This window comes from Bacillus sp. RC51 (assembly GCF_044908115.1).
GTDB classification, from domain to species: domain Bacteria; phylum Bacillota; class Bacilli; order Bacillales; family Bacillaceae_G; genus Bacillus_A; species Bacillus_A mycoides.
The window spans coordinates 114,431-170,929 of record NZ_JBIYCW010000004.1; the positions used below are offsets into that span (position 1 = coordinate 114,431).

A 56,499-nucleotide genomic window follows, 5' to 3' on the forward strand; every position below is an offset into this window, starting at 1 on the left:
TTAGAAGGTGATGGTGAGAATTCTTCTGACTTTTTTGAATTGAAATCTGGATTTGTCATTGCTGAGGTAGAACATACAGGAGAAAGTAATGCGATTCTTGAGTTGAAAGACGAACAAGGTAATGACGCTGGTTCACTTTCAAATTTTATTGGTAATGGAAAAGAAAAAAGGTTAGTTCTCATAAAAAAGAGCGGTAAATATTTCATTAATCCTACAGCGGATGGTCATTGGAAAGTTAATATGTCACAGTCTATTTCAATGGATAAAGTAATAACAACTCCGGGAACAATTAGTGGCCATGGATCTGATGCTGTTTTTGTAAAACTTGAAAAAGGCTTGAAAGAGTTACATGGTGTACATATGAACGGTGAAAGTAATTTTATTGTTGAATTAAATGATAGTATAGTATTTAATGAAATTGGTGCAGCTGATACAACGAAAAAAATGCCTGTAAAAGAAAACGGTATACATATATTCACTATTCAAGCAGATGGTGATTGGACAATTGAAGTGAAATAATTTGAAAAGCTCCCCTTATTATTGTTGATAAGGGGAGCTTTTTGTCATAGAAAGTGTAGTATAAGAATATTAAATAATTTCTTGTTGCTTATATGAAGTATCTTTTTTAGAATGAAAATCACGCCAAAGTTCATTCATCTTCCGTCTACCAACATCAACCATCGGATTAAACTGAATCGCAGCTTTCTGACGTACAGTGTGAACATTTTGAATTGCTTGTTGTAAATGTTTTTCAACCGAATTAGATGTTTTATTAGCTTGTTTTAGGATTGAATATCCAGCGACTGTTCCTTGCACCATCGCGATTTTTCCGCTTTCAATTCCAGTAATATTTCCAGCTACAAATAAACCTGGAAGAGGGGTTTCCATTTCTTCTGAATGAAGTGGGACATGTCCGCCTAATTCTGGAATGTAATGGAAAGGGCATCCCGCTACAGCCGCAAGCTCAGCAAGCGGATATAAACCTCCGGCTATACAAACGAAGTCTGCCTCATATATCTTTTCTGATCCGTTAATAATATTCCCTTTAGAGTCAATGTTAGCAACACGAACACCTTCAACTTGTTCCGCTCCGATAATCTCAAGTGCAGCTTTACGAAGATGAAGCGGCGTCCCGTTTATTTTCATGCCGCTATTTGGATAAAATGTTAATCCAACTTTTCGAATCCAATCATATTTCATAAAACGGCTACCTATACGTAGGAAGGGAGATGGGGCGAGGTGAGCCGCATTTAAGAGTGAGTTTAAAACTTCTTCTGGTTCACCGGCTTTTTGGCTTAACTCACTTTTTTCAGGAAGTACAATATGTTCTACTTTAATTCCAGCTAATTGTAATTCATTTAAAATGGCGAAAGACAAAATGTTAGCGCCAATTATGATTCCTTTTTTTCCAACTTGCACGCGGTGAACATTTGTCATAACTTGAGCTGCTCCAATTGACATAACTCCTGGAAGTGTCCAGCCAGGTAGGGGAATAGAATACTCCGCAGCCCCAGTAGCAATTAGTACGAACGGTGCTTCTAACGTACCGATATTTGTATGCACGAACCAACAACTCTCCTCTTTATCTAAATTATAGACGGAAACACCGCACCGAATATCGACTGAAAGAGATTTTGCTTCTTCGTGAAGACGTTTTGATTCTTCTATTCCGTTCCACCATTCCCCAGTAGGCTCTTGATGCAACTGTCCTAACAATCTCCCGCCCGGCTTCATAAATTCATCAATAACAAGTACGTTAAGTCCAAAACGTGCACAAGAGATGGAAGCTGATAATCCTGCTGGTCCTGCACCAATAATAATTACATCGATCATCGCTTTTTCACCATCGCTCTCACGATATTTGGATGCTGTTTTCCGCTGTCAACAACCATATCGTTTTCAACTACAGTTAAGCAAGTTCGTACATTCGTTTGATTGTTTACAGTCACGCGGCATTCAGAACAATGCCCGATATTACAATAAATACCTCGCGGAGTTCCGCTATCTTCATGCACTCTTAACGTTCTTATTCCGTTTGCAAGTAGAGCGGCCGCTATCGTTTCATGTCCATATGCTTCATATTGTTGACCATTAAATTGAAAATTGATATGCTGACTACTATTTAAACTTCCTAAAATAGGGTGATGTGTAATTCTACTCATTGATTGTCACCTACCGCTCCAAAAGTAACTGCACGCACTGGCGGTTGATATTTTAATGGAATTTCATTTTGGGATATGTTAGGATTCGCATTTTCTACCATTCGTTCTATCGTCATTCTACATGTTCTACCGCCGCAAAAACCCATACCAGCACGTGTTCTTAGTTTTAGCTCACGAGCTGAGCAATTATATTCAGCAATTGTCGATTGAAGTTGTCCGTATGTAACTTCTTCACAGCGACAAACAATTAAGTTCTCTTTATTCGTCATATGTATTCCTCCTCTAGTTCGGTTTACATAAATTATTATGCAAAAACTATGCCAATATAGAGGAGGAGAGGGATTATCCCGCTATTTGCTGGGCAGTAAGACACCACCTCAAAATTCAGTGAAAGCAAAGAAGTTAGGTGGGGGTCGGGCTGCCCGTAAAAGCCCGATTGGTGAGGGCTGATAATCAAGTGGGGATGACCACTGATTAAAGTTTCACTTTATTGTAATCCCAGTCTTTTTAAACGGTTATATAAAGTGGCCCTCGTTACGCCAAGTTGTTTCGCACATTCTAATTTATTACCATCTAAAATACGTAAAGCTCTTTCAATTACCTTTTTCTCGTGCTCATCCATTTCTTCTTGTAAAGAAAGAATCGTATTATTGTTGCTGAGTAATAGGGAGTGAGCTGTATGATTGTCTAAAGTTTCATTTGTATGAAATGGTAAATATTCTTGTTTAATAATGCCGTCTGTCGCAAATACGACGAGTCTTTCAACTACGTTTCGGAGCTCGCGAATATTACCAGGCCAATTGTAATGAAGTAGTTCATGCATAATATTTGAAGGTAAGTCTCGAATAGGCCTGTTATAGTTTATTGAAAAATCGTTTAAAAAGGAGTACGTCAATTCGATAATATCCTCTCGTCTTTCGCGCAGCGGTGGAATAAGCAAGCTAACTACATTTAAGCGATAGTATAAATCTTCTCGGAAAGTTCCTTTTCTCATTTCTTCTTGTAAATCACGGTTTGTAGCAGCGATAATGCGGAAATCAATATTTATTTCTTTTTCTCCACCAACTCGGTAGTACTTTCGTTCCTGCAGTACACGCAAAAGTTTCACTTGCATATCGAGCGGCATTTCGCCTATTTCATCGAGGAATAAAGTACCGCCTTGTGCAAGTTCTATTTTACCTTTCTTACCTTTACTATTTGCACCAGAAAACGCCCCGCGCTCGTAACCAAATAATTCACTTTCAAATAACGCTTCTGGGATTGCGCCGCAGTTAATTGAAATGAAAGGGGCATTTGCTGTTTCGCTTGCTTCATGAATTGCTTTCGCAAACACTTCTTTTCCAACTCCGCTTTCTCCGAGTATTAAGACCGTAGATTTCACTGAACAAACCTTTCTAGCTAATTGAATCGTTCTTTGTATAACAGGGCTTTTTCCATTCATCGCAAGGAAAGGGTCGGATGTATCTTTATATTTTGCTACTTCTTGTTCTAAACGGTGCATTTCATGCGACATATTAAATAGTTTTTCATTTAATACGACTTGATTTGTAACATCCGTTTCTGAAACGACTGCTCCAATAATTTTATCGTTGCAATAAACTGGGTTTGAATTAATTAATACGAACAAATCTGGACGTGGCTGATGGAACTGAGCAATTATGCTTTTTCCGTCATGTAATGATTGCAGAATTTCTAAATCTTTATAATCAAAAAAACGGGTGATGGGTTGTCCGATAATTTCATTATGGTTCACTGAAAAAATCTTTTCAGCGCCATCTGTCCAAGTACGAACGCATTCTTTATCATCGATGACTGTAACAGAAGAATCAGACGTTTGAATAACAGTGTTATAAAAAGCTAGTAGTTCATTGTAATACTTATAAAGAAAAGGAATCAGTTGCTGAGCAGTTATACAGCATAAAGGCTCTTGATTTTCTTTAATGATGACAACGGCTAGTTCATGAGAAAATGCGTCGATTAAAGTAGTGAAAGAGTCATCTTCATATATAACTGTGCACCTCCATTCCTCAGTAGGTGAATGGAGGTAATAAAATTTTTCACCTACCTGTTTCATGCGCTTAACGATACTTGTACGATCAATTGATAAAATTTTTATAAACTCTTTTATTGTTGGGAATGAAAATGCCATATTGCCCTCCTATTATGTATAAAAATTTAGACAGTGATAAAAAAATAATACACCTATTTACGATAAATTTAAAATATTTTTACAAATAAAAATTATTTCATATAAATAGTTCTGTATGTAGAGTTGGCACACCAATTGCATAAATAGAAAGTGAGAGATTTAGGAGAAAGGAGGGGCGCTATGTGAGACACTGTGACGTTTTAATAATAGGCGGTGGTATTATAGGCTGCTCTATCGCGTACTATACATCAGAATACGGAAGAGACGTAACAATCATCGAAAAAGGGGAATTTGTCAGTGGGACGTCTTCACGGTGTGACGGGAACATTTTGGCTATTGATAAAGACCCAGGGTTTGATAGTCAAATGTCGTTAGTAAGTCAAAATTTAGTAACTGAATTAAGTGAAGAGTTGGAGCACTCATTTGAATATAGAGCGCCAGGAAGCATTCTCGTTTGTGAATCAGACGAAGAGATGGAGGCAGCACAGCAATGGGTAAATCGTCAAAAAGAAGCTGGATTACCGTTTCGAATGCTTGATAGGCAAGATATAAAAGAAGAATCACCATTTTTTGCAGATGATTTATTGGGTGGTTTAGAATGTGCAACGGATTCAACTGTAAATCCATATCTTCTTGCTTTTTCACTTCTTACAGAATCGAAGAAATTTGGTACAAAAGCTTTTAATCATACGGAAGTTAAAGAAGTGAAAAGAGATATAGACGGTTCCTTTATTGTAGAAACGACAAATGGAACGTTTACTGCGAAACAAGTGGTGAACGCAGCCGGTGTGTGGGCTCCTAAAATTGGACAGATGTTAGATGTGAATATCCCAATTGAACCGAGAAAGGGACATATTATTGTAGCTTCAAGGCAACAACACGTTGGCTGCCGTAAAGTAATGGAATTTGGTTATTTAATTTCTAAATTTGGTGGAAAACGAAAAGTGGATGCTTTAACTGAGAAATACGGGGTAGCTCTTGTATTTGAACCGACAGAAAGCCAAAATTTTTTAATTGGTAGTAGTAGAGAGTTTGTAGGGTTTCATACGAAGATAAATAACGAGGTTATTAAATGTATTGCAAATAGAGCAATTCGTTTTTATCCGAAAATGGCAGATATGATGGTGATTCGTTCATATGCTGGATTACGCCCGTGGACAGAAGATCATTTGCCAATCATTTCAGGAGTGGAACATATTCCGAACTACTTTATAGCAGCAGGACATGAAGGTGATGGAATTAGTCTTGCGGCAGTTACTGGGAAAGTGATTGAAGAGTTATTAAATGAAAAAGAAACAATCATTCCTATTGAACCACTTCGTTTGAGTCGTTTTACAGAAAGGGTGTTAAACGGATGAGGTCACAAAGAGTCTTTACGACGATTGATACACATACAGGAGGGAATCCAACGAGGACATTAATTAGCGGACTTCCTAAGTTAATTGGAGAGACGATGGCAGAGAAGATGTTACATATGAAAAAGGAGTATGACTGGATTCGGAAATTGTTAATGAATGAGCCACGTGGTCATGATGTAATGTCAGGAGCACTATTAACAGATCCGTGTCATCCTGAAGCTGATATAGGTGTTATATACATAGAGACAGGTGGATATTTGCCGATGTGTGGCCACGATACAATCGGTGTATGTACAGCTTTAGTTGAATCAGGTTTAATTCCAGTAATTGAACCGGTTACTTCTTTAAAGCTAGATACACCAGCTGGCTTAGTTGAAGTAGATATTTCTGTTCAAGATGGGAAAGCGAAAGAAGTCTCCTTCTGTAACATACCAGCTTTTTTACTGAAAAATATTTCTGTACACGTCGAAGAAATTGGAACTGTAGAGGCGGATATTGCGTATGGAGGGAATTTTTATGCCATTATCGATGCGAAGTCAGTTGGTTTAGAGTTAGTACCAGAAAACGCATCTACAATCATTGATAAGGCGATTCATATTAGAAATACAATTAATGAGAAGTTTGAAATCATTCATCCAGAGTATTCGTTTATAAGGGGATTAACACATGTTGAATTTTATACAGATCCTACTCATGAAAGTGCGCATGTGAAAAATACAGTTGTTGTTCCGCCAGGAGGAATTGATCGATCTCCATGTGGCACGGGAACATCAGCGAAGTTAGCTGTATTATACGCTCATAAAAAAATTAAAATCGATGAAGAGTTTATTCATGAGAGTATCGTTGGCTCATTATTTAAAGGGTGTGTCATAAATACGACATATGTGGAAAATATTGAAGCTGTAATAACGAAAATTACAGGATCAGCTTGGCTTATGGGTATGCATAGATTTTTTTACAATGAAAAGGATCCACTTAAAGAAGGCTTTTTGCTAATTCCGCCGATGGAACATGAAACGGAGGATGTAAAATGAATATTCAAAAAATGTATACAGCAGTAGACGTACACGTAAATGGCGAGGCGTTTCGTGTAATGAAAGACGTACCATGCAAATACTATTACAGTTTGGAGCAATTAAACGAACAATTTTCAGGTGAATTAGCAGAAGAAATGAAGCTTTTATTAAATGAACCACGTGGTTTTATCGGTTTAAATGGGTGTATTGTCGTTCCTTCTATTCATAATGAAGTGGATGCAGCTGTATTGTTTTTTAATCATGAAGGATCCATTCTTCTTCATTACGGAGGCATTGTCGCAGTAATAACGATGTTACTAGAAAGCGGGTATTTAAAAAAGAGAGAGTCTAATCAATACAAAATCGAAACGCTATCTGGCATATTTTCAGTGGATGCATATGTAGAGAATGATGAAGTTGTATCTGTTTCGTTTGAAAGTAAACTATGTTATATGATTGAAAAAAATTTAAAGATTGGTAATATAAGTTACTCTCTCATACAGGCAGATAAAGTATATGCAGTTGTAGAAAAGGATACGTATTCGCCAGAAATCAGTATTGAAAACATCTCTAAATTAAAAAAATGGGGTGAAGCTACACTTCAAAATATACAAAAACAGTCATTAATAAAAAGACTTATTTTAGTAGATTCTATGCAAAAAGAAAAGAACCATATAAAGTCGATTACATTTCATGAAGATAACTTTATAGTACGTTCACCAGGTTTTGTTTCTACTATTGTGTCTTATGTTCATGCTTTATTTAAAAATGAATATATAGCGGATAAACCTTTTAAAAATGAAAGTATTTTTAATAGCTTTATAACAGTAGAAAAAGTGAAGAAAGAAGAACTCGGATACATTTTCCGATTTGAAAGTAGAGGGTTTATTACAGGTATGCAAACATTTATATTAGATCCTACCGATCCGTTTCCAACAGGTTTCTTATTAAAATAATATGTTAAAGGGAGAGATAAAGATGCAAAATATTAAAGGGGCATTTCCAGTATTAATAACACCAATGGATGAGTTTCAAGAGATTGATTGGAAAGGTGTAAAACAAAACGTAAACTACTTTATTGAGCAAAAAGTAGCTGGAATTATTATTAATGGAAGTACGGGAGAATTTGTTAGTTTATCAAAAGAAGAACGATTTAACATGGTAGAAACAGTATTAAAAGAAGTTGATGGCCGTATTCCAGTTATTGTTGGAACTGCTGCGGAGACGACGAAAGAAACGATTGAATATACGAAACATGCAGAAGCGCACGGAGCAGATTGTGCCTTAATTATAAACTCGTATTACTGTAAACCGAAAGAAGAGGAAATTTATTTTCATTTTAAAGAAATCTCAAACGCTGTAAATATACCAATTATGCTATACAATAATCCATTTACTTCTGGTGTTGATATGAGTACAGAGCTAATGCTCCGTATTGGAAAAGAATGTGAAAATGTTACACATATTAAAGAATCTAGCGGAGATATTCGAAAAGCGAGAGATTTAGTAAGACAAGGCGAAGGTGCTTTTCAAGTCTTCTGTGGATCTGAAGATTTAGTTATGGAATCTTATTTAGTTGGTGCATCGGGATGGGTTTCAGTAGCAGGAAATATCGTTCCAGGACTCGTTACGAAAATGTATGAGCATTTTCAAAATGGTGAATTAGAAAAAGCGTGGGAAATGAACGATGCTATTTTACCTCTTTGTGAGTTTCTTGAAGGATCAGGAAAGTATGTGCAAATCGTTAAACGTTCAATGGAATTACATGGGCAAGTCGGAGGACCTTCTCGCTATCCGAGATTAGGATTAACGGAAGAAGAAGATCAAAAGCTTCAAACGATTTTATCAGAAATTGCAGCTCATGCAGCTGTTTAAATAAGGAGGAGAGTATATATGTTAACGACAAACATTGAGCTGAAACCAAAAGTGAAAGCGTTTTTAAATGAAGAAATTAAAATGTTTATTAATGGCGAATTTGTTCCTTCTATTAGTGGGAAGACGTTTGAAACATACAATCCAGCGACAGAAGACGTTCTAGCGGTTGTATGTGAAGCGCAAGAAGATGATGTTGATATCGCAGTAAAAGCGGCAAGATTTGCTTTTGAATCAGGCCCGTGGGCAGAGATGACTACTGCTGAAAGAGCACATCTTATTTATAAATTAGCAGATTTAATTGAAGAGCATAGAGAAGAATTAGCACAGCTGGAAGCTTTAGATAATGGAAAACCATATCAAGTAGCACTTGATGATGATATTGCAGCGACTGTAGAAAATTACCGCTATTACGCGGGATGGGCTACAAAAATTATCGGGCAAACAATTCCAATTTCAAAAGATTATTTAAATTACACACGCCATGAACCGGTTGGCGTTGTAGGTCAAATTATTCCGTGGAATTTTCCGCTCGTTATGTCTTCTTGGAAAATGGGAGCCGCTCTTGCGACAGGTTGTACGATTGTATTAAAACCAGCAGAGCAAACACCTTTATCTTTACTATATACAGCGAAGCTTTTTAAAGAAGCTGGTTTTCCAAACGGTGTCGTAAACTTTGTACCAGGTTTCGGACCTGAAGCAGGAGCTGCAATTGTAAACCATCATGATATTGATAAAGTAGCTTTCACAGGTTCAACAGTTACAGGGAAATACATTATGCGTCAATCTGCAGAAACAATTAAACATGTAACATTAGAACTTGGTGGTAAGTCACCAAACATCATTTTAGAAGATGCTGACTTAGAAGAAGCGATTAACGGTGCGTTCCAAGGAATTATGTATAATCATGGTCAAAATTGTAGCGCAGGATCTCGAGTTTTCGTTCATCGAAAGCATTATGAAACAGTCGTAAATGAACTTGTGAAAATGGCAAATAACGTGAAGCTTGGAGCAGGTATGGAGGCGGAAACTGAAATGGGACCGCTCGTATCTAAAAAACAACAAGAGCGTGTGCTAAATTACATTGAACAAGGAAGAGCTGAAGGTGCTACTGTTGCAGCGGGCGGTGAACGTGCATTTGAAAAAGGTTATTTTGTACAGCCAACAGTATTCACAAATGTTACAGACAATATGACAATCGTTAAGGAAGAAATTTTCGGACCAGTTGTCGTTGTACTCCCGTTCGATTCGACAGAAGAAGTAATTGAAAGAGCAAATCGCTCGTCTTACGGGCTTGCTGCGGGCGTATGGACACAAAATATTAAAACCGGACATCAAGTTGCCAATAAATTAAAGGCAGGAACAGTGTGGATTAATGATTATAACTTAGAAAATGCAGCTGCACCATTTGGTGGATATAAGCAATCTGGTGTTGGACGTGAGTTAGGTTCGTATGCGCTTGATAACTATACAGAAGTGAAAAGTGTTTGGGTAAATATAAAGTGAAACGCTATTCGCTGAGGAGCTTTACTGCCTGCGAATAGCAGGATAGAAGAATAAAAGAATGATGAAATATAGTAAGAGATGCGGACAACTGGTAGGTAGGATAAAGGTTGTCCGTTTTCTTATATATAAAATTGCTTTTTCAAAAGAATGATAAGGGGGATTTGGATGGAGCAGTTAGTAGAATGGTTAGTAGGGCAAGTTTGGAGTATTGGCTTAGTTGTTTTCGCATTAGGAGCAGGAGTGTATTTCACAATTGCAACTCGTTTTTTACAAATTCGCTATTTTAAGGAGATGATTAAACTATTATTTGAAGGGAAGAGCTCGGAGACTGGGATATCATCCTTTCAAGCATTTTGTTTGGCGTTATCAGGTAGGGTTGGAATTGGTAATATCGCAGGAGTAGCGACAGCTATCGCTTTCGGCGGACCTGGAGCTGTATTTTGGATGTGGGTGATGGCATTATTAGGAGCAGCTAGTGCATTTGTTGAATCAACATTAGCACAAGTATATAAAAGTAAAGTAGGCAATGAATACCGTGGTGGTACGCCATATTTCATTGAGAAAGGCTTGAAAATGAAATGGTTTGCGGTCATTGTAGCGGTCGTTGTAACACTATCATATGGCGTTTTATTACCAGGTATTCAATCGAGTAGTATCGCAGTTGGATTTGAAAATTCTAATGGTATTAGCAAATATATAACTGGTATATTTTTAGTTGTATTATTGGCAGCGATTATTTTTGGTGGAGTAAAGAGAATTGCAGGCGTTTCACAAATGTTAGTTCCATTTATGGCAATTGGGTATGTAATTGTTACATGTATCGTATTAATTGCGAATGTAACGGAAATTCCAAGTATGTTTGCTTTAATTTTCTCAAGTGCATTTGGTGTAAATGAAATGTTTGGAGGAATCGTTGGGGCAGCTATTGCATGGGGAGTAAAGCGTGCAGTATTTTCAAACGTTGCTGGTGTAGGAGAAGCAACATATAGCTCTGCAGCTGCTGAAGTATCGCATCCTGCAAAACAAGGGTTAGTGCAAGCTTTTTCTGTATATATCGATACAATTGTAGTATGTACAGCGACAGCTCTTATGATATTAATAACAGGTATGTATAATGTTATACCTGAAGGGAAAAGCGCAATTGTACGGAATATAGGAAATGTGGAAGCAGGTCCAATTTATACACAACAAGCAGTTGAAACTGTTATGACCGGATTTGGTCCAATATTTATTTCAATCGCAATCTTCTTCTTCGCATTTACAACTTTGCTTGCTTATTACTATATCGCTGAAACGACGCTTACTTATTTAGATCGTGGGCTCAAATATAGCTGGTTAAAACCAGTATTAAAAATTGGATTTTTAATTATGGTATACATCGGTAGTGTAGAATCAGCTTCGTTTTTATGGAACCTCGGAGATTTAGGAATTGGTAGTATGGCATGGTTAAACCTTATAGCAATCCTATTGTTAAGCAAAACTGCATTAAAAGTGTTAAAAGATTATGAAACGCAGAAAAAAGAAGGAAAAGATCCGGTTTTTGATCCTAAAAAAGTAGGAATTGAAGGTTTAACGATTTGGGAAGAGCGTAGTAAAGAGGTTGAAAGGATAAGCTCTAAAGAAAAAGTGTCGGTGGATAATGAGCTGAAACTGTAGACGTGCAAATTTAAAAGTTAAATAAACTGAAAATTCATTCTATTTTTAAGGTAAATATTTGTATATGTCCTTCATTTTATCTCATACTAAAGTAAGTGTGAATAAAATGAATGGAGGATATACGATGGAAAATCAACAATATGGATCTATAAATGATGTATTACTTCATTACAAAGAAGGTATAGGGAATTTTACGCAACAAATCCCTGAAATTGCAGAAACATATAACGCTTTTACACAAGCATGTTTTCAGGAGGGTACATTAACTAAAAGAGAAAAGCAGCTCATTGCATTAGGGATTAGTTTAGCAACACAAGACGAATATTGTACGATTTATCATACGAAGGGCTGTATCGACCAAGGATGTTCTGATAAAGAAATTTTAGAAGCTTGTGGTGTTTCAGCCGCGTTTGCTGGGGGAGCTGCAATGAGTCAGGCAGTAACCTTAGTACAAGAATGTCTGGTGGAATTGAAACATCAAAGTCATTAAACAAGAAAAAGCCCTCCTTGAAAAAATTATTTTAAGGAGGGCTTTTTAGTTTAGCCTAATTTTTTTGGAAGAGTTTCAATTGTTTCATATAATCAATAGCTTTTGTTTTATTACTCTGTTTAGAAACATATTGTAGCTCGTTTAAATCTCTATAATAACTATTAAATATTTCTTCAGAAAGTATGCCGTCAGAGATAGCTTTTTTTATTGCACAGTGTGGTTCATTTGTATGCGAACAATTAGAAAATTTACATTTCCGAGATATACCCGTAATATCTTCATATCCAAAATCAAAGTTACCTTTATGTTCTATCAAGTCAAATCCCATTTTACTAATAATTATTCCCTCCAATTTTGAAAGAGTTTTTTAGAATCATACATACAAATTTTAGCGTTTTTAAGTTGTGTTTATTTTAATATTCTATATTTTTATAAATCGATGTCTCTATATCAGGGAGAAGTGTGTATATGCTCTTACCAATTAAAGATTCTAATTCTTTCTTAATTGCATAGAATCCCTTCCAATGTAAAGAAGTATGAGAGGTTGTGCCATGACGTAAACCAACTGAAATCAATCTTTTTTCAAGAGTAGTAAATCCATCCGCATCAGCGAGAGCGTCGCAAAGAGTAATTACTTTATTGTATAAGTCATAGTCACTATTTTTATTCAATATTTCAATTAACCGGCTTTCCATATAATCAGGAACAATGCTCCACTCCGCTGCGATATCTATATGTTCATTTTTGCAAGGAAATGAATGCGTCACACATATAATGGCGTTTCCTGTATACCCTAAATCATTCATATACATATAACCATCATAGGAATGAATAACAGATTTAGTAAAACCTTTATATCTTCCTATGTCATGCAGGAGGGCAGCGTTGTATGCTATATCAGCATCTAGGTCGTACCCATTATTAATAAGTTCAACAACTATCTTTTCAGTTGCAAGGGCAACATTACGTGAATGATCGAACCACGGACCTGGGTTTTGTTCATATGCCCACTGGAGTAATTCTCTTGCATATGTCCTATCTAATATATATTTCATATAGGTATCCTTTCTCTAAAAAATCATATATTTAATAATTTCATCTTAGAATTTCATTATTCCTTCTTTAAAAGTTGTTACAATGAAATAAAAGGGGGAAAAGTAATGCGAAATTTAGTAATTGAAGAAATTAAGCAACTAGAAAATGATATTGAAGAGCTTTCTGAACTGTTGAAAACTGTAGTAGATGATGGGGCGTCAATAGGTTTTTTACCTCCACTAGAAGAAAAAGAAGCAGCGAAGTATTGGCAAACTGTATTAGCACCAGAAGTGATATTGTATGTTGCTAAAATAAACAATGAAGTGGCGGGCAGTGTTCAATTACATTTAGTTACAAAGCCTAACGGGATACATAGAGCTGAAATTTGCAAGTTAATGACTCATCCAAACTTTAGACGTAACGGTATTGGACGTTCACTTATGCAAAAAGCAGAGGAACGAGCAAAGCAAGAAAACAGGTCTCTTTTAGTGTTAGATACTAGAGAAGGAGATCCCTCGAATAGATTGTACAAGTCGTTAGACTATCAAGAATCCGGTAAAATACCAGGGTATGCAATTTCTCCGAATGGTGAGTTAGATGCAACAGTAATTTATTATAAAATGATTTAGTTTTTTATTTGAAAAGGGAGATAATTTCAAACGACATATTTGTTATTATGTCTGTGTGTTGATTTGCAAAAAAGATTAATAATTCAAAATAAAGTTTGGTGAAATCCTGTATAATAGTTTTTTTCTTTTGACCCTTTAACTTCATCTGGAATGTTTAATTTAAAGGGCTAGTCTGTAGAGAATTTTAACAGTTTTTTAGATTTTGATTTTGAAGTCTTTTGGTGAATATTAAATGTTAATCTAAAAGATGGAGGTTGCTGTCATGTTGAAACTGTTTCAATATAATTGGCAAGTTCGTGATGAGTGGTTTACATTGTGCGAAGACATGCCGGATGAAGAACTATTAAAGAAACGGGTCGGTGGGTTCGGTAGTATCCTACATACTTTATTTCACATTGTAGATGTGGAATATATGTGGATCTTAGGTTTGCGAGGTGAGCCAGTTCCTGAGGAGCCATTGTTTGAAGAGTATGCCAGCTTGCAAAAAGTAAAAAATCTCTCAGCTCAATATCACGAGAAAGTGAAGCCATTTGTGACATCTTGGACAAATGAAATGGATTCTCGGAAACTTTCAGAAACTGATTTCAATGAAGAACCGATTAGCTCTAGAGACGCATCAATTAGGCGCCGAGTCATTGAATGTACACACGGAGAGATAATACGTCATGTCATTGTCCACGAAATCCACCATATCGGCCAGTTATCTATATGGGCACGTGAAATAGGAAAGGAGCCTGTTTCCGCAAATCTGAGAGGAAGAGGGCTATTCGATAATTAGACTGCCTTTGCCAATTTCGTAATTTATTTATAAACGAATGGTTTAATTGAGTATATTTAAAGCGTGTTTAGATCAATCTTTTTCAAAACACACTTTGTCTTTGTATTATTTTATCTAGCTTTATAGAGTTAATGTAATCAAACTTTTTTCGAAGCTACACTGTGATATATAATTGTAAGTAATTATTAACTACTTTAACGCCGTTTGTATTTTCAGACGGTGTTATAAGTATTTAACAATAAAACGACAAAATAAATAATAGATTTGATAACTGGTAATTAAAATGTGAAGAAGAATTGATATTTTTGTAGCTAAACGAATTGGAGAAAGTTTTTAGAGGGTTCTTTTAGTAATGCTCTTCCACTTATAATGGATGTAGAGAAGATGACTAGGCAACTATAGTTATTTTCGTTTCATTTTTGGGAAGGGGATGAAAGAATGAAAAAGACAAGTTTACAAAAGATAAAAAAGGTTATGTTAAGTGGTGGGATATTACTTACTGGATTATTAACATTTGGATTTTCAGAAAAGGCTTCAGCTCATGGGTATGTAGAATCACCAGCGAGCCGATCTTATTTATGTAAGCAAGGGGTAAATGTAAATTGCGGTCCAGTTCAATATGAACCACAAAGTGTAGAAGGAATAGGTGGCTTTCCGCAATTAGGACCTTCTGATGGACAAATTGCAGGTGCTGGTCATTTTCCTGCTTTAGACGTTCAAGCAGTTGATAGGTGGAAGAAAGTTACGTTAAACGGCGGGATGAATACATTCAAGTGGAAACTAACCGCTCCTCATAGTACGAAAGAATGGAAATACTACATTACAAAGAAGGATTGGAATCCAAATATGCCTTTAACAAGGTCTAGTTTAGATTTAGTGCCGTTCTATGTAAAAAATGATGGCGGAGTTAGACCGGGGACAACAGTAACGCATGAAGCAAATGTACCAACTGACCGTAGTGGCTACCATCTTATTTTAGCTGTTTGGGAGATTGCGGACACTGGAAATGCGTTTTATCAAGTTATTGATGTGAACCTTGTGAATAATGGTTTAAATTCCAATTTTGCTTTTAACAATGTAGTGCAAGTTCCTACACTATTTTAAATTAAATATACATTTTGATCATCTAATTCATTTTAGATGATCTTTTTTATGAAAAATATAGAAGAAAGTACAATTATTTATAAAAAAATGTGTCTAAAATATTGTCATATTTGCTTCTTTAAGATATCCTTTTCATGAAGAGGTGGAAAACATGGAAAAAGTACTAGTTTTCGGGCATAAAAACCCAGATACAGATGCAATTTGTTCTGCGATTGCTTATGCAGAATTGAAAAAAGAATTAGGAATGAATGCTGAGCCTGTACGTTTAGGCGAAATCAGCGGTGAAACTCAATTTGCGTTAGACTCTTTTAAAGTAGAAGGACCGCGTTTTGTTGAGACAGTAGCAAACGAAGTGGACAACGTTATTTTAGTTGACCATAACGAGCGTCAACAAAGTGCTAACGATATCGAATCTGTTCGTGTGTTAGAAGTTATTGACCATCACCGTATTGCTAACTTTGAAACAAGCGATCCTATATACTACCGTTGTGAGCCAGTTGGTTGTACAGCTACAATCTTAAACAAAATGTACAAAGAAAATGGCGTTGCAATTCGTAAAGAAGTTGCAGGTTTAATGTTATCTGCAATTATTTCAGATTCTTTACTATTCAAATCTCCAACTTGCACAGAACAAGACGTAGCAGCAGCTCGTGAATTAGCGGAAATCGCTGGTGTAGATGCAGATAGCTACGGCTTAGAAATGTTAAAAGCTGGTGCTGATTTAAGCGGAAAAACAATGGAGCAATTAATCTCCCTTGACGCTAAAGAATTCCAAATGGGTAACGCGAAAGTTGAAATCGCACAAGTAAACGCTGTTGATACAAACGACGTTCTTGTACACCAAGCGGAACTTGAAAAAGTTATCACTGCAGTAGTAGAAGAAAAAGGTTTAGACCTATTCTTATTCGTTGTAACTGATATCTTAACTAACGATTCTGTCGGTCTTGCGATTGGTAAAGCAACAAACGTTGTTGAGAAAGCATACAACGTAACATTACAAAACAACACAGCTACTTTAAAAGGTGTTGTATCTCGTAAAAAACAAATCGTTCCTGTATTAACAGAAACATTCCAAGCTTAATAATATTGAGTACGGATAAAGAGAAAGGACAAGTAGTCAGATTGGCTGCTTGTTTTTTTCTTTTTTAAAATGACAGAAAATTATAATTTTAAACAAGGAGGTTTGCGTATGTTTAATGGTTCAAAGACGTTAAAAAGGGATGGAAATAGGAAATGTTATGACTTGGAAACGTTGGAAAACAAATTTCAATCACTTTTAAATCAAAATATTTCTTCTGTTGCTGAATTAGAGGAATGGCTAATAAAGGAACAGCGTTTAACCGCTGAAGTAGAAGAGGTGTTAACGAGTCAATTAATTGCTGTGTATAGAGATGCGAAAGACAGTACAATACGTAATCTACATAAATATAACCAAAATAGTATTCAACCACTTTTTAAAAAATACAATGCAAAATTTGATCGGAAATTTAGTGATTGTCCGTTTTCAAAGCTATTGGATGAACGAAAATACGGATACATGAAAAAAGTAAGATTGGTGAACAGCGAATTATTTAATGAAAAGAATATTTCTCTTGCCGTTAATGAGGAGGGTTTTATAACGAAGTATAGAGAAATTATGTCTAACATAACAATCAATTGGAACAACGAAATAAGGACGTACGCATACGTTAAAGCAGAGTTGGATAACCCAAATAGAAGCATTCGTGAAAAGGCATGGCATGCTTTATGTGAAGCACGAAGTGTAGTAAAACCAGAAATAGATTGTATTATGAATGAACTTGTACAATTACGGAATCAAATGGCCCTAAATGCAGGGTTTAACAATTATAGCGAATATATTTTTAAGCTAAAAAACAGAGAATATAGTATTGAAGACTGTTATACGCTTCATGAATCTATAGAGAAGCTGGTTGTACCCGTATGGAAACGATTAGGAAATCTTTTTAAAAAGGATCTTGGTGTAAAAGCGTATCTCCCATGGGATCTTGCTCCTTGTACATTGCAGAAAGTTTCATTTCAAAATTCCAATGATTTATTGGATGGGATTGAAGAGATGTTAAGAAAGACAGATTCATATTTTCATGAGGAATTTATTCATATAAGGAAATCAGGATTAATTGACGTAGAAGAACGGGAAAATAAGGCGCCGGGGGCTGCTTGTTTTACCTTACCTTATAACCAAGAGGTTTTTATTTATTCTAATTTTAGTCCATCATTTAACGCAATTAATGCACTCATACATGAAGTGGGTCATGCACTTCATTTCAATAAACAGTTTAACAATGAAAGTAGTATGCAAGAAAAATATCTTCGTGAAGAAGTAGCTGAGTTGTATTCTCATAGTCTCGAGCTATTACTAATGGATAAACTTAACATTTTTTATAAGGAAGAGAATGAATATAAGAAAGCACAACGAGAACAACTGCATCGAGCTTTGTCTTTATTAATTACGCCAGTTTCAGGTGATCTATTTCAGCATTGGCTCTATACCAATCCAAATCATTCATCAGAAGAACGGGATGAGAAATATCTTGAATTATGTAAAAGGTATAAATTTTCGTCAATCGATATTACAGGCTATGAGGAAGGGCTTGGTGCGAGTTGGATAGAATCGTTCCATTATATTCAGTATCCTTTTTACAAAATTGAATATGCAATTGCACAATTAGGAGCACTACAATTATTTCAAATATATCGGGAGAATCAAGAAAAAGCGATTACTTTCTTTAAAGAGGGAACGAGTACGGATTGGAATGTTTCCATACAGGAAATCTATGAAAATACAGGTGTTACATTTGATTTTTCGCAAGAAACGGTACAAAGTACTGCTGGAGCTGTGTTGAAGTTTATAAGTGAATTAAAATAAGGATAGCATTCGCTATCCTCTTTATTCATAAGATCGTTTCTTGTTTATATAAAATGTAACAATAGCAGTAATAATGAAAATAGGTATTGCGTACGCTTGCCCAACGAATAATTTCCATCCCACATTATTATAGCCGTCAGATGCTGGAATGATAATTGCGATGATACAAACAATAATATAAGCTAATAATGCTGGGAGTATATTTTTCATAATTGTTCACCTCCTTTTTATACTACATTTATATATTGTACTATTAAATAGAGGTTGGGAGATTAAGTGTACTTGATTTTACGAGATCTTTACAAATTCACTAAAGGATGAGGAGTCTGCATGCTGTATGAAAGTGACTTTAGTACGGTGTGTTTATGTAATAATACATATGCTTAATAGATTGTTCTGAAATAAATTAAACTAAATATAGGAGATAATGTAATTTTATCTTTCGAGATAAGTATATAGTATTCTGTAAAAAAATGTACTGGAAAATTGATATTTCATAAGAAATATAGAAGCGAGGTAAGAAATAACAATGAAAAGATTATGCATTATTCCGTGCGGAAAAAAGAAAATTTGGGATAAGTATCCAAATTACGGAGAGGCAGAGGCAAAAGATGTATATATTAGTCCATTCGGAAAAGCATGTCAGGCGTATGCAACTGAGTTTTTCGAGAACTGGGTTATATTATCAGCAAAGCATGGATTTTTAAGACCAAATGATATTGTAAAGGAAAACTATGATCTTGCATTTGATTCAAAGAGTGATGAGGTTATTAGTATTGAACAATTAAAACAACAGATGATTGATAAAGGATTATTTCAGTTTGATGAAATAGTCTTACTTGCAGGGAAGAAACATAAAAAAGTAGTGACGGAGCTATATCCAGAAGAAATCATTACATATCCATTAGAAGGATGTAAAGGGATTGGGTATATGTTGCAGAGGTTGAAGGGGGCTGTGGAAGGGCAGCAGGAAATATAGGCATGAATTAGTACTTGATTCAAATTATATCACATTTATACATTTAAAATAGACTATTAAACAAGCCTTTTTACGCTTTTAAACATAGAATATGATGAATTCTAATATTGTATTAGGGGGAAGCATATTCATGTGTAATAATTGTGGTTGTAGACGTAGAGATTGTAATAGATTTTGGGATGATTTAATGTTTGGTAGATGTAGACGCAGAGATTTTGATGATTGTGGTTGTAGACGTAAACGTGACTGTGATTGTGATGATTGCCGTCGCAATCGTAAACGTGACGACGATGATGACAAATGCCGTAAGTGGTAATTTTCTTTGAAAGAGTACTTTGAAGTAAAGTACTCTTTTTTGTATGAACCTTTTAAATTCCTTTTTGAACGGATTTCTTTTCAATTCCCCATGAATCTTGTTTTATTATTTTTAAAGCTACATTCGTACCATTAGATTCTGTATAAAAGATGTATCCGTGGTTTGATTTAACGTAAGTTGAAGGTTCACTTGTGCAATCTTGTGAACAAGATTTATTGATGAGCTCAATTAATGATAGTTCGCTCGGATCGGTTTTACTTGCATCTATTACGATATCAAGGCTCGTTTTACGATAACCTTGTAAGTTTACATGAAAAGTGTTTTCAATTTCTCCTGTAATGCTAGTATTCATGACTTCAACTGAATTTTTCTTTTCTTGAAGAAATCCGTTTTCATAAAGTAATTTTGTATATCCAAGCCATGCGATTAAAACTATCATGAAAAACATACCAGACATTTTTAGTGTTCGAAGCCGTTTACTAACAATTGTTTCTGAATATTTCATTCAGTCTAATCCTCCAATGTTTTTAATTTAAAGTATGCCTGGGTACATACATTTAGAAGAGGGTGAAAGGTAACGAGTTCTTGATTCAAAAAAGAAAACATCAAAAATTAGATGCTTTCTTTTTGAATGATTATTGTTATCTGTTAGTTACTTGTTTCATAAGAGGTCTTATTTCTTTAACAGGTGGTTTTTTATCATAGGCATCAACGTAAGAAAAGTAATAATTTAAGTTTCTAAGAAGTCCCTTTCCTATTTTTGCGCTTAAGAAGGGGAATACTTGTCCAGTATAATCATCGAGAGATTTACAGTAGTATTTTTCGTCTAAGTATATGCTGTATTTACATGTTAGTTCTACTAATGAGTTACCTTCATCATCAAATACTTCTTTAGAATCAATAATGTCTATTAATGCGAATTTTTCATTCAGATAAACTTTCTTCTTTTTCTCGTGCTTATTTGTGAGAATAAATACGAGACCAATTGCGTTAATCAAACTATTTCCTCCTATAAAAAACGGATATTAATAAAATATATCGATATACGTTAAATGTAAAGAGGAGTAGTGAAATATCATTGATAGAAAGCTAAATAAGCCGATTTGTTTTTTCAAATCGGCTTATTTTTATTGAAATACTTGCGGAAATTGTTTTACGATTGCGTTTGTTATCATGTCGGCCATTTCTAATGCTTCTTTTTCAATTTTATCGTATAGTTTTACACTGGCATCATAATCTTTATTTAGGAAGGCAAGTGCTTCCGCTTTCGTTAACGCTAAATGCTCATAAAACATTTTTCTAAATTCTTCTTTTTCTATATATGGATTGATACTAGTTAGAAACTCAACAATTTCGTCTCCATTAGCGTACCATTTCTTTTCTATAGCGGCCGCTGCGTTTTGATCACTAGCTTTTGCGGCTTTAACAAGATCAGCAGCGATTGTTAAGTGGTCTTTAATTAATGCACTATATTTTTTTACTGCATTTTCTCCGTAGAATGGTTCAAGTGATAGCCCCATGTGTGTTGCATTTTGTAGAAGACGTCCAACGGTAACGTTTACGTCGGGCAAGTTAAAGATGATGCCTATAATGGCTAATCGTGTCCAAGCAACGTGTTGTTCCCATAAAGAACGCATATATCCTTTTAGAAAGTTTTCGTTTTTACTAACTGGGTAATTTCTTACAAATGAATCGAAGTTTCCATTAGTGATATGATAAGGGGAGTAATACGATTGCCAATAAGTATACATAAATAGTTACACTCCTTTGAACATGTATATCTCACAATATGATAAACGTTATTTTTAAGTTACGTGTCCAAGAGTTTTTTTGAGAGTTGGAAAAGGAGAAAGTTGAAGGGGAATGAAAAATATACTTATGATATATATAAATCAAAAGAATTTTAAAATAATAGAGGTCCTGCAAGGGAAATTACAGGACCTCTAAAGGGTATTGTCGAGATGTCGGACTCGACTACGTAATATTAACATAAAATTCTTTCAAAAAAACCTGGTAAATGTGTCCAAATAAGAAGGGTACTTTTTAATAAAGTTAAAGGGGTCTGCTTCCCGTGGCAGACCCCTTTAACTAGATAATGTTGATGAGCAAAAACTCATCTAGAGTACTTTTATAGTAACAAATGAAATTCACTTTGTGTATTGAGAAAAAATGAATTGCTTGTATGAATGTAGCGGATTTATATTTTGCTTTTTGGAATTATAATCATTTGTGGAGAGCGGAATAGGGTTCTAAAATGGAGAAAAGACTTTTCAACCAGGCTACGATATATTGCGATATGCAAGTATAAAAAAAGACCTGCTAATTTAAGCAGGTCAACATAAGGGGTTTATCTAACAGATTATTATATATGGTAACAACTGTATTGTAGTAAGTCTATAAGTTATATGTTGAGAAAATTTGTTTGAATGATATATATTTGGCACATGTATTAACGTTTAAAAAGTTGAGAAAGGAAATTCATAAGCTTGCTATAAGAAAATAAGGGCTGATACTTATAAAATGATTCATATTTCCACGCATCATTATTAGAGAATTGGAGTTGTTTATTTGACGCTTTAGGTTTGTTGGAATTATTGTAACGACTCTTCATAATTTAACCTCCTCAAATTCATATGTATACGATTAGTAGTATTCTAGGAAGGTAAATTAAATGAATATTTATTTTGAAATTCTTTCTTCTTGTGTACTAGATTTGTTTTTTTATGTTGGAAAACGTAGAAAGCAAATAGAACTCAAATACTTATAAAATTCAAAGTGGCGAGAATCAGTTTGATGATATAATGGGAATAGATGAAAGATAAAGAAAAGCAGGTGACTCTTTTTTGTTTACAAAAGCACAAGAACTTTTAGCGTCTTATTTCGGTTATTCTTCATTCCGAAGAGGACAAGATGAAACAATTAAAAATGTATTAGATGGGAAAGATACAGTCTGTATTATGCCTACGGGTGGTGGTAAGTCAATTTGTTATCAAATTCCCGCATTAGTATTCGAAGGAACGACATTAGTTATTTCACCTTTGATTTCACTTATGAAAGACCAAGTAGATACATTAGTACAAAACGGTATTTCAGCTACTTATATTAATAGTTCCATTTCTATTACAGAAGCAAATCAACGAATTCAATTAGCGAAACAAGGCCATTATAAGTTACTTTATGTGGCGCCTGAGCGTCTTGATTCAATGGAATTTGTTGATCAACTTATCGATATGAAAATCCCGATGATTGCAATTGATGAGGCGCACTGTATTTCGCAGTGGGGACATGATTTCCGTCCTAGTTATTTACATATACATCGCATATTAGATTATCTTCCAGAAAAGCCGCTCGTATTAGCGTTAACAGCGACGGCAACACCACAAGTTCGTGAAGATATTTGCAACACACTTGGAATTAATCAAGAAAACACGATTATGACAACGTTTGAGCGCGAAAACTTATCATTCTCTGTCATTAAAGGACAGGATCGTAATGCTTATTTAGCGGATTATATTCGTCAAAATCAGAAGGAATCTGGGATTATATATGCAGCTACAAGAAAAGTTGTCGATCAGTTATATGAAGATTTAGGGAAAGCAGGAGTTTCTGTATCGAAATATCATGCTGGTATGAGCGACCACGATCGAAATGAACAGCAAGAACTCTTTTTACGAGATGAAATAAGTGTTATGGTGGCAACATCTGCATTTGGAATGGGTATAGATAAATCGAATATACGTTACGTTATCCATTATCAACTTCCAAAAAATATGGAAAGTTACTATCAAGAAGCAGGACGTGCTGGTCGTGATGGATTAGATAGTGAATGTATTTTGTTATATTCTTCTCAAGATGTGCAAGTACAACGCTTTTTAATCGATCAATCAACTGGAGAATCACGTTTTTCAAATGAGCTTGAAAAACTCCAAAATATGACCGATTACTGTCATACAGAACAATGTTTACAATCATTTATTTTGCAATACTTCGGAGAAGAGCCGAAGGAAGATTGTGGTCGCTGCGGTAATTGTACGGACGACCGTGAAAGTATCGATGTGACGAGAGAATCCCAAATGGTACTATCTTGTATGATTAGGACGAACCAACGATTCGGAAAGCAAATGATTGCACAAGTATTAACTGGATCTAAAAATAAGAAAGTCATTGAATTTAATTTTCATACTTTGCCAACGTACGGTCTTTTATCAAACCGTAGTGTAAAAGAAGTCAGTGAGTTTATTGAGTTTTTAATTTCAGATGAGTTAATTGCAGTTGAACATGGTACGTATCCAACATTAAAAGTAACGGAAAAAGGAAAAGAAGTATTACTTGGTAAAGAGAATGTTTTACGCAAAGAACGAGTAGAAACGAGACAAATTGTTCAAGACCATCCTTTATTTGAAGTGCTTCGTGAAGTGCGTAAAGAAATTGCACAAGGAGAAGGTGTACCGCCGTTCGTTATTTTCTCTGACCAAACGTTAAAAGATATGTGTGCGAAAATGCCACAAAGTGACTCCGAACTCCTAACTGTAAAAGGAATCGGAGAACACAAACTCGTGAAGTACGGGTCTCACTTCTTACAAGCAGTTCAGCACTTTATTGAGGATAACCCAAACTATGCGGAAACAATTAAGACTGAAGTTGTTTCAGAGAATAAAAAATCAGGAAAAGCGTCAGCGAATTCTCATTTAGAAACGTATGAAATGTATAAACAAGGCATTGATCTAGATGAAATTGCGAAAGAACGTAGCTTATCAAGACAAACAATTGAAAATCATTTAATTCGCTGCTTTGAAGATGGAATGGAAGTAGACTGGAACAGTTTTGTTTCTGCAGAATATGAATCACTGATTGAAACTGCCGTGCAAAATGCAGAGGGTGGTCTGAAATCGATTAAGGACCAACTTCCAAATGAAGTGAGTTACTTTATGATTCGTGCTTATTTACAAATTAGAAAGTAGAGACATATAAAGGGGATAGGGATTTATGCATCACGTTTTCGTGTATGGCACGTTAAGAAAAGAGCAAACGAATGCTCATTTTATGCAAGGTGCAATATGCATCGCAGACGAAGCATGGACGTATGGTAAATTATTTGATACATACGAAGGGTATCCTGCGATGATTTGTTCAAATGGGGAAAAGGTATACGGAGAAGTTTATGAAGTAAATGATGATGTTCTGCAAAAGTTAGATGAACTTGAAGAATACACAGGTAATGCAGAGAGTGATTTATATGACCGAATCACCAAAACGATTTATTTAGGTGATAGAGAAATACGTGCATTTGTGTATATTGCTCAAGATAGAGAAATGTTAAAGAAAGTTATCATTTCTGGTGATTGGCTGGAGTATCAAAGAGAGAAATAAAGTGAAGCTTTAATCATTGAGCCAATCGTGCCTTTACGGACAGTTGATCTCCCCTTTGCTTAGCTGAAGTTTGAGGTGGGAGTCTTACGGCTCGTTAATGCGGTATAAAAACTTATTTATAGTTATGAGTAATATAAAACCTGGATAGTGGCCGCTTGTAAAACGGTCATAATTCGGGTTTTATTTGTTTTTTAGTGTTAAGGTTACTTTTTATCATCCGCTTTTATTAGTTACTATATTAATAGGTAAAGAGGACTTGCGAACTAAACAGTGAATATATTTAAATTAAAGTTTCGAATTAAAGGAAGGTGATAACAAATGGAAAGTTTAACAATACCTGAGTTGTTTCTTTTATTATCTGTAGATGATGAAACAGAAACGATAAAAGCTCCTTATCAATCGAATATAGAAATGTTCATAACAATAAATATATTGTTAGAACTTTATCTTCAAAATCATATTCACATAGATCATGAATTTAATGTAAGGAGAACTGGAAAGTCATCAAATATTTCTTATTTGCAACAAACTTTAGATGCAACAGAGCATTTAGGAGATAAGCATGGTATAAAAATATGGTTAATGATGATTTGCAGTAAACAACAATTAACCCACAAACTATATAATTCAATACTGGAGTGTATACAACATAAAAAGCAAATAAAGATAATCGAAAAGCGTGTATTAGGTATAACGGTTCAAAAAAAATATATTTGCCTTCAAACGAAAAACCAAATTCTTATGTTTTTACGACAAAGATCTTTGGAAGGTGGGAGACAATTTTTAACTACGTTAACACTTTTCTTAGTTATGGATTTGAATGGTATGTTAAAAAGCGAAATATTTCAAAGTAATTATGAGCATTTAGTGCAATTAGAAGAATACAACGAGCGGTTGCAGGAGGTTACATTTTTGCGCAGGGTAATAATACATATTAAAGAGAAATTACCTAATCTTTTAATAAGGAAACACGCTCCATTTTCGAGCATGTAAGTTTAGTTATTTAACATACTGTATAACTGGTATCATTCAGTAGAGAAATTATATGGAGTTAAGTTGTAATGTTCTGTCTATTTCGATATTATGTTAGATGTAGTGCAGAGGAAATGTTTTACTATATTTGGACTTGTAGTGTTAAGTGAAAGGGGAATTATTATGGGTATCAGAAATTTAGTTTCTCACCTGTAGTAGAAAAATCTATTGCAGGAGGAGAATAATAATGAACGAATTAAATGTGAAGGAATTTTACCAAAAACAATTCGAACTGTCGAATTATGATATAAATACGGAAAATTGGCTAGAGCAGGTTGCTAAAGAAGTCCAAGAACAAGTTGGTCATCCATTTCAAACGATGTTAGAACTTGGTGCGGGAAATGGTAGATTTGCAAGGGCGATGTCTAGGTTACAAGTGAAAATGACTACGGTTGAACTTGTACCAGAGTTAGTTATGTTTGCAAAAGAACATTCTACTAATAATATAGATATTCATTGCGCTGATTTTTATAAAATTAACTTTGAAGAAAAGTTTGATGTTGTTAGTTATTTAGACGGATTTGGTGTAGGAACAGATGATGAGCAATTGATTCTATTAAAACGGATTAAAGATTGGATGAAGGATGATGGATGTGCACTTATTGATATTTATCAACCATTGTATTGGAAAAAAGTAAGTGGACAAGAAATGTCCTTAAGTGCAGCTATGCGAAAATACGAATATGATAGTATAAATGAAAGAATGTTAGATCATTGGTGGGACCCTAATTATCCAAATGATGTAGTAACACAGTCTTTACGATGTTATACGGTAGATGAGATTAGCAATCTATGTGCTGAAGCTGGTTTAAGTATTATGGGATTCTTCCCTGGGGGAGCATATGATTTTGAAAAACGAAAATATAAAGAATTGGCAACATTAAATGAATGTTTGGCATATCGAATTAAAGTAAGGAAGAGTAGGGATTAATCTCTACTCTTTTTTAATTTAGAAAATTCTTACTAAAACTATTGACTTTATGAATGGATTTTTAATACAATTATATTTCGACTGAAAAAATTGGAACGGACAGGAGGGAATCATCAAATGAACAACATTTTTGACGAAGAGTTACAAAAAATGAAAGATACTTTAAGTACGATGGATGATCAATTAGAACAGCTTGAAAAAATCCCGGTTTATTATGGAGAAGATTTTAAAGAGCAAATTCTTGAAAGTATGAGGGAGTCTAATAGACAAAGCTTACGTATTGGTGTACATGAGCCGTATTTTGGAAGATTAGACTTTCAGGAAGATGGCAAGGAAGACGTAATGCCGATTTACATCGGTAAAGTAGGTGTTTCGGATAAAGATACGATGAAACCAATTGTAATTGATTGGCGTGCACCTGTCGCAAGTATGTTTTATTCATTTACCGGTGGTGAAGAATTAGCATTTTATCATTCACCAGACGGATTAGTAGAAGGCGATGTTTATTTAAAACGAAACATTTCGATTCGAAAGAGAGAATTAGAACGTGTTGTTGATACATATGTGAAAGGAAATGAAGATGTCTCACATGCTGATGATTTTCTTCTATATCGATTAGGTGAGAATAAAGATAACAAATTGAAAGATATCGTTTCGACTATACAATCGGAGCAAAATGATATTATACGTGCGGAAAGAAACTTACCATTATTAATTCAAGGGGTTGCAGGGAGCGGAAAAACAACGATCGCTTTACATCGCCTTGCTTTTTTAATTTATGAATATCGTGAACAACTTGAAGCGGAGAGAATGATCGTATTCGCTCCAAACAGTTTGTTTTTAGACTATATTTCAAGTGTACTTCCTGAGTTAGGGGTAGGAAATATTAGTCAAACAACGTTTCCAGATTGGGCATTGCGTCTGTTAGAGGGTTCAGTGAAACTGAAGCAGACAGAAGAAAAATTGAAAGAAGCTTTCTCAATTAATCGCGATGAAAAAAAGGTTATGCTAGGTAAATTGAAAGGTACGCTGGAATTTAAGTCGTTTATTGAAGAAAGAATGATTCAATTTGAAAAAGAATTAGTACCGACAAAAGATTTTGAGGCATGGGATAAAGCAGTTATTCCAGTGGAAGACGTTAAAAAATGGATGCAAGTTGAATATAAACATTATCCATTAAAGAAAAGAAGAGAACGTTTAGTCGGCCGAATGAAGCGCTGGATTGAAATTGAACTTAAAAAGTTTGGAGAAACAAACGAGAAAAAGTTACTAAAAAAAGAAGCAACAAAGAGATTAAATACATATATGAATTTTTGGCCAAAAATGAGCGCACTTTCACTATATAGTTCGATGATGAAGAGTAAAGAAATACTCGAAGTATTACCTGAAGAACTTGTTCAAGAAACAGAAAAGAATTGCCGTAAAAAAGAAGTATATGTAGAAGATTTACCAGCTTTAATTTACATACACCATCGCATAAATGGAATTGAAATCGGACAGAAGTTTCATCACGTCGTTATTGATGAAGCACAAGATTTTTCACCATTCCAAGTGTATGTATTAAAAGAAATTACACTAGGTAATTCTTTCACCATATTAGGTGATTTATCTCAAGCAATTTATGATTATCAAGGAATTGAAGACTGGAATGCTTTTAAGGAAGTATTCCAAGAAACAGGTTATTATGAACTGACGAGAAGTTATCGTTCTACAAAAGAAATTATTGAATTCGCGAATGAAATAATTAAAAATGCAGAGATTCCAGTAGGACTCGCAACACCAGTTTTCCGTAGCGGGGAAGACGTGAAAGTAATCCGGGCAGAGGAACAATTTACTGAAGTTTTAAAGACATTACAGCATTTGCAAAATGAAGATGTGAAAACAATCGCGGTAATTGGTAGAACAGATGATGAATGCCATGATATATATGAGAAATTAACAAATGTAGGGTTGACAGTTAATGTCATTGAAGCAGATCAAAGCAAGTATGAAGGTGGTATTTCGGTAGTGCCAGTATACTTGGCGAAAGGGTTAGAATTTGATGCCGTACTTCTAATCGACGTTGATGAAGAACATTACAAAAATACAAAACATGATGCGAAATTATTGTATGTCGGATGTACAAGGTCGCTTCATGATTTATGGATTTTCTATAGCGGGGAAGTATCACCTTTAATTAAGGGATTAAAATAAATAAAAAAGAGGATTTTCTAGTAGTTCATGAAAATCCTCTTTTTATAGTTAAAAGGTATATGAATTAACAATCTAAGCTGTTTTTTAAATAATAAAATATCATATTCTCAAATTCCTGAATCTGCTCTTTTTCCCATAGACGAACAGCATCTACCGGATTTTGTGTATTCTTTAACCAATCTAGAATTAAGTTTAGTTGCTCTTGTGTTTGCCATATTATTTGTTCTTTTATGTTCTCATCCCGAATTCTCTCAATTAATTGAATCATATAGGGAAGTTTTTCAATACATTCGTTTAAATCTCCGCAATAACCTGATGGAAATTCATGCGTACCAAACTCTAAGCTATTTATATAGTAAGAAACAAGATGTATCATTGCCTCTTGTTCTGTATCGCCACCTAATTCAATGGTTTTTTGGAGAAGTTGTTCCAAATCCTCATCAGTATTTCCGGAACCCATATAAAGTCCCATCCATCTAAAAGGTCTTGAATCAGATGGATCCTTTTCTATCCATCGATATAGAATGTCTATTAGAAAACGGTTTAGTGGGAAAGTTAACACTTCATTTTTTTCGTTTGATGTATCTAAAATAGTAAACAGCGTAATAGCAAACTCTTGTTGTTCTTTGAGTTCCCATTTCTTTGCATTTGAAATAAATGTTTCTAAATGCTTAAAAGCTAAGTTTCGTAGTCCTGCTTCGAGCTGCTGACAGTAAGAAATAAAATCATGCCAGTTCTCATTTGTATTCATATGTATAATAATGGCTTGTAGTGCAGTGTGATTTTTACTCATTAGTTATGTATCTCCATCCCGATAAAATGCTATTTTAATTGAATAACGTAAGCATATAGAAAAAAATCACTGGAGTTATATGCTTTAATATGTGCGTTTAAGTATAAATCTTGGTGATGGAAGTGTTTCTTGTTCTGCTTCAAAATACGCAACTTGATTTGTAATTGAGTATAGAATAGAAGGCATTCCCATTCCAACAGCAGCCTCTAATGCGTCTAGCAAAGGGAGGGTTTTCCCATCAATTTTTGTGTCCCATGATATGGCGTAGCAAGAATCATCGGCCCCATGTTTTTTTAACAGACGACCTATATCAATTGGACACGAATTAGGTTTAGGAATTTCAATCATATATTCTTCACGTAGCGTAGTTCCGTAATTATGGCAAAGTCGACCGATCGCATCTTTACGTTTCTTAGTAGAAGATAGCTCGAACATGATTCTATTTTGAAGTCGCTTAGTAAAAAATGATTTTACAATGATCTCTTCTAATTTTTTATCCATTATAAGTCTCCAATCTATTAATCATGTGTTGGAAATTTTAGTATTATTATATCATTACATATATTAAAAAAGGAGAGTAACTATGATTACAAAAGTAATAACAAAAAGAAATTGGAGAATCGCGAAAAACATTGGAGAGATTAATGAAGCTTCACTTAAAGAAGAGGGATTTATTCATTGTTCATTATTAGACCAAGCTTTAAAAGTTGCTCAAAAACATTTCAATCATGAAAAAGATGTTTTATTACTTACAATAGATCCATCTCTTGTAAAAGCAGAAATAAAATATGAACTTGCTTCAAACGGTCAAGAATACCCGTATGTATATGGAGTAATTAATGTTGGGGCGATTGTAGAAGTTGTCCCATTTTCTAAAGAAAAAGGAGAGTTTATATTACCAGAGGTATATCGTTAAAAGTATTAATGGTATTTAAGTTTGTTAGTAAGCTGCAAGAAAATAAGAACACAAATTATATAGTTTGTGTTCTTATTTTCTGATTTTTATAAAAATAGATTGTTTTTGTCACAACTATACTGTACGATACATAGTATAAAACATATACTGTATGACATATAGTAATGCAAATGAGGTGGGTAAATGGATACTTTATTAAATTCATTAATTACTGAGCTAAGAAGAGGGACGTTGACATTAGCAGTTTTAAGCCAATTAAGAACACCGCAATATGGATATTCGCTTGTCCAGTTATTGGAGCAATCAGGAATCATGATAGATCAAAGCACTTTATATCCACTACTTCGCCGATTAGAAAAGCAGAAGCTAGTGACGAGTAGTTGGGATAAAACGGAGAGTAGACCTCGTAAGTATTATGTTTTAAGTGAATATGGATTAGAGATATTTTTGCAATTGAAAAAGGAGTGGATAAAGGATTCGAAAGAACTTTATAACCTTTTAAAGGAGGAGGACGAGAATGAGTTTGATTGATATGTACGTCCAGGAAGTTGCGAAGAGATTACCTGAAAAAAATCGTGAAGATATTATTCTTGAACTACGGTCAACTATCGAGGATATGTTACCGGATGATTATAATGAAGACGATGAAAAAAGAGTTCTTGAAAAAATGGGGAGTCCAGTCTTATTGGCTAATGGCTACATGGATAGACCAATGCATTTAATTGGACCACGTTATTTTGATGTATATACGACGTTATTAAAAATGATTATACCAATTGCAGTTGTTATTGCGCTTATTTCAATGGTTGCAGAAAATTTTATAAACTATAGTGGTGAACAGGCAGTATTAAATGTCATTTTAAAAATGATGGGTGAAGGGATGGGGAGAGTATTTGAAGTAAGCGTCCATGTATTTTTTTGCGTGACACTTGTGTTTGTAATTTTAGAGAGAACTGATAATGTAAAAGATCCAAAACCGTTAACAACAAGTTTTAAAAAATGGACTCCGGATGATTTGAAGCAAATTTCTTACATTCCAAGGAAAAAAGAAATTTCTAAGCTTGAAGTATTTGCAGGTTTAATGTGGACGGCAATATGGGCAACACTTTACTTTTATGCGAATCATCTCGTAGGCGTATACAATGGTACTGAAAATGGATTGAAGTTTGTCGCGCCAACGTTTAATCAAGATGTGTTACTTCAGTATTGGCCAATCGTTGTTATTATGATTGTGTTTGAAATAGGTATATCTCTGTATAAGTTAGTACAGGGACAATGGACGAAAAGATTGGCAATTGGGAATGCTTTTCTTCAAATAGCTGGAACAATAGTATTCATTGTAATTGTAGTAAATCCGCATTTATTTAACGAAGGATTTAATACGTATGTGGCAAATGCGTTTACTACCTCTCCGGAGGAATTTAAAAAGTGGTTAATTGGTGGAAGTGTTCTCATTTACATTTTATCTGTGGTATTAAATATATTTGATGGTTTCCGAAAAGCTCGGATTCGTATGTAGGAGTGAAATGGAAAATTTGATAAATAGTTAATTAAAGAAGATAAACTTTATGAAAGGAAGAAAACAATGATAAGGGAAGCAACGAAAAAAGATGTAACATTTATTTTAGATATTTATAATGATGCAATCCTTAATTCAACAGCTGTATATGCGTACAAACCTGTAACCCTTGAAAATAGAATAGATTGGTATGAACAAAAAAAGGCTGATTGCTATCCAATTTTAGTCTACGAGCTAGATAATAAAGTAGTAGGATTTGCGACATTTGGTTCATTTAGAGCATGGCCTGCCTATAAATATTCAATTGAACACTCTATATACGTTGATAAGGAATATAGAAAAAATGGAATTGGGTCCTCTTTAATGGAAGAATTAATCACAATTGCAAAAGGAAGAGAATATATGACCTTAATTGCTGGAATTGATGCGGAAAATGAAAAAAGCATTGTAATGCATAAAAATTTCGGATTTGTTTATTCGGGAACAATAAAAAAGGCTGGTTATAAGTTCAATCGATGGCTAGATTTAGCTTTTTATCAATTGGAGCTTAACGGACCTGGAAATCCTATCGAAGAATAGATGTATTCGTTATGCGTAATAATTAATTTTAAAAGGTAGTGTGAAGAAATTTCATACTATCTTTTTCTTATTGTATTCATGATTATCATTTAGCAAAAAAGGATTCTTATATTCTATATCGAATTTTGAGAAGATGATAAAACGACATAAAAAGAGGGATGAATATGCAGGCTGTCATTGGAAAAATAAAAGAAATACAAATTGGTCAAGTTGGAATACTTGTTTATTCAACAAAGAATGGAAATATAGTTGCTACCCATAACAATGAGCTATACGTTCCTTTAGCATCAGCAGCAAAAGTGGCAATTGGATTTACAGTAGCAAAGATGGTAAAGGATAAACTAATTAGTTGGAGTGATACACTTCATGACATTAAGTATAATCCAAATGAGGATAGTGCGCAGTTATATCCTCACTTACAAGACAGAGCTACATTAACACTTAGTAAAGCGGTTGAAGTAATGATAGCATGTCACGACAGCTATATTGCTCAGTCAATTGTTATGCACTGCGGAGGATGGGATACTGTCAGAGAATATGTTTCAACGAACTTTTCCAAGATTCATATACAGGAAAACCCTAAAGATGAGAAAAATATTGGGGAATTACAACAAGTTCTTTCGCTTTTATTACATATTTTCCAAGGATATAAATCCGCACCAGAATTATGGGAACCAATTATAAGTGGAATGGTAAGACAACAAGGAGAGTATGAAGGTATACCTTATTATCATCTAGCACATATGACAGGTGGTTTATCCACCGCTATAATAAATATTGGTATAATAGGAATGTTTCATAAATTTCCGTTTCTTTATGTAATTGGGGGAAGAGATTTACCTAATCGATTTGATAATAAACAAGTTGATGAAACCGTTATAGAAGCTTTGAGGTACGTGTACAAAGAATACAGTAAAAGTATATTAGGGGTGAGTGATTGAAACGAAACTTAAAGACTTCAACAATCATTATTTTAATCATTACGATTATTGCTCTTGAAGTTGGAATTGCACTATACGATCACACTTTGTCATTAGATACAATTTATTTTGCAGCGATTCTTATCTGTATTGTATTGCTTTTTGGCACACGTCTTTCTGAAGAGAAAGAAAGTACATCGAAACAGAGACGAAGAAAAACAGCTTTTATATTTTGGCCATCTATTTTATTATTAATTGTTAGTTTTGCAGTTATTAGTTATGTAAGAATAGGCTATGTCTCTGTACCAGGGATAATTGGTTTCTCATGCTTTGTTACATATGGTGGATTTGTATTCATTAGTATTTTAAAGAGAAGAAACAAAAATTAAAAGTAGTTTACGAACTGGGGAGGATGAAAAATATATGAAACGCATAGAGAATGGTACTCGCACTGAAGGAGAATACATTAAAAATAAATTAATTCAATATAATATGTCCGTGCTGTCAGATGAAGTAAAACAGCAAATGGAACAAGTAAACCTCGTAGTGAAAGATGAGGAAGGAAAAATCTTTGGCGGGGTAACAGGAACGATGTATTTTTATCATCTTCATATCGACTTTTTATGGGTTGATGAATCAGTTCGTCATGACGGCTATGGCAGTCAATTGTTACATAAAATTGAAGACATTGCGAAGGAAAAAGGATGTAGACTCATATTACTAGATTCATTTAGTTTCCAAGCACCAGAATTTTATAAAAAGCACGGATACCGAGAATATGGTGTCGTTGAAGATCATCCGAAAGGGCATAGTCAACACTTTTTAGAAAAGAGATTATAATAATATTATGTATACTGGTTGAGGGGAGAAAAAATGTACACGTATAAATTACAACATGAACAACCAATCTGTGCAGAGAAAATAAAGCAGCTTTACGATTCTGTAGGCTGGTGGCCAGAAAGAAAAGAAGTCGATATTCAAAAAATGTTAAAAAATAGTATGACAATTGGAGTATGGGAAGAAAACGAATTAATTGGATTTGCTAGAGTCGTTTCAGATGGTGTTTTTCGAGCGTACATAGAAGATGTTGTCGTACATGAAAGTGTAAGAAATAAAGGCATTGGAGAGAATATGCTTACAATATTACTGGAAGAGATATCTCATATTGATATTGTTAGTCTATTTTGCGGAGAGAAACTCATAAAGTTTTATGGTGAACAGCAATTTAAAGCGACGAAGCAAATTGTAATGCATCGTAATCAAATAGTGGAAGAATAAGAGGTGCCAGAAGAATGAATGCAACGAGAGAGTATTGTTTATCGAAAAGAAAAGCGACAGAAGATTCTCCGGATGGCTGGAGTGCAACATGTATGAGATTAAATAATAAAATATTTGCGATAGTAAACCATGAAGAAGGTGAAAAAGCTGCGATTACATTAAAATGTGATCCAGAACTTGCCTTGCGAATAAGAGAAGATTATCCCGAAACAATTATTCCTGGATATCATATGAATAAAAAACATTGGAATACAGTGTATATACATAAGGATGTAGAACAAGAGCAAATTAATAAAATGATTGATTGGTCGTATGATTTAGTACTACAATCATTTTCAAAGAAAAAGCAGAAAGAGTTAATGGATTAATATGTATTAGGGGTGGATGTAATGAAAGACTCAGTCAAAGATACGTATGATAAATTAGCGAGTACATATAAAGAAAATCTAGATTTGGCAAATCCATATAACAGTTATTATGAAAGACCAGCGATGATGGAGATTATTCCAAAGAAACTAGAAGGGAAGAGAATACTAGATGCTGGATGTGCAGCTGGATGGTATACTTCTCAATTCGTAGGTAGAGGAGCTAACGTTACAGCAATTGACGTAAGTTCTGAAATGGTAAAAGCCGCAAAGGAAAGTACAGGTGATAAAGCAACGTTTCTTTGTCATGACCTTCAAGAAACATTACCGTTTGAAGATAATGCTTTTGATATGATTGTAAGTTCGCTTACTCTTCATTACTTGCAAAATTGGAGTGCTGTATTTCAAGAATTTCATCGCGTCCTTAAACCAGGTGGTTTATTTGTGTATTCCGTTCATCATCCATTTATGGATTTTACAAAATTTCCGTGTGAAGATTATTTTAAAACGCAATTGTTAGTAGATACTTGGCGGAAACCCAATATTACAATTGAAGTAAGTTTCTTTAGAAGGTCACTTCAAGATATTATTAATGAAACAACGAGTAATTTTGTATTAGAAGAGTTAGTCGAGCCGAAACCGATTGAAAAGATGAAGGAAGTAGATGGAAAATCATATTATTATTTAAACACTAACCCGCATTTCCTTATTATAAAAGCGAAGAATAGAAAGTGAAACCGTATATAAATAGCTAGTAAAATGATTATATTTTACTAGCTATTTGCAGTTTCACATTATATATTAGGAGATTTTGAAATGAATACGAAACGAAATAGATTACTATATGCAATGTTTACTATAGTTGTTATTATTTTAGGTCTTAGTTCAAGAAAGTTTGCTTTTGCGTTACCTGATTTATTAAATGATTACTTAGGTGATGCTTTATGGGCATTAATGATTTTCACTGGATCCGGATTTTTGTTTTCTAAAATAGAAACGAAGAAATTAGCTTTTATTAGTTTGATATTTTGCTACGGGATTGAAATTAGTCAATTGTACCATGCGGAATGGATAGATAGCATTCGAGCAACGACTTTAGGTGGACTCGTATTAGGTTACGGATTTTTATGGAGTGATTTAGTGGCTTACACAATTGGTGTTGGAGTAGGAATGCTTGGTGAGTTTGTGCTAGGGAAGAAATAAGTGACTTTAAAAAGGGGGATTTGTACATGAAGGATATATTAGAAATTGCAAAGTTTTGGTTTCAAGATAAAGGTGTCACAGCTACTGAAATTCAACCAAACGTAACGAAGATTCATTGTAATAATAAAGCGTATATTTTAAAGGGAAAGGGATCGATAAAACAGTTTCTAGTTGAACTAAATGTATTAGAACAGCTTGATGAAAAAGGAGTTAAAGTACAAAAATTAGTAAAAACGAGAAATGATGAAAGGTCCGTATTGTATAAAGAGAAGAATTATTGTTTGTACGAATATGTTGCCGGAAGTGTACTAGAAATCAAAGATACAGAAAAGCTAAAAGTGCTAGGAAGCACAATTGGAGAGGAAATGGCTAATTTACATCACGAACTAAATTCAGTGAATAGTGCTGACGAGTTAATAAAAAGAGAGTTATATAAAGTGGTATACGAATGGGCTTTACCGAATTTAGTAAAGCATGAGCATGTTCATCAGGATGTAATTCAAAAAATGGATCAAATACATACAACTTTTAAGGAAACGATTCACTCATTACCGAAACAAATTATTCATCGCGATATGCACTTATCAAATGTAATCTTTAGAGAAAGTGATTTTCAAGGGTTTATCGATTTTGAGCTTCTAGAAGAAAACGTTAGAGTATTCGATTTATGCTATTGCTGTACAAGTATTTTAAGTGAGATATTTAGTGATGAAACATTAAGAGGGAAATGGTTACAAATTGTAAGTGAAATTTTAAAAGGATATTATAAGCAAAACATTTTAACGAGAGCAGAACTACAATCAATTTGGTATGTAATGCTTTCAATTCAAATTATATTTATTACTTATTTTGTTCAGTTAAAAGATTTACTAAAGTTAAATGAAGAGATGTTTTTATGGATTTTTGCTAATAAGGAAGATATTGAAGAATCTATAGAAAGAAGCGTACTCATATGAAAAAAATTATATTAATTGGTTCTGGTGGTTCAGGAAAATCCGCATTAGCAAGGCAGTTAGGTAATAAGCTAAATATTAAGGTGCATCATCTTGATGCACTATTTTGGAAACCAAATTGGGAGGGTGTACCGAAAGAGGAGCAAAGAACGGTTCAAAATGAATTAGTTAAAGGGGAAAAGTGGATTATTGATGGGAATTATGGCGGGACAATGGACATAAGAATTAACGCAGCTGATACAATTATCTTTCTTGATATTCATAGAACAATTTGTGTTTATCGTGCTTTTAAAAGAATTGTGCAATATCGGAATAAAACAAGACCGGATATGGGGGCTGGATGTGAAGAAAGATTTGACTTGCAATTTTTCAAATGGATATGGGAATATCCTAAAACGAAACGACCTTCAATTTTAAAGAGGCTAAATCAATTGAGTAAGGATAAAGATGTTATTATTTTAAAATCTTCAAATGAAGTAAGACTATTTTTAGAGAAGCACGATACCATAAATAGTTAGATTATAAAAAGAAGTAACATGGGGGGATAGGATTGAATAGATTCATTGGCCCGGCTGACTCTAATATGGTGAAAATTCCAACAGGAAAAGTAGAATTAAGAGATGATCGAATAAAAAAAGAATGGCAAGTTCAAATAAAACCATTTCTTCTTGCAAAGTATGTTGTAACAGCGGAATTATATTACGCAATTACGAATCGTGCACTAAATGGTAATGAAAATGGTAATAAACCTGTTGTAAATATTTCATGGCATGATGCAATTGCTTTTTGTAATTTACTGTCTAAAATAGCAGGGTTTACAGAGTATTATTCTATACAAGATGATGGGAAAAAGGTTAGTTGTAACTTGCATTCAAATGGCTATCGATTACCGTCTGAGGCAGAGTGGCAATATGCATGTAAAGCAGGTACGACGGGATATACGTATGGGGAACTTCAGAAAATAGCGTGGTATAATGAAAATTCAAGTGGGCAAATTCATGACGTCGGTAAAAAAGAGCCGAATGCATGGGGACTTTATGATATGTTAGGGAACGTTTGGGAATGGTGCTATGATTTGTATGATGAAACAGTGTACGGGTCATACCGCATTTTTCGTGGTGGTAGTTGGGCTGAAGCAGCTAGAGGTTGCGGTGCCACTTGTCGCCGTCGTAGTCATCCTACGTTTCATATAGATGATCTCGGTTTTAGGCTTGCTAGGTCAATTTAGCAGGAAAATGATACATATAACACCGTAAAGAGTATGGAAAGTATCCATATTCTTTACAACATAGAAATTTTGAAATTTGAGGAGTGTTTTGAATGGCACGTGTTTTATTCATTAACGCTGGATCAGAAGGACATATAAATCCAACATTACAGGTTGTAGAAGAACTGATTTCTCGCGGTGAAGAGGTAGTTTATTTTTCAATAGAGGCTTTCAGGGAGCGTATTGAGAAGACAGGTGCTACTGTACGAACGATTGATGATCAAAAATTTATACAAGCATTTCTTTCCGGTGGTCGGAATTATTTACAGGAAAGAATAAATGGTCTTTTACATACAGCAGATGTTATTATACCGAGTGTTCTAGAACAAATTGAAGGAGAACATTTTGATTATATTATTCATGATTCGATGTTTGGCTGTGGACGCTTAATTGCCCAAATTCTTAATCTTCCAGCCATAAATTCATGCACATCTTTTGCACAAGATGAAAAATCATTTAAACAAATGTTAGACCATCTTTCTAAAAATATCCCACTGGAATTTCAGGATAGAATACATAATGATTTTGAAAACTTAACTAATGGAATTACAGAAAAATATGGTGTTGATATAAACTCACCGTATGAAGTTTTCTGTAATCCAGCTTCACTTACTATTGTGTATACAATTAAGGAGTTCCAACCTTTTGGGGATACATTTAATGAAACATTCAAATTTGTGGGTCCATCTATCTCTACACAAGTGAAAAATGAAGGTTTTGATTACACTTCAATTGAAGAAAAAAGCCTGATTTACATTTCATTAGGTACTGTTTTTAATGAAGCGCTTGATTTTTATAAACTTTGTATGAAGGCGTTCGAGAATAGTAAGCATACAATTGTTATGTCTATTGGCAACAAAATGGAAATAAGTGATGTAGGTAATATCCCTAAAAACTTCATTGTGAAAAACTATGTACCACAAACTGAACTTCTCAAATATACGAAACTATTTATTACACACGGCGGTATGAACAGTACGCATGAAGGGATATATAACGGTGTTCCACTCGTTGTAATTCCGCAAAGTGCAGATCAGCCAGTAATCGCAAAGCAAGTGGAGAGTCTCGGGGCAGGAGTTAAATTGCAAATGCAAGGATTAACTGCGGATCAACTAAGTGAAAGTGTAGAAATAGTATTAAATAATCCGTCATGTAAAGAAGCTACTTTGAATTTGAAGGAGTCTCTCCGAAAATCAGGTGGGTATAAGCAAGCAGTTGATGAAATTTTTAAATTTACAGGCTGTTATTAAAACTATACATGTGAAAGGGTGTCTATATTAAATGATATAGACACTTTTATGTTATATGAAGCGAGGAATTGATGAAATGGAAAGAATGAAAATACTAGATGTAAATTTTGCTGACATGACAGCTACACCATTTTTTCAAGTGGAGGCGAAAAATAGAATTAGATTCGATATAGAATTATTTGAGGGTAATTTGAGAGGATTAAGAGGGATTTTGACTGAACTTTTTAAAAGTCCTGATGCAATTGATGTTTCATTTATTTCCGGTTACATAACATATGGTAAAAGTAAGAGAATAAATGAGAAAACAAAAATTGGAAGGTTCATGAAGATTAAGAATTGGGCAGAAACGAAAGTAGACGTTGATGATCTTGAAAGTACAATCATATTTACTACGATTAAAGGTGTACATGAAGATGAAGTATATAAGTATTGCAAGTATGTCGTTAATGGTGGTCAGCAAGCGTATATTTCTTTTTATAACGATACTTATTTATTGTATATAAGTACAGACGTTATTGACATTGTTTCACCAGATACAAGTTTAATAGAAAAGTTAAAACTTCAATACAGTGAAGAATATGATAAGTTTTATGAAACTATATTGACGGATTCGGAAATGTTTACAAGTGATAAGTAATTTCAAAGTATTGATAGAAAGATATATGGAAAATGGAGATGACACGTTGTTTTAAAATAATGTGATCTCACATTGCCATGCGTTTTAAGTTAACGATGAAGGGTTTCAAGACGACTTGGTGCAATTCATCCATATATATACCTAAAATTTTTCATTACAAGTACTACAATTTCTATTGCTCACTTTTACTTTATAAATTTAGGATGTAGTTTTACGTGTTAGTAGTAATTTCACTGTTTCTGCACAACTTCTGCACACATTTAGGTGATTTCTATGTCATGATATATTCAGTAAGTGAAATATATCACAAGAAATGAAATGTTTCTTTACGACGGTGTATGCATATTTACGTATACACGAAATAAGGTTGACTCTTGTTATTCTTTTACATCAAAGCCCACATTACACTACGAAGTATAACAAGAAGGGGACAGGAACATGAATAATCGATTTTTAAAACAACTACAAAACTTGAAAATGAACAAAAAAAGTATAGGAGCTGTTGCATTAACAGCTGGAATTATCGGCACGACACTTATTCCTCAAAATGCATACGCGCACGGCTTTGTTGAAAAGCCTGGTAGCCGTTCCGCTTTATGTAGTCCAACTTATGGTGCTCTAAATGTAAACTGCGGAAGTGTTATGTATGAACCACAAAGTTTAGAAGCTCCAAAAGGATTCCCACAAGGTGGCCCAGTTGATGGGCAAATCGCTTCTGCAGGTGGCAAATTTGGCGGTATTTTAGATCAACAAGCAGCGGATCGTTGGTTTAAAAATACAATCACTGGTGGGGAAAATACATTTACTTGGAAGTATACAGCGCCTCACTTAACAAGCAAATGGCATTACTATATTACAAAAAAAGGATGGAATCCAAATAAAGCACTAACAAGAGCAGACTTTGAGCCGATTGGCACTGTACAACATGATGGTTCTGCAGCTTCAAATAATTTAACTCACAAAATCAATGTACCTACTGACCGTAGTGGATATCATGTGATTTTAGCAGTATGGGATGTAGCTGATACAGTAAATGCATTCTATAATGTAATTGATGTTAACCTCATCAACGATGTGAAACCAGACACAGAAGCTCCAAGTATTCCAAATGGACTTCAGACGCAAAAAGTAACAGCAAATAGTATAGAACTAACATGGAACACTTCTACGGATAATGTAGGGGTGAAAGGATATCAAGTTTTCCGTAACGGAGAGATGATTGACACTGTACTAGGCACTCATTTTATTAATAAACAATTAATACCAAGTACAGAATACACTTATACTGTAAAAGCAATTGACGCGGCTGGCAATGTATCGAAAGAAAGTACAGCGCTTACAGTGAAAACGACAGTTGAGGCTCCTGATACAGAAGCACCAACACAACCAAAAGGATTACATAGCATGGGAACAACAGCGTCAAGTGTGGATCTAATGTGGAGTCCATCTGATGATAACGTTGGTGTAGACTATTACGATATTTATAGAGAAATAGAAGGAACAATGAAAAAAATTGCAACATCCAATACGACTTCTTATATGGATAAAAATTTACTCGCTAATACTACTTATAAATATGCAGTGAAAGCAGTGGATGTAGTTGGAAATGAATCCGTACAAAGTGATACGTTCACAATTACTACAAAAACTGAAAGCGCTTCATATGAAGCGTGGAATGCAAAGAAAGCATATAAAAAGGGAGATAGAGTTTTACACGAGGGAAAAGTGTATGAGGCAGTCCAGAATTATGAAGGACATGGGGATCCAAACTGGATTTTTGCTTTATCCTTATGGAAAACAGTGTAAGCTTTACCTTAAAATGAAATGAAAGATGATGGGCTTTGATACAAAAAAAGGAAGCTTGAGAATTAACTTTTCTGCTTATAAAAAAGACGACGTATTCAGCGTCGTCTTTTTGTATTAATCTAGAATATTCATCAAAGAGACTTTCAAACGAATACGCTACAGAAAGGTTACTATACGAATACATAATGTAGAATCATATAGTAACCTTTCTATTATGATAACACTTTCGTCATAAGAATATGTGGAATTCCATCTTCCATAAATAGGTCGGAAGAAGTTTGATAGCCTAATTTTTCATAAAACCCTTCAGCTTGTGTTTGACCGTGTAGTTTAACTTTGTTTGCTTCTTTGTTACGAGCAATCTCTTCTAACTTTTGAATGATTACTTTGCCTAATCCGTATTTGCGATAGTCTTTTAAAATACAAATTCTTTCTAGTTTACCCATTCCGTCAACGAATCGTATACGGCCAGTTCCTACAGGAAGTTCATTATAATAAACTAATATATGTTTGCATGCCTCGCCAATTTGGTCATATGTATCGAATTCATCTTCAAGTGGGACACCTTGTTCTTTTACGAATACTTCTTTTCGAATGTGAAAGGCAGTTTCTAAATCTGTAAGTTCTGTTATAAGTTTGGATTGCAAATTGTTCAGCCCTTTCTAGTGTGATATGAATGTGTTTTCATAGTATATCATAATGTAATACTATAAAAGAAAAAACTGACTTGCAAAAGTCAGCCTTTAAAATGCTTAATATTCTTTTATACCGTTTTTTGTTCCGATGATCGCTTTGCTCGTCATATTGATAAATAATCCTGTTTCAACTACACCGGTAATCATCTTTAACTCTGTATGTGTATCATTTGGATTCAATATTTTGTTTGGAAAAATACAATCAATAATTAAATTGCCGTTATCAGTTATAAATGGTCCGCCATCTTTCATACGTAAACGTGTTTCGCATCCTAAAGATTGAATTCTCTTTTCAGTTTGCTTCCAAGAGAAGGGGATGATTTCAATAGGAAGTGGAAAGGTACCTAAATGTGAAACGAGTTTGGATTCATCTGCAATAATTATAAGCTTTTCAGAGGAGGTAGCGACAATTTTTTCGCGAAGTAATGCACCACCGCCACCTTTTATTAATTGTAAATCATTATTGATTTCATCTGCACCATCGATTGTAAGATCGAGTATGTCGATTTCATTTAAAGAGATTAAAGGAATAGCTAGTTGTTTAGCTAATACTTCAGTTTCTTTTGACGTTGGTACAGCTTGAATGGATAAACCTTCTTGCACACGTTCACCTAACTTTTGTATTGTCCAATATACAGTTGAACCCGTACCAAGTCCAACCTTCATTCCATCTTTTACAAAGCCAGCAGCATATTCACCGGCTAGCTGTTTTAAATTCATCCTTTTACTCCGCCGGACGTGGTCCAGCATCTAAACCGGAACTTTCAACTGTAAGTATTGGGCGCACAGTAATATCTTTATGTACACGCATTTGGCACGATAATCGTAAGTGGTCTTCAATTCCTTTTTCCGTAATAGCTTGTTTTTCATCATTTGTAGCTTCACAAAAATCACCTGCAATGACTTCAACTCTACAAGTTGTACATCTTGCTTTACCACCGCAACGATGAAGAATGTGTACACCGTTATCTTCAAGTGCTAATACTAATTTTGTCCCTTCTTCAACATCAAAAGTTCCGGTACCTTCAACTGTTAATTTTGGCAAATTGATTCCTCCTCATGTAAAATGCTATATAACATATTTATGACCCGTATTCATGAACATAAACATAAAATTAATTATAAGCCCCGTAACTTTTTTCTTTGTTCAATCGTTTAATAAGTAAGCGCTGAAAAGGAGTGGTTATTTTGTGCACAAAAGTAACTCCCGTTTTAAAGGATCATATCGATATGAATCATTCAAATATAAATTTTTTAATTGAACATTATGCAGAGGTAAAAAGATACTGTACGTTTTTGACAAAAAACAAATGGGATGGGGAAGACCTTGCCCAAGAAGCAATTTGCAAAGTTCTTCAAAAGTATAGTGAGAAGGAAATTTGTATAACGCTTCTGTATAAAATTGCTCGAAATCAATGGTTAGATCAAATGAAATCAAAATCCGTTCAAGAAAAGTTAGAACAGCAAAATACATTTGAAGAACCACATGGGAAAATTGCAGATTTGCATGAAATGGTAGGGAAAGTATTGTCTTCGTTAAATGTGCAACAATCTGTAATTTTATTATTGAAGGATGTTTTTCAGTATAGTATCGCGGATATTGCTAAAGTATGTTCGGTATCAGAAGGTGCAGTGAAAGCATCGTTATTTAGGAGTAGAAATAGGCTGAAAACTGTAAGTGAAGAAGGCATTGAAATAGTGGAGTACACGGATGATATTGAAATCGTTGTAACTTCTATTCGTGAAGAAAGACCTGAATTGTTGACGAAACTGCTCCCAACAATAGACTTTACTAAGTTACCATCAATACAACCGGTGTTATTATTCAGTATGAAAAAACCTTCTTCTTACAGTTGTATGCTTAGTGCGGCATAAAATAGATGGAGGGATTTAATATGAATACAATTCCTTACGTAGTAGAACAAACGAAATTAGGAGAACGCTCCTATGATATATATTCAAGATTATTAAAAGACCGAATTATTATGATTGGTTCAGAAATTAACGATCAAGTTGCAAGCAGTGTAGTAGCACAATTATTATTTTTAGAAGCGGAAGATGCAGGAAAAGATATATTCCTGTATATCAATAGTCCAGGCGGTTCAACGACAGCGGGATTTGCAATATTAGATACGATGAACCTTATTAAACCAGATGTGCAAACACTTTGTATGGGCTTTGCGGCATCATTTGGTGCGCTTTTACTATTAGCTGGCGCAAAGGGAAAAAGATTTGCGCTACCTAACAGTGAAATCATGATTCATCAACCGCTCGGCGGTGTAAAAGGGCAAGCAACAGAGATTGAAATTACAGCAAAAAGAATATTAAAGTTAAAACATGATATTAACAAAATCATATCTGATCGAACAGGGCAACCAGTAGAAAAGGTAGCTCATGATACAGAAAGAGATTATTTTATGACGGCAGTAGAAGCGAAGGAATATGGAATTGTTGATGCAGTTATTGAGAAAAAATAACATGAAACAGGCTAGAGAATATGATAAATTCCCTAGCCTGTTTTTGTCATTCTTTTACCCATTCATCAACTAAAGCTTGATTTTTTTTAATCCATTTTCGCGCGGCTTCTTCCGGATCTTTCGTTTTATTTAGCATGACCATTAAAGTACCTAGTTGTTCATCGTTCATTTTCCATTGATCAAAGTATTTCACAATATCCGGATGATCTTTTTCGAAACCTTTGCGAACGGAGTAATAAATGTCATCTTTTTCACCATATACTTTCTTAGGGTCTTTTAAATATTTTAAGTCAAATTCTGAAAAGCCCCAATGCGGATTCCAAAGCGTAACAGCGATTGGTTTCTTTTTCGTATATGCCTTCTTGAGTTCGCTCATCATCGCAGCTTCTGAAGATTGGACAAGTTTTAATTTTATATCATATGCCTTCATTGCTTTATTCGTTAAATTCATTAGGCTACTACCAGGTTCAATCCCAACAATTTTATTATCTAGCTCATCTTTATGTGCATTTAAATCTTCAATACTGTTAACGTTTTTCACATAAGAAGGGACGACTAAACCAAGCCCGGTACCTTCATACCATTTTGATTTTAAGACGAAGTCATCTTTGTAACGGGCATTTAATGGTTTATCCGTAACAGGAAGCCATACTTCTAGATTCGCATCAACATCACCACGTGCGACGCCAGTCCATATCGCAGCTTTTTCTAAATACATGAGTTCAACTTTATAGCCTTTTTCTTCTAATAAAACTTTCCACATATTTGCGGTTGCGATATTTTCTTTCCAACTTGTTACACCAAGTTTAATTTTTCCTTTCGAATTTGCATTTGTTGCATTACAAGAAGTGAAAATCATACTAATAAATAGTAACAGACTTATAATCCATATTTTTTTTCGCATTCAAAACCTCCTGTGAAGCTTTTGCTTTTCATAAATTAATCTATAAGTGAACCTTCTTATTATGAACGGAAACAAGAATTTTTAAAGAAATCTTATATATGTCATTTTTATGTAATATTTCTCTGTAAAATCGCAACACTATGTAAATAGATGGGTAGAAAAGGAGTAGTGACATGGATAATACAAAGGTACGTGTTGAAAATGTAACAAAAATTTTTGGGAAACATCCGCAACGAGCGCTTACCTTATTAAAAGAAGGAAAAAGCAAATCGGAAATTTTAAAGGAGACAGGAATGAACGTTGGTGTGAAAAAGGCAACGTTTGAAGTATACACTGGAGAAATTTTCGTTATTATGGGTTTGTCCGGTAGTGGGAAATCTACATTGGTTCGAATGCTAAATCAATTAATTAAACCGACAGCGGGGCATATATACATAGATGGTGAAGATATCGCGACGATGGGAAAAGAAGAGTTGCGAAGAGTAAGAAGAACGAAGATGAGCATGGTGTTTCAAAAGTTCGCTTTATTTCCGCACCGTACAGTGATACAAAACGTTGCGTACGGGTTAGAAATTCAAGGAGTTCCAGTAGAGGAAAGAGAAAATAAGGCGTTAGAATCGCTACAGTTAGTAGGGCTAGATCATCATAAAGATAATTACCCAAGCCAACTTAGTGGTGGTATGCAGCAGCGTGTTGGAATCGCAAGGGCACTAACGAATAATCCAGATGTATTACTAATGGACGAGTCATTTAGTGCATTAGATCCACTAATTCGAAAAGAAATGCAAGATGAATTGTTAGAGTTACAAGATAAAATGGAAAAAACAATTATATTTATTACACATGATTTAGATGAAGCTCTTCGAATTGGTGATCGTATCGCATTAATGAAAGATGGAGAAATTGTCCAAATTGGAACACCGGAAGAAATTATGATGAGTCCTGCCAATGAATTTGTAGAGAAATTCGTGGCGGACGTGAATTTAGGAAAAGTAATTACGGCGGAATCTATATTGAAACGACCGGAGACTTTATTAATTGATCGTGGACCACGTGTAGCACTTCAAATTATGAGGAATGCAGGTGTTTCTACGGTATATGTTGTAAACAAAAAGTATGAATTTCTAGGTATATTAACTGCGGATGATGCAAGTAAAGCGGTACAAAAACAATGGCCAATTGCTGATTTATTACTTAACGATATCCCGCACGTGTATTTAGATACATTACTGGAAGAAACGTATGCAAAAATGGCAGAGATGAAATATCCATTACCGGTAATTGATGAAAAGAAAAGGTTAAGAGGAATTATTAAACGTGAAAGTGTCATTCAAGCTCTTGCAGGAAACATCGAGGAAGAGGTGAAAGACGATGAATAATATTCCGCGCATTCCATTAGGCGAATGGGTTGATTCATTTGTTGCAAGTTTATATGAGCACTTTGAAGGCTTGTTCCGAGGATTCTCCTATATTATCGGTGGATTCGTTGATTTACTCACTAATTTTTTAACAATAATACCAGCCATAGTGATGATTATCATCTTATGTTTCCTCATTTGGTACACAACGAGGAAATTATCTTTAGTCATTTTTACGCTCATCGGATTATTATTTATTTTAAATATTAACTACTGGGCACAAACGATGCAAACATTAGCGCTCGTACTTACGTCAGTTATTATTTCAATTATTATCGGAATTCCCATTGGCATTTTAGCATCTCAAAATGAACGTTTCTCAAAATTTTTAAAGCCGACATTAGATTTTATGCAAACAATGCCGGCATTCGTCTATCTCATTCCCGCGATAACATTTTTTGGAGTAGGCGTCGTACCAGGCATTATTGCTTCCGTTATTTTTGCTATGCCACCGACAATCAGATTTACAGACTTAGGAATTAGACAAGTTCCAGAAGATTTAATTGAAGCTGCGAATGCATTTGGCTCTACCGCATCACAAAAATTATTTAAAGTACAATTACCGCTCGCAACCGGAACGATCATGGCTGGCGTGAATCAAAGTATTATGCTTTCGTTATCAATGGTTGTAACAGCTTCACTTGTAGGAGCGCCAGGACTTGGCGTCGATGTGTATCGCTCTGTAACACAAGTAAATATCGGAATGGGATTTGAAGCTGGACTAGCTATCGTCGTGATTGCGATTATATTAGATCGAATTACGCAAGGGTTTTATACAAAAAGAAAATAATTCAAAAAACACACTTTATACTACAAAGTGTGTTTTTTGAATTCGAATTACATCCGAACAATAACAGAACCTCCAGCTGGTGCACAAACTTGGTTTTGCTGTTGTTCCATTGATTTAATTAAATGATTATTTTCTTCGATTAATGAGATTAATTTAGCTAATTGGCTTTCAAGGCTTGCGATGCGCTGCATCATGTATTGCGAATCATAATGCAGTGTATTCCTTACTGGATGGGGGGAGTAAGCATATTGTTGATTTATATTTGGATTCCAATGAGGATACATTTGAATCGTTCCTCCTTCAATAAATTACTGATCTTTCTTATAGTAAATGCCTATGTATATGTAATGGTGACTTGAAAATTCTTTCAAACGAAGAGGATTATGTAGGGGGAATGGAAAAGTAATAAAGTACATTTTTTGGAAATTTTTAAGCGGAATAGTAAATATATTAGGAAACAGCAACGTTCATGTAAATAGATATTATATAGGGAGAAATGATGAGAGGAGATGCAATTTTGTCTAAACATAAAAAAAGAAATGATGCTATGACAATTGGTGTCGCTATAGGTGTTGTAATCGGTGTAATTCCTGGTGTATTTACTGATAATATAGCAATCGGAATAGCGATTGGGATTGCAGTTGGAATGGGGATTACGCTTTTGAAGAAATAATGAGTTGTAAATTATTTTAATGTGAAAATTCTCATTTAAAGAGATTGAATTTTCGGAATATAAAACCTATTTCTCCTTTTTTTATGATATTATATATGCAAAGGATGGTGATGAATATGCCAATAAACAATCAAGCAGAACAAAACTGCTTCATTTGTGAAAAACATAAAGGGAATATTACAGTTCCGGGTGGAGCTATTTACGAAGATGAACTCGTTTACGTTGGACATGTCCATTGGGATGCAGAAGAAATATATCTTGGTTATGTAATGATAGATATAAAAAGACATGTACCTGGTCTCGCTGAATTAACTGAAAATGAGGCAAAAGCATTCGGACTTATAACAAGTAGAATAAGTAAAGCGTTAAAAGAAAGCGAAGGTGCAGAACATATTTACACTTTCGTTTCAGGAAATGGTGTACCGCATATGCATATGCACATTATACCGCGTTATCCAAATACACCAAAAGAGTTTTGGTTACCGACTGAAGTAGCAAATTGGACTGGTGCACCCTATGGAGATTCAGAGAAAATAAAAAAACTATGCGAAAGAATACGAAAGTATATGGTGAATGAGTATGCATACAACAAATAATACACAATATTCATGGGTTGGAAGTAGAGAAATGTGTTTAGACGAAGTTTCAGTCAAGCAATATGGTGATATCGTACTTGGTAAATACGGCGGAAATATAAGTGCCGGAGCAAAAAAGAATGAAGACGGTGCATTAGTTTGGTCGAATGGTGATTGGGAATTCACCGTTATATTAGACGGACATAATAGTGCAGAAAGTGTTGATTTAGTAGTAAGTACGATTCAAGCAGAATATGAAAATATAAAAGTAATTATGAATGAACCGATTGAAACAGTATTTCGATCTGTTGAAAATCATATACTTACAATTTTTCAATCCTCCTCATTTAAAGAAAAGTGCAAAAGAGTAAAAGGTGAAACAGCTTGCTTAATATGTGTAAGAAAAGAAAATTACATATGGTGGCTATCTATTGGTGATTGCCTAGTTTATGTATTTCATGATGAATTACATAAATTAGGACAATATACATTAAACCAACGTCAATTTTATGAATGGATTGGTAATGTAAACACGTTTGATTTACCCGTTCCATGCTATTCTTCAGGAATTCGTGAACTACGTACTGGAAAGAATCGAATTGTAATGGTGACAGATGGGATATTAGAATGCGGGGAACGCCGTTATGAAACGCCATTAAACCTATACAGTGATATGAATAAAAATAATATAGAGCTTAAAGAAAATGTTCACAATATTTTAGAACACGTTCATCATCAATTAGGACGAGATAGTGCGACCATTATTAGTTGGGATTATGAAAATGATGCATATGCTACGTATCCGAGTGATCAGCCGGAGAAAATTAAAGTTAAAAAATAAAAAGGAGAGGGTTTTCTGTCAGTTACAAAAATATCCTTATTAATTTTATGGGTGCTATCTTTATTGGTTTTTGAAAGAATAGCGAGAAGACAGTTAAATATACCGAAACAAAAAGGATGGAATAACCAATATGTGAATGATACACATAAATGGGGAAATAGAATTATTATTTCCTCTTATATAGTTGTTATTGCTATAAGCACTTTTCTTCCAAATCGTATATTTATGGGCTATGTACCTCTTTTGTTTTTTATTACGTTATATGGATTTCAATCATATATGGAGTGGAAGTATGATAAGGAATCGCGTGAGTTTTTGATTTCATTATTAGGAGTTGTAGCATTAATAATAACAGGGTTCATACTATATTTCTTCCTTTAATATAGTATAAATTTAAAGTAAGAGGGAGAGAAGAAATGAAAAGACCTTTCTTACGTGCAGAAGCGATCATTTTTAATGAAGATCATTCAAGAATACTCGTTCAATAACCGTTAATATAGTCCACTTTATTTTAAACAATTCAATGAAGTAATAGGAGGAATGATATTGAGAACCTATACATTTTGGATTATAATTTTTGTTTTTTGTATAGCGGGCTACTTTTTGGATCGATTTTTAAGAAAAAAATTGAATATGCCAAAGAGCGGATTTTGGGGATATAAGAAACATGTAAATAGTTTACATAAAAAATTGGAAATAGGACTACTTTTTATTTATTTAATAACTAGCTTTATATTTATCTTTAAATTCGAACGTGTAAATATTGCTTATGTCATTTTTACTTATTTAGGGGGGACGATAATCTTAAGAGCATTGATGGAATGGAAGTATGATAGAGAATCGAAAGAATATATATTTTCGATAATTGGGATATTCACGTTTATTTTTATGACTTCAATACTATTTTACTTCTTTCCATCTGCTGCATAATAAAATGATTTTTGAAGGTATAAATAATGAAATAACTAATTAATAAGAAACCATTTATCTATACATGAATGGTTTCTTATTATGTGTACGAAGTTCGGTCTTCGCAATTTAATCATTTATTTTAGTCAAGATGGATTTAATGAAATTTGTTTTATCCTCTGCATATTTATGCTTATCATTTGGGTTAGCTTTTGAAAGTTGAATCTTTAACTGTTCATACTGCATACGAGAGGTTTTATTGTCTATTAAGTAATCTCTGAATTTTAATTGTTCTATTAAATATGGATTCCCTTGTTCATACATATGAATTTGATGGGTTCTTGGCTCACCTTTATTGAAATAATACCTTTCTGGTAATACATCTTTTCTATATTTATAATTTAATTGTTCTAGGTTTGTAATACATTTTAGACCACTTTTGGAATCTCTTAATTCCATCGCAATATCAATAATAGGTTTTGCGCTTAAATGCGGGATGGAAGTACTTCCAATATGGTGTATTGCTAAAATATATTTTCCAATGTGTTCCTCAATTAATTGTTTTTCTTTTGAAAACTCAAATTCCCACTCTTCGGACCACGGAACTAAAAACACTTTACCATAGGGTAAACCTAGCATTTAATTAGCACCCCTTACATATTTTTTAAATAAAGTTACTTACATTTTCTTAAAGCTCCTCAATACAAGAAACTCCCACAATCTCCAAGGAAGAACCTTCTTCGCAAAGATCATAAATTTTACACCTTTCCCAATTGGGTATCGTAATGTAGTACGCCTTGCTTCAGCAATTTCTACGATTTTATTTGCAACATCCATCGGATTACCAAGTGTATCGTTGCCATTGTTTATGTGCTTTTGTATTTTATCCATATATTCTTTGTAAGGAGAGGTTGTATCAGATTGGTTTTCAGCTAATTGTTTACCAACTTCCCATATGTTCGTGTTATAAGAACCAGGTTCAAGTAAGGCAACGTCTATTCCGAAAGGCTTTACTTCTAAGCGAAGGGATTCACTCCAGCCTTCTAATGCATACTTTGAAGAAACGTAAGGGGATAAACCAGGGAATCCTACTTGCCCGCTAATACTGCTTATATTAATGATTTTTCCGCTTTTCTGCTTTCTCATATATGGTAAGACAAGTTGCGTGATGGATATAGCTCCAAAAAGATTTGTTTCAAATTGTTTTCGGTATTCCTCCACTGGGATTTCTTCGATAAAGCCCCCATTTGCATATCCTGCATTATTTATGAGAATGTCTATTCTGTTTATTTCGTTTAAAAATAATTGGAAGTTATGTATAGAACTTTGATCTGTTACATCTAATTGTTGAACTTTTATATTTTGTTGTAAGTCGAGTTTAGTAGCTTGAGATATTAAGTCTACTTGTTTTTCAAGATTTCGCATTGTAGCAATGACAAAATAGTCTTTTTTCGCAAGTTCAAGTGTCGTTAAAAGTCCGAATCCACTTGATGCCCCTGTAATAATCGCGATTTTTTTATTCATTGTTCGCTCGCTTTCTTTTTCTTTTATCATAACGAGTTATGGGAATAAAATCTATTTATTGTATAAAGATATTTGTTATAATTGAAAATAATTATCAATTAAATTTTAGTTTTATATAAAAGGAGTGTGGATTTCATGAAGACTAACGGTTTTCATGATATTTTTCATAAATACTTTCATGGTTTACAAGTTGTAGAGGAAAAACATATGAATATGCCCAAAACAATAGGTATGGGTGAAATACGAAGATGGACTTCATTTTCAGGTATGGAAATTGTGTTATCAAATTATCAATTTCATAATAACCATCGCATCCAGTTTGCATCTGATGCAGCAATGGTGGAGCTTAATTTTTGTTTACAAGGGTTCGGAGGAGTGCAAGTTGGTCATTCTTCGTATGAATTAATGACTGGAAATAGCTATTTATATTTTATGAATGATTTTGATGTAGTATTTGAATATGAAAAAGAAACGCCTCTATATTCATTAGCGATTGGGATTCCTGTACAATTGTTTAATCATTTCATGATGAATAATGCTATTGAAAAAAGTCTTGATTTTCATTCTATATTAGGAAATCAATCTTTTAAAAAGTTTCAAAATCCAATTGATTCTATAACATCTAATCTTATTAAGAGAATGATAGAGCATCCCCAAAAGGATCGTATTAGTCAACTAGAATTAGAAAGTAAAGCGCTCGAATTGCTTTCTATACATTTGGGGAGAGTGTTGCTTAATGATTGTGACGCAAATAAAAGGAGTCAATTATCAAAACAGGATTTGAATAAAATAAAACAGGCTGAAGAAATTTTACTTCAACGAATGGAATCACCCCCATCATTATTAGAATTAGCTAAAATAGTAGAGTTAAATGATTATAAATTAAAAATTGGGTTTAAAGAATTATTTGGGATGTCCACATTTGCATATTTACGAGAAAAGCGTATGGAACATGCGATAGATTTACTGCGTTCGGGAAATAGTAATGTGACCGAAACGGCATTTACAGTTGGATACAATAATGTCAGTCATTTTTCAGAGTTATTTCGTAAAAAGTATGGAATGAATCCATCAGAACTTTTACGTATTTATTAACGTAAAACAGGAATAATCCGCTATACCGTAAATTCCTCCGTCATTTGGTAGTTGCTTTTTGTAATGGTCATTATAATTACAAACAACATCCAATTGGAAATAACTTTTTATGGAGGAATTTAAATGAAAGAACGGAATGAAAGTCATTTTTGGATATTTGTATTAACAGGAATGTTTCTTATTATAACAACGACGGGTTTTGCACGTATGGCATATGGAATTATATTGCCATTTATGCAGGAAGGACTCCGCTTGTCCACAGCTCAATCAGGTATGCTAGGAACGATACTCTTTTTAGGCTATTTATTAACAGTCGGAACATCTGGAATACTCACCATTCGTTTTGGAGCAAAATCAGTTTTATTAATAGGGAGTTGGCTCGTCGTTATAAGTTTAATAGGATTAGCATTTGTTTCCTCATTTTGGATAGCCTCTATTTGTATGCTATGTGCTGGAGCTGGAAGTGCTCTTGTATATACACCACTCATGTCAATAACAGTAGGATGGTTTCCAGAAAAAAGAGGAACTGCAATGGGGCTGTTATTAAGCGGTGCTGGCATAGGCATGCTATTTAGTGGAATAATTGTTCCTTATATAGTACGTACATTTCCAGAGTATAGTTGGCGTGGTTCATGGCTTTTGTTTGGAGTTATTACATGTATTGTTGTATTCGTTGCCTCAATTGTTTTGAAAAATCCAGAAGTTACTGAAGATGAGGGGGAAAGGAATAATAAGTCGTTTTTATGGAAAACGAAAGAGCTATACATCATTGCATGGATGTATTTTATTGTGGGCGTTGTTTATTTAATTCCAAATTTATATCAAACTAGTTTTATGATTAATAATGGTATTTCGGCATCAATTTCGGGAACTGTTTATGCGATTGCAGGAATGTTTTCAATCGTAGGAGCTCCTGTCTGGGGATTTATTTCGGATCGGATTGGTATAAAGAAGACGTTATGTATTGCACTTTTATTAGCTGTAATAGGTGATATGATTCCAATTATATTTGGACATATCATTGGCTTTATCATGTCGGCAATTATTTGGGGTTCCAGCCTCGGAGGTATCCTTTTATTAATTCAAGTTGCTGCTTCAAAGCAAGTATCTTCGAAATATGTCTCAATGGCAATTAGTTTTATATCCGTTTTCTATGCAGTTGGTCAAATGATTGGACCAGGACTTGCAGGATGGATTATCGGGGAAAGTGGTTATACAACAGCTTATGGATTAGGTGCTTTCGGTTTCTTTATGTGCATATGTTTGGGATTAAGGCTAAAAAGAGGGGATTTGGCAAACTCAGCGTATATAGAGAAGTGAGTATTGTCTTGAAATGAATCTTTTTAACGGGGGGAAGTAAAGTGTTCCATGTTAAAGACGTTTTAGCAGATCAATTATTAGCAAATGCGAATGATCCCAGTTGGTATATTCCATTTTCAGATGCAGTTAAGGATTTATCTGAGAGAGAAGCTTTCTGGAAACCGAATGAAGAGTGTAATAGTATAGCTGAAATTGTACAACATTTACTGTATTGGAATACGACGTGGCAAACTAGGTACAAAGAATCAAATGTTAATGCTGTGCCTGCTATTGGTGATAATAACAAAAGTTTTATGCTTTCAGATAATCAAACATTTGAAGAGTTAAGA

At 34.3% G+C, this 56,499-nt stretch carries 68 protein-coding genes (2 of these 68 only partly in view); 49 read left to right on the top strand and 19 right to left on the bottom strand.

Going from position 1 to position 56,499, the window contains the following annotated elements:
- Positions 1-519: the 3' portion of a hypothetical protein gene (locus ABH959_RS11000; RefSeq protein WP_002142100.1), read on the top strand. 204 nt of this gene lie to the left of the window's left edge; only the last 519 of its 723 coding nucleotides appear in the window; its start codon lies off the left edge, out of view; the stop codon is at positions 517-519.
- Between the two features lie 69 nt (positions 520-588).
- On the opposite strand, the gene ABH959_RS11005 is transcribed toward ABH959_RS11000, so the two are convergent.
- From ABH959_RS11005 to ABH959_RS11020, 4 genes are all read right to left on the bottom strand, one after another.
- Positions 589-1,833 (bottom strand): NAD(P)/FAD-dependent oxidoreductase, encoded by a 1,245-nt coding sequence (locus tag ABH959_RS11005; protein ID WP_404492572.1) that lies wholly within the window; start codon positions 1,831-1,833, stop codon positions 589-591.
- Positions 1,830-2,162, bottom strand: coding sequence for a (2Fe-2S)-binding protein (locus tag ABH959_RS11010; protein ID WP_404492573.1), 333 nt, complete (start codon positions 2,160-2,162; stop codon positions 1,830-1,832). Before ABH959_RS11010 ends, ABH959_RS11005 begins: the two co-directional genes overlap by 4 nt.
- Positions 2,159-2,431 (bottom strand): (2Fe-2S)-binding protein, encoded by a 273-nt coding sequence (locus ABH959_RS11015; RefSeq protein WP_002012972.1) that lies wholly within the window; start codon positions 2,429-2,431, stop codon positions 2,159-2,161. Before ABH959_RS11015 ends, ABH959_RS11010 begins: the two co-directional genes overlap by 4 nt.
- Positions 2,432-2,649: 218 nt before the next feature.
- A complete protein-coding gene (locus tag ABH959_RS11020; RefSeq protein ID WP_113937470.1) occupies positions 2,650-4,311 on the bottom strand; it encodes a sigma-54 interaction domain-containing protein in 1,662 nt (553 codons plus the stop codon).
- Between the two features lie 182 nt (positions 4,312-4,493).
- Here ABH959_RS11020 and ABH959_RS11025 point away from each other — a divergent pair, with 182 nt between their 5' ends.
- The 7 genes from ABH959_RS11025 to ABH959_RS11055 all read left to right on the top strand — a co-directional run bounded on the left by ABH959_RS11025 (position 4,494) and on the right by ABH959_RS11055 (position 12,209).
- Positions 4,494-5,669 carry an NAD(P)/FAD-dependent oxidoreductase gene (locus tag ABH959_RS11025; RefSeq protein WP_404492574.1) on the top strand — a complete coding sequence of 392 codons (1,176 nt, stop codon included), beginning with the start codon at positions 4,494-4,496 and terminating at the stop codon, positions 5,667-5,669.
- On the top strand, positions 5,666-6,703 hold the full coding sequence (locus ABH959_RS11030; RefSeq protein ID WP_242309406.1) for a proline racemase family protein: 1,038 nt from the start codon (positions 5,666-5,668) through the stop codon (positions 6,701-6,703). Before ABH959_RS11025 ends, ABH959_RS11030 begins: the two co-directional genes overlap by 4 nt.
- Positions 6,700-7,641 (top strand): proline racemase family protein, encoded by a 942-nt coding sequence (locus tag ABH959_RS11035; protein ID WP_113937468.1) that lies wholly within the window; start codon positions 6,700-6,702, stop codon positions 7,639-7,641. The genes ABH959_RS11030 and ABH959_RS11035 overlap by 4 nt, the downstream gene beginning before the upstream one ends.
- A gap of 22 nt (positions 7,642-7,663) precedes the next feature.
- A complete protein-coding gene (dapA, locus tag ABH959_RS11040; protein ID WP_219302637.1) occupies positions 7,664-8,560 on the top strand; it encodes a 4-hydroxy-tetrahydrodipicolinate synthase in 897 nt (298 codons plus the stop codon).
- 18 nt (positions 8,561-8,578) lie between these two features.
- Entirely contained in the window at positions 8,579-10,063 is a 1,485-nt protein-coding gene (locus ABH959_RS11045; RefSeq protein ID WP_113937466.1) for an aldehyde dehydrogenase family protein, read from the top strand.
- 165 nt (positions 10,064-10,228) lie between these two features.
- Positions 10,229-11,719, top strand: coding sequence for an alanine/glycine:cation symporter family protein (locus tag ABH959_RS11050; protein ID WP_404492575.1), 1,491 nt, complete (start codon positions 10,229-10,231; stop codon positions 11,717-11,719).
- A gap of 124 nt (positions 11,720-11,843) precedes the next feature.
- Positions 11,844-12,209, top strand: a complete 366-nt coding sequence (locus tag ABH959_RS11055; protein ID WP_113937464.1) for a carboxymuconolactone decarboxylase family protein — start codon at positions 11,844-11,846, stop codon at positions 12,207-12,209.
- A gap of 55 nt (positions 12,210-12,264) precedes the next feature.
- On the opposite strand, the gene ABH959_RS11060 is transcribed toward ABH959_RS11055, so the two are convergent.
- Together ABH959_RS11060 and ABH959_RS11065 are read right to left on the bottom strand one after the other, a co-directional pair.
- The gene (locus ABH959_RS11060) at positions 12,265-12,537 is read right to left on the bottom strand and encodes a hypothetical protein (RefSeq protein WP_113938511.1); all 273 of its coding nucleotides are present in this window, start codon (positions 12,535-12,537) and stop codon (positions 12,265-12,267) included.
- Between the two features lie 85 nt (positions 12,538-12,622).
- Positions 12,623-13,264, bottom strand: coding sequence for an HD domain-containing protein (locus tag ABH959_RS11065; protein ID WP_113938510.1), 642 nt, complete (start codon positions 13,262-13,264; stop codon positions 12,623-12,625).
- A 105-nt stretch (positions 13,265-13,369) separates the two neighbouring features.
- Between ABH959_RS11065 and ABH959_RS11070 the strand changes: the two genes are divergently transcribed.
- The 5 genes from ABH959_RS11070 (at position 13,370) to ABH959_RS11090 (ending at position 18,642) form a co-directional block, all read left to right on the top strand.
- Positions 13,370-13,873: a GNAT family N-acetyltransferase gene (locus ABH959_RS11070; protein WP_113938509.1), complete on the top strand. Its 504-nt coding sequence runs from the start codon at positions 13,370-13,372 to the stop codon at positions 13,871-13,873.
- Positions 13,874-14,135: 262 nt separating this feature from the next.
- Positions 14,136-14,651: a DinB family protein gene (locus ABH959_RS11075; RefSeq protein WP_098776197.1), complete on the top strand. Its 516-nt coding sequence runs from the start codon at positions 14,136-14,138 to the stop codon at positions 14,649-14,651.
- Between the two features lie 438 nt (positions 14,652-15,089).
- Positions 15,090-15,755 (top strand): lytic polysaccharide monooxygenase, encoded by a 666-nt coding sequence (locus ABH959_RS11080; RefSeq protein WP_085311559.1) that lies wholly within the window; start codon positions 15,090-15,092, stop codon positions 15,753-15,755.
- A 151-nt stretch (positions 15,756-15,906) separates the two neighbouring features.
- Complete coding sequence (gene ppaC / locus ABH959_RS11085) at positions 15,907-16,836, top strand: manganese-dependent inorganic pyrophosphatase (RefSeq protein WP_002136748.1); 930 nt, start codon at positions 15,907-15,909, stop codon at positions 16,834-16,836.
- 108 nt (positions 16,837-16,944) lie between these two features.
- Positions 16,945-18,642: a M3 family oligoendopeptidase gene (locus ABH959_RS11090; RefSeq protein ID WP_404492576.1), complete on the top strand. Its 1,698-nt coding sequence runs from the start codon at positions 16,945-16,947 to the stop codon at positions 18,640-18,642.
- 21 nt (positions 18,643-18,663) lie between these two features.
- Here the strand turns inward: ABH959_RS11090 and ABH959_RS11095 are convergent, their stop codons facing one another.
- The gene (locus ABH959_RS11095) at positions 18,664-18,852 is read right to left on the bottom strand and encodes a DUF4017 family protein (protein WP_113938507.1); all 189 of its coding nucleotides are present in this window, start codon (positions 18,850-18,852) and stop codon (positions 18,664-18,666) included.
- A gap of 319 nt (positions 18,853-19,171) precedes the next feature.
- Between ABH959_RS11095 and ABH959_RS11100 the strand changes: the two genes are divergently transcribed.
- Both ABH959_RS11100 and ABH959_RS11105 read left to right on the top strand, forming a co-directional pair.
- On the top strand, positions 19,172-19,621 hold the full coding sequence (locus ABH959_RS11100; protein WP_113938506.1) for a DUF6884 domain-containing protein: 450 nt from the start codon (positions 19,172-19,174) through the stop codon (positions 19,619-19,621).
- A 130-nt stretch (positions 19,622-19,751) separates the two neighbouring features.
- Entirely contained in the window at positions 19,752-19,937 is a 186-nt protein-coding gene (locus tag ABH959_RS11105) for a hypothetical protein (RefSeq protein ID WP_113734882.1), read from the top strand.
- 52 nt (positions 19,938-19,989) lie between these two features.
- On the opposite strand, the gene ABH959_RS11110 is transcribed toward ABH959_RS11105, so the two are convergent.
- The 3 genes from ABH959_RS11110 to ABH959_RS11120 form a co-directional block, all read right to left on the bottom strand.
- Entirely contained in the window at positions 19,990-20,442 is a 453-nt protein-coding gene (locus ABH959_RS11110; RefSeq protein WP_404492577.1) for a hypothetical protein, read from the bottom strand.
- A gap of 136 nt (positions 20,443-20,578) precedes the next feature.
- Positions 20,579-20,935 (bottom strand): hypothetical protein, encoded by a 357-nt coding sequence (locus ABH959_RS11115; RefSeq protein ID WP_000606233.1) that lies wholly within the window; start codon positions 20,933-20,935, stop codon positions 20,579-20,581.
- Positions 20,936-21,064: 129 nt separating this feature from the next.
- Complete coding sequence (locus tag ABH959_RS11120; RefSeq protein WP_404492578.1) at positions 21,065-21,688, bottom strand: acetylglutamate kinase; 624 nt, start codon at positions 21,686-21,688, stop codon at positions 21,065-21,067.
- 1,092 nt (positions 21,689-22,780) lie between these two features.
- Here ABH959_RS11120 and recQ point away from each other — a divergent pair.
- The 5 genes from recQ to ABH959_RS11145 all read left to right on the top strand — a co-directional run bounded on the left by recQ (position 22,781) and on the right by ABH959_RS11145 (position 29,463).
- Entirely contained in the window at positions 22,781-24,898 is a 2,118-nt protein-coding gene (gene recQ / locus ABH959_RS11125; RefSeq protein WP_404492579.1) for a DNA helicase RecQ, read from the top strand.
- A gap of 25 nt (positions 24,899-24,923) precedes the next feature.
- Positions 24,924-25,307: a gamma-glutamylcyclotransferase family protein gene (locus ABH959_RS11130; RefSeq protein ID WP_404492580.1), complete on the top strand. Its 384-nt coding sequence runs from the start codon at positions 24,924-24,926 to the stop codon at positions 25,305-25,307.
- Positions 25,308-25,625: 318 nt separating this feature from the next.
- The gene (locus tag ABH959_RS11135) at positions 25,626-26,300 is read left to right on the top strand and encodes a hypothetical protein (protein ID WP_219302612.1); all 675 of its coding nucleotides are present in this window, start codon (positions 25,626-25,628) and stop codon (positions 26,298-26,300) included.
- A 226-nt stretch (positions 26,301-26,526) separates the two neighbouring features.
- A complete protein-coding gene (locus tag ABH959_RS11140) occupies positions 26,527-27,270 on the top strand; it encodes a class I SAM-dependent methyltransferase (protein ID WP_404492582.1) in 744 nt (247 codons plus the stop codon).
- 117 nt (positions 27,271-27,387) lie between these two features.
- Positions 27,388-29,463, top strand: a complete 2,076-nt coding sequence (locus ABH959_RS11145; RefSeq protein ID WP_404492583.1) for a HelD family protein — start codon at positions 27,388-27,390, stop codon at positions 29,461-29,463.
- Between the two features lie 64 nt (positions 29,464-29,527).
- On the opposite strand, the gene ABH959_RS11150 is transcribed toward ABH959_RS11145, so the two are convergent.
- Positions 29,528-30,256, bottom strand: a complete 729-nt coding sequence (locus ABH959_RS11150) for a hypothetical protein (RefSeq protein WP_219302606.1) — start codon at positions 30,254-30,256, stop codon at positions 29,528-29,530.
- A gap of 84 nt (positions 30,257-30,340) precedes the next feature.
- Positions 30,341-30,757, bottom strand: coding sequence for a hypothetical protein (locus ABH959_RS11155; protein ID WP_404492584.1), 417 nt, complete (start codon positions 30,755-30,757; stop codon positions 30,341-30,343).
- Positions 30,758-30,839: 82 nt separating this feature from the next.
- Here ABH959_RS11155 and ABH959_RS11160 point away from each other — a divergent pair, with 82 nt between their 5' ends.
- From ABH959_RS11160 to ABH959_RS11240, 17 genes are all read left to right on the top strand, one after another.
- The gene (locus ABH959_RS11160; protein ID WP_113938496.1) at positions 30,840-31,172 is read left to right on the top strand and encodes a DUF952 domain-containing protein; all 333 of its coding nucleotides are present in this window, start codon (positions 30,840-30,842) and stop codon (positions 31,170-31,172) included.
- A gap of 183 nt (positions 31,173-31,355) precedes the next feature.
- Positions 31,356-31,703 (top strand): PadR family transcriptional regulator, encoded by a 348-nt coding sequence (locus ABH959_RS11165; protein WP_404492585.1) that lies wholly within the window; start codon positions 31,356-31,358, stop codon positions 31,701-31,703.
- Complete coding sequence (locus tag ABH959_RS11170) at positions 31,690-32,691, top strand: HAAS signaling domain-containing protein (RefSeq protein ID WP_404492586.1); 1,002 nt, start codon at positions 31,690-31,692, stop codon at positions 32,689-32,691. Before ABH959_RS11165 ends, ABH959_RS11170 begins: the two co-directional genes overlap by 14 nt.
- 66 nt (positions 32,692-32,757) lie before the next feature.
- A complete protein-coding gene (locus ABH959_RS11175; RefSeq protein WP_404492587.1) occupies positions 32,758-33,270 on the top strand; it encodes a GNAT family N-acetyltransferase in 513 nt (170 codons plus the stop codon).
- 164 nt (positions 33,271-33,434) lie between these two features.
- The gene (locus tag ABH959_RS11180; protein ID WP_404492588.1) at positions 33,435-34,211 is read left to right on the top strand and encodes a serine hydrolase; all 777 of its coding nucleotides are present in this window, start codon (positions 33,435-33,437) and stop codon (positions 34,209-34,211) included.
- Positions 34,208-34,579 carry a hypothetical protein gene (locus tag ABH959_RS11185; protein ID WP_404492589.1) on the top strand — a complete coding sequence of 124 codons (372 nt, stop codon included), beginning with the start codon at positions 34,208-34,210 and terminating at the stop codon, positions 34,577-34,579. Before ABH959_RS11180 ends, ABH959_RS11185 begins: the two co-directional genes overlap by 4 nt.
- A gap of 34 nt (positions 34,580-34,613) precedes the next feature.
- Positions 34,614-35,030, top strand: a complete 417-nt coding sequence (locus tag ABH959_RS11190) for a GNAT family N-acetyltransferase (protein WP_113938491.1) — start codon at positions 34,614-34,616, stop codon at positions 35,028-35,030.
- A 33-nt stretch (positions 35,031-35,063) separates the two neighbouring features.
- Positions 35,064-35,468: a GNAT family N-acetyltransferase gene (locus ABH959_RS11195; RefSeq protein WP_113938490.1), complete on the top strand. Its 405-nt coding sequence runs from the start codon at positions 35,064-35,066 to the stop codon at positions 35,466-35,468.
- Between the two features lie 14 nt (positions 35,469-35,482).
- Positions 35,483-35,836, top strand: a complete 354-nt coding sequence (locus tag ABH959_RS11200) for an MmcQ/YjbR family DNA-binding protein (RefSeq protein ID WP_002085101.1) — start codon at positions 35,483-35,485, stop codon at positions 35,834-35,836.
- Positions 35,837-35,857: 21 nt separating this feature from the next.
- Positions 35,858-36,568: a class I SAM-dependent methyltransferase gene (locus ABH959_RS11205; RefSeq protein WP_404492590.1), complete on the top strand. Its 711-nt coding sequence runs from the start codon at positions 35,858-35,860 to the stop codon at positions 36,566-36,568.
- A gap of 81 nt (positions 36,569-36,649) precedes the next feature.
- Positions 36,650-37,036, top strand: a complete 387-nt coding sequence (locus ABH959_RS11210; protein WP_113938489.1) for a ribosomal maturation YjgA family protein — start codon at positions 36,650-36,652, stop codon at positions 37,034-37,036.
- A gap of 26 nt (positions 37,037-37,062) precedes the next feature.
- Positions 37,063-37,992 (top strand): phosphotransferase enzyme family protein, encoded by a 930-nt coding sequence (locus ABH959_RS11215; RefSeq protein ID WP_113938488.1) that lies wholly within the window; start codon positions 37,063-37,065, stop codon positions 37,990-37,992.
- Entirely contained in the window at positions 37,989-38,507 is a 519-nt protein-coding gene (locus ABH959_RS11220) for a DNA topology modulation protein (protein WP_404492591.1), read from the top strand. The genes ABH959_RS11215 and ABH959_RS11220 overlap by 4 nt, the downstream gene beginning before the upstream one ends.
- A gap of 32 nt (positions 38,508-38,539) precedes the next feature.
- Entirely contained in the window at positions 38,540-39,217 is a 678-nt protein-coding gene (locus ABH959_RS11225; protein ID WP_404448785.1) for a formylglycine-generating enzyme family protein, read from the top strand.
- A 92-nt stretch (positions 39,218-39,309) separates the two neighbouring features.
- Positions 39,310-40,506 carry a macrolide family glycosyltransferase gene (locus ABH959_RS11230; protein WP_404492593.1) on the top strand — a complete coding sequence of 399 codons (1,197 nt, stop codon included), beginning with the start codon at positions 39,310-39,312 and terminating at the stop codon, positions 40,504-40,506.
- A 76-nt stretch (positions 40,507-40,582) separates the two neighbouring features.
- Positions 40,583-41,143 (top strand): phosphatase, encoded by a 561-nt coding sequence (locus ABH959_RS11235; RefSeq protein WP_340953931.1) that lies wholly within the window; start codon positions 40,583-40,585, stop codon positions 41,141-41,143.
- A 438-nt stretch (positions 41,144-41,581) separates the two neighbouring features.
- Positions 41,582-42,949 (top strand): lytic polysaccharide monooxygenase, encoded by a 1,368-nt coding sequence (locus ABH959_RS11240; protein ID WP_404492594.1) that lies wholly within the window; start codon positions 41,582-41,584, stop codon positions 42,947-42,949.
- A gap of 212 nt (positions 42,950-43,161) precedes the next feature.
- Here ABH959_RS11240 and ABH959_RS11245 read toward each other — a convergent pair whose 3' ends face one another.
- The 3 genes from ABH959_RS11245 to ABH959_RS11255 all read right to left on the bottom strand — a co-directional run bounded on the left by ABH959_RS11245 (position 43,162) and on the right by ABH959_RS11255 (position 44,689).
- On the bottom strand, positions 43,162-43,596 hold the full coding sequence (locus ABH959_RS11245; protein ID WP_404448788.1) for a GNAT family N-acetyltransferase: 435 nt from the start codon (positions 43,594-43,596) through the stop codon (positions 43,162-43,164).
- A 105-nt stretch (positions 43,597-43,701) separates the two neighbouring features.
- Entirely contained in the window at positions 43,702-44,364 is a 663-nt protein-coding gene (rpiA, locus tag ABH959_RS11250; RefSeq protein ID WP_098168322.1) for a ribose 5-phosphate isomerase A, read from the bottom strand.
- Between the two features lie 4 nt (positions 44,365-44,368).
- Positions 44,369-44,689 (bottom strand): 2Fe-2S iron-sulfur cluster-binding protein, encoded by a 321-nt coding sequence (locus ABH959_RS11255; protein ID WP_002147392.1) that lies wholly within the window; start codon positions 44,687-44,689, stop codon positions 44,369-44,371.
- Between the two features lie 143 nt (positions 44,690-44,832).
- Here ABH959_RS11255 and ABH959_RS11260 point away from each other — a divergent pair, with 143 nt between their 5' ends.
- Entirely contained in the window at positions 44,833-45,519 is a 687-nt protein-coding gene (locus ABH959_RS11260; protein WP_340952548.1) for an RNA polymerase subunit sigma-70, read from the top strand.
- Between the two features lie 20 nt (positions 45,520-45,539).
- Entirely contained in the window at positions 45,540-46,121 is a 582-nt protein-coding gene (clpP, locus tag ABH959_RS11265) for an ATP-dependent Clp endopeptidase proteolytic subunit ClpP (protein ID WP_404448794.1), read from the top strand.
- Between the two features lie 46 nt (positions 46,122-46,167).
- Here clpP and ABH959_RS11270 read toward each other — a convergent pair whose 3' ends face one another.
- Positions 46,168-47,025, bottom strand: coding sequence for a glycine betaine ABC transporter substrate-binding protein (locus ABH959_RS11270; protein WP_215583671.1), 858 nt, complete (start codon positions 47,023-47,025; stop codon positions 46,168-46,170).
- A 173-nt stretch (positions 47,026-47,198) separates the two neighbouring features.
- Between ABH959_RS11270 and ABH959_RS11275 the strand changes: the two genes are divergently transcribed.
- Entirely contained in the window at positions 47,199-48,404 is a 1,206-nt protein-coding gene (locus ABH959_RS11275) for a quaternary amine ABC transporter ATP-binding protein (protein ID WP_404492595.1), read from the top strand.
- The gene (locus ABH959_RS11280; RefSeq protein ID WP_002127727.1) at positions 48,397-49,233 is read left to right on the top strand and encodes an ABC transporter permease; all 837 of its coding nucleotides are present in this window, start codon (positions 48,397-48,399) and stop codon (positions 49,231-49,233) included. Before ABH959_RS11275 ends, ABH959_RS11280 begins: the two co-directional genes overlap by 8 nt.
- A gap of 47 nt (positions 49,234-49,280) precedes the next feature.
- Here the strand turns inward: ABH959_RS11280 and ABH959_RS11285 are convergent, their stop codons facing one another.
- Positions 49,281-49,517 carry a hypothetical protein gene (locus ABH959_RS11285; RefSeq protein WP_002110275.1) on the bottom strand — a complete coding sequence of 79 codons (237 nt, stop codon included), beginning with the start codon at positions 49,515-49,517 and terminating at the stop codon, positions 49,281-49,283.
- A 215-nt stretch (positions 49,518-49,732) separates the two neighbouring features.
- Between ABH959_RS11285 and ABH959_RS11290 the strand changes: the two genes are divergently transcribed.
- From ABH959_RS11290 to ABH959_RS11310, 5 genes are all read left to right on the top strand, one after another.
- Positions 49,733-49,906, top strand: coding sequence for a glycine zipper domain-containing protein (locus tag ABH959_RS11290; RefSeq protein ID WP_016095574.1), 174 nt, complete (start codon positions 49,733-49,735; stop codon positions 49,904-49,906).
- Between the two features lie 104 nt (positions 49,907-50,010).
- Positions 50,011-50,502 (top strand): HIT family protein, encoded by a 492-nt coding sequence (locus ABH959_RS11295; RefSeq protein WP_404453911.1) that lies wholly within the window; start codon positions 50,011-50,013, stop codon positions 50,500-50,502.
- Entirely contained in the window at positions 50,480-51,322 is an 843-nt protein-coding gene (locus ABH959_RS11300) for a PP2C family serine/threonine-protein phosphatase (RefSeq protein ID WP_404453621.1), read from the top strand. Before ABH959_RS11295 ends, ABH959_RS11300 begins: the two co-directional genes overlap by 23 nt.
- Positions 51,323-51,385: 63 nt before the next feature.
- Positions 51,386-51,703, top strand: a complete 318-nt coding sequence (locus ABH959_RS11305; RefSeq protein ID WP_082180372.1) for a DUF4181 domain-containing protein — start codon at positions 51,386-51,388, stop codon at positions 51,701-51,703.
- A 165-nt stretch (positions 51,704-51,868) separates the two neighbouring features.
- Positions 51,869-52,252: a DUF4181 domain-containing protein gene (locus ABH959_RS11310; protein WP_404453627.1), complete on the top strand. Its 384-nt coding sequence runs from the start codon at positions 51,869-51,871 to the stop codon at positions 52,250-52,252.
- A gap of 108 nt (positions 52,253-52,360) precedes the next feature.
- Here the strand turns inward: ABH959_RS11310 and ABH959_RS11315 are convergent, their stop codons facing one another.
- Positions 52,361-52,870: a GrpB family protein gene (locus ABH959_RS11315; protein ID WP_404453630.1), complete on the bottom strand. Its 510-nt coding sequence runs from the start codon at positions 52,868-52,870 to the stop codon at positions 52,361-52,363.
- Between the two features lie 39 nt (positions 52,871-52,909).
- Positions 52,910-53,755 carry an oxidoreductase gene (locus tag ABH959_RS11320; RefSeq protein WP_404492596.1) on the bottom strand — a complete coding sequence of 282 codons (846 nt, stop codon included), beginning with the start codon at positions 53,753-53,755 and terminating at the stop codon, positions 52,910-52,912.
- 135 nt (positions 53,756-53,890) lie between these two features.
- Between ABH959_RS11320 and ABH959_RS11325 the strand changes: the two genes are divergently transcribed.
- The 3 genes from ABH959_RS11325 to ABH959_RS11335 form a co-directional block, all read left to right on the top strand.
- Entirely contained in the window at positions 53,891-54,850 is a 960-nt protein-coding gene (locus ABH959_RS11325) for a helix-turn-helix domain-containing protein (RefSeq protein ID WP_404492597.1), read from the top strand.
- Between the two features lie 123 nt (positions 54,851-54,973).
- The gene (locus tag ABH959_RS11330) at positions 54,974-56,170 is read left to right on the top strand and encodes an MFS transporter (RefSeq protein ID WP_404492598.1); all 1,197 of its coding nucleotides are present in this window, start codon (positions 54,974-54,976) and stop codon (positions 56,168-56,170) included.
- A gap of 41 nt (positions 56,171-56,211) precedes the next feature.
- A protein-coding gene (locus ABH959_RS11335) for a DinB family protein (RefSeq protein WP_404492599.1) crosses the window boundary here: on the top strand, positions 56,212-56,499 show its 5' portion. The gene runs 192 nt beyond the window's last position; only the first 288 of its 480 coding nucleotides appear in the window; it begins with the start codon at positions 56,212-56,214; the stop codon falls past the right edge of the window.

Bases quoted from the DNA above. Each gene is read 5' to 3' on its own strand.
- ABH959_RS11005 (WP_404492572.1), bottom strand. From the start codon at position 1,833: ATGATCGATGTAATTATTATTGGTGCAGGACCAGCAGGATTATCAGCT.
- ABH959_RS11010 (WP_404492573.1), bottom strand. From the start codon at position 2,162: ATGAGTAGAATTACACATCACCCTATTTTAGGAAGTTTAAATAGTAGT.
- ABH959_RS11015 (WP_002012972.1), bottom strand. From the start codon at position 2,431: ATGACGAATAAAGAGAACTTAATTGTTTGTCGCTGTGAAGAAGTTACA.
- ABH959_RS11020 (WP_113937470.1), bottom strand. From the start codon at position 4,311: ATGGCATTTTCATTCCCAACAATAAAAGAGTTTATAAAAATTTTATCA.
- ABH959_RS11030 (WP_242309406.1), top strand. From the start codon at position 5,666: ATGAGGTCACAAAGAGTCTTTACGACGATTGATACACATACAGGAGGG.
- ABH959_RS11035 (WP_113937468.1), top strand. From the start codon at position 6,700: ATGAATATTCAAAAAATGTATACAGCAGTAGACGTACACGTAAATGGC.
- dapA (WP_219302637.1), top strand. From the start codon at position 7,664: ATGCAAAATATTAAAGGGGCATTTCCAGTATTAATAACACCAATGGAT.
- ABH959_RS11045 (WP_113937466.1), top strand. From the start codon at position 8,579: ATGTTAACGACAAACATTGAGCTGAAACCAAAAGTGAAAGCGTTTTTA.
- ABH959_RS11050 (WP_404492575.1), top strand. From the start codon at position 10,229: ATGGAGCAGTTAGTAGAATGGTTAGTAGGGCAAGTTTGGAGTATTGGC.
- ABH959_RS11055 (WP_113937464.1), top strand. From the start codon at position 11,844: ATGGAAAATCAACAATATGGATCTATAAATGATGTATTACTTCATTAC.
- ABH959_RS11060 (WP_113938511.1), bottom strand. From the start codon at position 12,537: ATGGGATTTGACTTGATAGAACATAAAGGTAACTTTGATTTTGGATAT.
- ABH959_RS11065 (WP_113938510.1), bottom strand. From the start codon at position 13,264: ATGAAATATATATTAGATAGGACATATGCAAGAGAATTACTCCAGTGG.
- ABH959_RS11070 (WP_113938509.1), top strand. From the start codon at position 13,370: ATGCGAAATTTAGTAATTGAAGAAATTAAGCAACTAGAAAATGATATT.
- ABH959_RS11075 (WP_098776197.1), top strand. From the start codon at position 14,136: ATGTTGAAACTGTTTCAATATAATTGGCAAGTTCGTGATGAGTGGTTT.
- ABH959_RS11080 (WP_085311559.1), top strand. From the start codon at position 15,090: ATGAAAAAGACAAGTTTACAAAAGATAAAAAAGGTTATGTTAAGTGGT.
- ppaC (WP_002136748.1), top strand. From the start codon at position 15,907: ATGGAAAAAGTACTAGTTTTCGGGCATAAAAACCCAGATACAGATGCA.
- ABH959_RS11090 (WP_404492576.1), top strand. From the start codon at position 16,945: ATGTTTAATGGTTCAAAGACGTTAAAAAGGGATGGAAATAGGAAATGT.
- ABH959_RS11095 (WP_113938507.1), bottom strand. From the start codon at position 18,852: ATGAAAAATATACTCCCAGCATTATTAGCTTATATTATTGTTTGTATC.
- ABH959_RS11100 (WP_113938506.1), top strand. From the start codon at position 19,172: ATGAAAAGATTATGCATTATTCCGTGCGGAAAAAAGAAAATTTGGGAT.
- ABH959_RS11105 (WP_113734882.1), top strand. From the start codon at position 19,752: ATGTGTAATAATTGTGGTTGTAGACGTAGAGATTGTAATAGATTTTGG.
- ABH959_RS11110 (WP_404492577.1), bottom strand. From the start codon at position 20,442: ATGAAATATTCAGAAACAATTGTTAGTAAACGGCTTCGAACACTAAAA.
- ABH959_RS11120 (WP_404492578.1), bottom strand. From the start codon at position 21,688: ATGTATACTTATTGGCAATCGTATTACTCCCCTTATCATATCACTAAT.
- ABH959_RS11130 (WP_404492580.1), top strand. From the start codon at position 24,924: ATGCATCACGTTTTCGTGTATGGCACGTTAAGAAAAGAGCAAACGAAT.
- ABH959_RS11135 (WP_219302612.1), top strand. From the start codon at position 25,626: ATGGAAAGTTTAACAATACCTGAGTTGTTTCTTTTATTATCTGTAGAT.
- ABH959_RS11140 (WP_404492582.1), top strand. From the start codon at position 26,527: ATGAACGAATTAAATGTGAAGGAATTTTACCAAAAACAATTCGAACTG.
- ABH959_RS11145 (WP_404492583.1), top strand. From the start codon at position 27,388: ATGAACAACATTTTTGACGAAGAGTTACAAAAAATGAAAGATACTTTA.
- ABH959_RS11150 (WP_219302606.1), bottom strand. From the start codon at position 30,256: ATGAGTAAAAATCACACTGCACTACAAGCCATTATTATACATATGAAT.
- ABH959_RS11155 (WP_404492584.1), bottom strand. From the start codon at position 30,757: ATGGATAAAAAATTAGAAGAGATCATTGTAAAATCATTTTTTACTAAG.
- ABH959_RS11160 (WP_113938496.1), top strand. From the start codon at position 30,840: ATGATTACAAAAGTAATAACAAAAAGAAATTGGAGAATCGCGAAAAAC.
- ABH959_RS11165 (WP_404492585.1), top strand. From the start codon at position 31,356: ATGGATACTTTATTAAATTCATTAATTACTGAGCTAAGAAGAGGGACG.
- ABH959_RS11170 (WP_404492586.1), top strand. From the start codon at position 31,690: ATGAGTTTGATTGATATGTACGTCCAGGAAGTTGCGAAGAGATTACCT.
- ABH959_RS11175 (WP_404492587.1), top strand. From the start codon at position 32,758: ATGATAAGGGAAGCAACGAAAAAAGATGTAACATTTATTTTAGATATT.
- ABH959_RS11180 (WP_404492588.1), top strand. From the start codon at position 33,435: ATGCAGGCTGTCATTGGAAAAATAAAAGAAATACAAATTGGTCAAGTT.
- ABH959_RS11190 (WP_113938491.1), top strand. From the start codon at position 34,614: ATGAAACGCATAGAGAATGGTACTCGCACTGAAGGAGAATACATTAAA.
- ABH959_RS11195 (WP_113938490.1), top strand. From the start codon at position 35,064: ATGTACACGTATAAATTACAACATGAACAACCAATCTGTGCAGAGAAA.
- ABH959_RS11200 (WP_002085101.1), top strand. From the start codon at position 35,483: ATGAATGCAACGAGAGAGTATTGTTTATCGAAAAGAAAAGCGACAGAA.
- ABH959_RS11205 (WP_404492590.1), top strand. From the start codon at position 35,858: ATGAAAGACTCAGTCAAAGATACGTATGATAAATTAGCGAGTACATAT.
- ABH959_RS11210 (WP_113938489.1), top strand. From the start codon at position 36,650: ATGAATACGAAACGAAATAGATTACTATATGCAATGTTTACTATAGTT.
- ABH959_RS11215 (WP_113938488.1), top strand. From the start codon at position 37,063: ATGAAGGATATATTAGAAATTGCAAAGTTTTGGTTTCAAGATAAAGGT.
- ABH959_RS11220 (WP_404492591.1), top strand. From the start codon at position 37,989: ATGAAAAAAATTATATTAATTGGTTCTGGTGGTTCAGGAAAATCCGCA.
- ABH959_RS11230 (WP_404492593.1), top strand. From the start codon at position 39,310: ATGGCACGTGTTTTATTCATTAACGCTGGATCAGAAGGACATATAAAT.
- ABH959_RS11235 (WP_340953931.1), top strand. From the start codon at position 40,583: ATGGAAAGAATGAAAATACTAGATGTAAATTTTGCTGACATGACAGCT.
- ABH959_RS11240 (WP_404492594.1), top strand. From the start codon at position 41,582: ATGAATAATCGATTTTTAAAACAACTACAAAACTTGAAAATGAACAAA.
- rpiA (WP_098168322.1), bottom strand. From the start codon at position 44,364: ATGAATTTAAAACAGCTAGCCGGTGAATATGCTGCTGGCTTTGTAAAA.
- clpP (WP_404448794.1), top strand. From the start codon at position 45,540: ATGAATACAATTCCTTACGTAGTAGAACAAACGAAATTAGGAGAACGC.
- ABH959_RS11270 (WP_215583671.1), bottom strand. From the start codon at position 47,025: ATGCGAAAAAAAATATGGATTATAAGTCTGTTACTATTTATTAGTATG.
- ABH959_RS11275 (WP_404492595.1), top strand. From the start codon at position 47,199: ATGGATAATACAAAGGTACGTGTTGAAAATGTAACAAAAATTTTTGGG.
- ABH959_RS11280 (WP_002127727.1), top strand. From the start codon at position 48,397: ATGAATAATATTCCGCGCATTCCATTAGGCGAATGGGTTGATTCATTT.
- ABH959_RS11285 (WP_002110275.1), bottom strand. From the start codon at position 49,517: ATGTATCCTCATTGGAATCCAAATATAAATCAACAATATGCTTACTCC.
- ABH959_RS11290 (WP_016095574.1), top strand. From the start codon at position 49,733: ATGAGAGGAGATGCAATTTTGTCTAAACATAAAAAAAGAAATGATGCT.
- ABH959_RS11295 (WP_404453911.1), top strand. From the start codon at position 50,011: ATGGTGATGAATATGCCAATAAACAATCAAGCAGAACAAAACTGCTTC.
- ABH959_RS11300 (WP_404453621.1), top strand. From the start codon at position 50,480: ATGAGTATGCATACAACAAATAATACACAATATTCATGGGTTGGAAGT.
- ABH959_RS11315 (WP_404453630.1), bottom strand. From the start codon at position 52,870: ATGCTAGGTTTACCCTATGGTAAAGTGTTTTTAGTTCCGTGGTCCGAA.
- ABH959_RS11320 (WP_404492596.1), bottom strand. From the start codon at position 53,755: ATGAATAAAAAAATCGCGATTATTACAGGGGCATCAAGTGGATTCGGA.
- ABH959_RS11325 (WP_404492597.1), top strand. From the start codon at position 53,891: ATGAAGACTAACGGTTTTCATGATATTTTTCATAAATACTTTCATGGT.
- ABH959_RS11330 (WP_404492598.1), top strand. From the start codon at position 54,974: ATGAAAGAACGGAATGAAAGTCATTTTTGGATATTTGTATTAACAGGA.